This window comes from Pedobacter insulae (assembly GCF_900113525.1).
Classification (GTDB): Bacteria; Bacteroidota; Bacteroidia; order Sphingobacteriales; family Sphingobacteriaceae; genus Pedobacter; species Pedobacter insulae.
Window position 1 is genome coordinate 173015 of sequence record NZ_FOPP01000009.1, and the last position, 57671, is coordinate 230685.

The following is a 57671-nucleotide window of genomic DNA, read 5'->3' on the forward strand; positions in this document are numbered from 1 at the left end:
TATCGAATTCCCAAGCCAAATCTGCCAGCGATAAATCTATTTCCACCATAGCTGTCGCCAAGATAGATATTTGGTCTCCAATCAAACGATAAGGCAATTGGTGCCGACTTCACTTTAAGGTCTAAACCTGCAGTTGGAACAAGATAGAAGCTAGAACCGCCATCATACAAATCTACTGCCGGACCACCACCAATATACCATTTTAGGCCATCGGCTCCTTTAAATTCTGAGTGATGTTGGTACATACCTTGAATTCTGGTGAAATGGTTTCCAAATAAAACCTCTCCGTTAATGGCACCATTAGCATTAAAGAAATGCTTAATGTGTGGACCAACCAAAGTAGCTCCATCACCAAAATCAATAGCAAGTCCCAAGCCTGTTTTGTAATCTTGTGCTTTTGCACCAGTCATGTTCACGGTGAATAAAGCAACACCCGTAATAAAAGTAAAAATTAACTTTTTCATAATTGTTGTTTTTTGTTTATTAAAAATAACGACTCGAAATCATTCCCATAGGTTTTAAGTCGATCCTTTCAACATAACAACATTTGTGCCGTAGTGTTTGGTAAATGGAAAAATAATTGTAATTGGCTCTCATCGTATATTATAATTATTACTTGGTTAGCGCACTTTTGGAATTGTTCTGTAAAACTGGACAGCCTTTTCAACAAATTTTTGGCTTCTTGTTTCCCAAAATATTATTCATTAGATTTGAGAAACCACCGTTGTGAGCCATTAAGTATGAAAACTATTACCAGGGTATTCGATCTGTTAAGCTATAATTTGGAGAAATTTCCGAAAGAGGAATTTATAAGTGGTAAGATAAATGGTGTATGGAAAAAATACAGCACACAATCGTTTTGCGAGACGACCGATAATTTAAGTAAGGGCTTAACCACATTAGGGATTAAAAAAGAATCTCGCGTAGCAGTGATGGCGCCTAACAGGCCTGAATGGAATATTTGCGATTATGCAATTATGCAATTGGGCGCTTATCAAATTCCGCTTTATCCTACTTTGGCAGAACATGATGTTAAATTTATTATTGAAAATGCCGGGGTGAGTATGGTGTTTGTCAATGATGAAGTATTGTTTCAGAAACTTACGGCCGTCAATAAAACTCTTGCCAATCCGGTACTTATTTATACCCTTCAGCAGGTTGAGGGCGCAAAGCATTGGGAAGAACTAGTGGCCATTGGTAAAGAAACAACGGTAGATTTGGAAGCTTATCGAAAAGAAGTATCTGGCGATGATATCTTAACCCTGATTTATACTTCAGGTACCACCGGAACACCCAAAGGCGTAATGCTTACCCATAACAACCTGATCCAAAACTTCGAAAAATCATCCATTATCTTTCCAAAGGAAGTGAAAACCGCAGTTAGCTTTTTACCGCTCTCGCATATTTTTGAGCGGATGATTTCTTATCTGTATGCCTACTCGGGCGTTAGCGTTTATTATGCCGAAAGTATGGAAACCATTGTGGTAGACATCCAGGAAGTTAAGCCAAATGCATTTTCTACGGTACCACGTTTACTGGAAAAGGTATACGATAAGATCATGGAAAAAGGGAAAGATCTAAAGGGCATAAAAAGAGGGATTTTCTTTTGGTCGCTCGCCCTGGCCGAAAGGTATGATTTTGAACAAGGATGGTGGTATGGTTTTAAGCTTGAAATTGCGCGCAAATTGGTTTTCAAGAAATGGCAAGCGGCCTTAGGTGGCAATATTGTGGTATTAGCTTCGGGAGGAGCTGCTTTAAACCCTCGTTTAGCACGCATTTTTTGGGCGGCAGGGATGCCGGTTTTTGAAGGCTACGGACTTACTGAAACCTCGCCGGTGATAACAGTAAACCATTTTGGTGCCACTATGTTCGGTACCGTTGGTACGGCTATAGAAGGTGTAGAAATAAAAATTGCCGAAGATGGAGAGATCTTAACCCGTGGCCATCATATCATGAAAGGTTATTATTCACGGGAGGATTTAACGGCCGAATGTATCGACAAGGATGGATGGTTTCATACGGGCGATATAGGCGAAATTATAAATGGTAAATTCTTGAAAATTACCGATCGTAAAAAGGAGATTTTTAAAACAGCCGGTGGTAAATATATTGCCCCACAGATGTTGGAAAACCGGTATAAGGAATCGCCGTTAATTGAGCAAATTATGGTGCTGGGTGAAAACAAAAAATTCCCAGCGGCATTAATTGTACCTACTTTTGCTGCGTTAAAAACATGGTGCCAAAAAAAGGGGATACCCTACACTACCAACGAAGAAATGATTCACAATGAGCAGGTATTGGATAAGTATAACCGGGTAGTTGCTGCTTTAGGTCTCGAATTTGGTAAGTGGGAGCAGGTGAAACGTTTTGCTTTATTGGCCAAAGAGTTTAGCATTGATGGAGGGGAGTTAACCCCCAAACTGAGCTTAAAGCGAAAAATAATTTTAGAAAAGAATAACGACGTTATAGAAAAAATATATAAAGATGCAGAGAATTACAAAGGCTAATTTCAATGGATTAATTATAGCACTGTTAAGTGTTAGCCTATTATTGGGCTGCGTAGGCGGTCAGCTAGGTAGAAATAACAGTGGTCAGTATAAAAATGGAATGGTTGTTTCTGCAAGTGAAATAGCTTCACAGGTTGGGGTTGATATTTTGAAAAAAGGAGGAAATGCTGTCGACGCAGCAGTAGCCGTACAATTTGCTTTGGCGGTAGTTTATCCCAATGCGGGAAACTTGGGCGGGGGAGGCTTTATGGTTTACCGATCTGCAAAAGGCGAAACAAATACCTTAGATTTTAGAGAGAAAGCTGCGGGAGCCGCAAGTCGCGATATGTATTTAGACTCCGAAGGCAACCCGATTATTGATAAAAGCCTGTATGGACAACTTGCCGCCGGCGTTCCCGGATCTGTTGCGGGAATGGAAGAGGCGCATCAAAAATATGGCCGTTTAAAGTGGGAAGAGCTGGTTGCGCCGGCACGTGCTTTGGCAGCCAATGGATTTAAGATTACAGCTAGACAGGCGAGGGAACTGAATGGGATGAAGAGCAGGCTGACTAAATTAAATCCCCTGGGCACGGCCTTGTTAAAAGAAACGACTTGGGCCGAGGGCGATCTGTTGGTTCAAAAAGAACTGGCCTATACCTTAAAGCATATTGAAGAAGAAGGGAGAAATGGGTTTTACGAGGGTGCTGTAGCGGATTCGATTGTCGCCGAAATGAAACGCGGTAATGGTATCATTAGTAAACAAGATTTAAAAGATTATAAGGCAGTATGGCGTAAACCTGTTTTGGGAACTTATAGGGGTTACGACATCGTTACGATGCCCCCTTCATCAAGCGGTGGTATTGCCTTGGTACAATTACTTAAATCTGTAGAACCTTATCCACTGTCGAAGTGGGGGTTTAATACCGACTCAACCGTACAGGTAATCGTAGAAGCAGAGCGGAGGGTATATGCAGATCGGGCCACCCACCTGGGCGATCCAGACTTTTATCCGGTTCCGCAACAGCAGCTTATAGAAGATAACTATAACAAGGAACGTATGGCCAATTTTAATTGGGAAAAGGCAACAACCAGTGCCGCTATCAAGGCTGGAGATATTGCACCCATTGAGCATGAAGAAACAACCCATTTCTCTATAGTGGATCGGGACGGAAATGCGGTATCGATTACTACGACTTTGAACGGCTCATACGGAGCTGGCGTAGTTGTAAAAGGTGCGGGGTTTTTATTAAACAATGAGATGGACGATTTCTCGGTTAAACCAGGAGCACCAAATATGTATGGTCTGGTAGGCGGCGAAGCAAATGCAATTGCACCAAATAAAAGGATGTTAAGTTGCATGACCCCTACCATTATCGCTAAAGATGGAGAATTGTTCATGGTGGTGGGTACGCCCGGTGGATCAACGATCATTACTTCAGTTTTCCAAACCATAATCAATGTGATCGATTTTAACCAATCGATGCAAACTGCTGTCAATTCCAAGAAATTTCATCATCAATGGTTGCCAGATCAAATTGACATAGAGCCTAATGCATTAGACAGTCTGACAATAGAGAAATTAAAAGCCAAAGGTTATAAGATTGTACCTCGTGGTGCTATTGGAAGGGTTGATGCTATTCTTAAAACCAAATGGGGCTATTATCAAGGCGGTGCAGATCCAAGGGGTGATGATAAAGCAGTAGGCTGGTAAAAAATTAGCCTATGTTTTTTCATGCTTCTTAAAGTTGGGTTATTACCCATCAAAAGATTACCCCTCACATAGCCATAGCCTACCCATTTTGGTAATTTCTTTTAAATTTATTATTGTATTCCCATTAAGAAAATAATAGATGCCTTCGATCGAACCATCTTTTTGTGCAAAGGTAAATTGTAAGGTTATCTGATCTTTATTTGCACTCAGTTCTTTCGTGTGAGGTTCGAGTATATTACGAATGATTTCCTTCACTTTATTAGTGTCAACATGAATGTCTTTTCTGCTCATGGGCAATCCGTTGGGATCTTTTAGGTAAAAAAGAGGTTTGTTTTCAAATCGGCCAACAACCCTGACAGAAAAGGAAGTCTTTCCCAAATAAGTGTTTTTTTTCACTACAAATGTTTTACCATCATAGTTGTGCTTGCCCTCTTTTAAAGAATTTTGGGCAAAACAGCTGGAGCAAAGCGTAATTGCTAAAAGGGTATAGATTAGGGTTTTCATGGGCAGGTTCTATAGGTCTTCAAAAGAGTACGCTCACTATTCCGTATTCAATAAAATAGTAATCACTATACTCGTTTCCGGTAAAGTTCGCAGTAATTTGTTTCTTGATTTGCCTATCTATTTTTGCGATTTCTTTTAGATTGATCCGTGTATTTCCATTAAAAAAATAAAATATGTTCTCTATTGAACCATCTTCGGGATTAAACGTAAAATGCAAATCTATCCTTTCTTTGTTTACATTTAATTCTTTCTTGTTAGGCTCCAGTATATTATAAGTGATTTCCTTTACCTTGTTAATGTCAAAGTGTATATCTTTTTTTCTTATAGGCAGTGCGTTTGGCTTTTTGAGGGAGGGTTGCGGTTTGTTTTCAAATCGGCCAACAACCCTAACGGTAATAGAGGTTCTTTCCAAATAAGCGCTTTTTTCCACTATAAATGTTTTACCATCATATTTATATTGACCCTCCTTTAAAGGCTTTTGAGCCCAACAGCTCGAGCAAAGCGTAATTGCTAAAAGGAAATAAATTAGAGTTTTCATGGGCAGGTTCGGTTTTAGCAAAACATTTAACTTTTTAGTTAAAACTAACGCTTGTGTTAAATTAGCCTAGCGTACTATCATTAGAATTTGTCAGGATATTTTGCTCCCTGAGAGTTAATAAGCATCGGTGATAAGAATATCTGTTTTCTTTTTGGGATTTTAATTTTATTAGCGGTACTCGAAATCTCAATCCAGTTATTTAAAATTTCCTCTCCGTTTTTAAAATTGAGAAAGTAATTTTCTCCTCTGGAGACCATGACTAACAGCACCAAAACTTCATTCTTATGTCTAATGAAGTCGGTCTTATTCTTTTTTAGTTCTAGGCTTATTTTGGTGATATCCAAAAGACTGGTTAAATCTTTATTTTTTTCATTGGAGAAAATCACCGAGTCTATCATTCCTTTTTCATTTACCGACATGTTTATGGTAAAGAAAACAGCCTTCTCGTAGAAATCACCAGAATGGAAAAAACTGCTATTGACATTTATAGTCTTTACCAATGTTTTATACATGTTGCTATCTTGGGCCAAAGCGAAATTGGCAATGCCAGACAGCAGTATGAGGAGGAATAGGATTCTTATTTTATTCATGCTTCTTAAAGTTGAGTTATTACCCATCAAAAGATTACCCTCACATAGCCATAGTTAATAAAAAAATAATTATTGTGTTCTGTGCCTGTAAAAGTTGCTTTGACCTGCTTTTTAATTTGCCTATCCATTTTGGCAATTTCTTTTAAGCTGATCAGTGTGTTGCCATTAAGAGAATAAGATATGCTTTCGATTGAACCATCTTTTTGTACAAAGGTAAATTGTAAGGTTATCTGATCTTTATTTGCACTCAGTTCTTTCGTGTGAGGTTCGAGTATATTACGAATGATTTCCTTCACTTTATTAGTGTCAACATGAATGTCTTTTCTGCTCATGGGCAATCCGTTGGGATCTTTTAGGTAAAAAAGAGGTTTGTTTTCAAATCGGCCAACAACCCTGACAGAAATGGAAGTCTTTCCCAAATAAGAGTTCTTTGTAACTACAAATGTTTTACCATCATAGTTGTGCTTGCCATCTTTTAAAGAATTTTGGGCAAAACAGCTCGAGCAAAGCATAATTGTTAAAAGGGTATAGATTAGGGTTTTCATGGGCAGGTTCTGTTCTAAAAGAAAACATCAAAGCTCGGATAATGGATGTATTGATAGTCTAGATATTCAATACCCGTAAAAGTTGCCTTGATCGAACCTGCTTTAATCTTCTTATCAATAGAAGCAATTTCTTCTAGCGTGATGTTAGGCTGATTATGAAGGGAATACGAAGTCCTCTCTACTTTACCATCTCTTTTAAAGGTTAAACTTACACTTAGAAAGGCATTTCTCGCTTTGAAGCTTGCTTGTTTTTTGCTCAAGGTTTTCAGTACAATCTCTTTTACCAAAGTGGTATCAAAATGAATATCCCGTTTAACCGGAGGGGAAGCATACTTGTTTTGTGGTGGTGGATAATTTTTGTTTTCGAAATTTTCTCCAATCCCAACAAGGATACTTATTATAGTTTTCTCGCCAAAAGTATGCTTTTTCACTACAAATGTCTTTCCATCTAGCTCGTATCTGCCTACCTTTAAAGGCTTTTGAGTCCAACAGCTATAACTTAAGCTAATTAATAGGATATGAATTAGAGTTTTCATAGGCAGTTTCTATATGTCTTCAAAAGATTACCCTCACATAGCCATAGTTAATAAAAAAATAATTATTGTGTTCAGTGCCTGTAAAAGTTGCTTTGACCTGCTTTTTAATTTGCCTATCCATTTTGGCAATTTCTTTTAAATTTATTATTGTATTCCCATTAAGAAAATAATAGATGCTTTCGATTGAACCATCTTTTTGTGCAAACTTAAATTGTAAGGTTATCTGATCTTTATTTGCACTCAGTTCTTTCGTGTGAGGTTCGAGTATATTACGAATGATTTCCTTCACTTTATTAGTGTCAACATGAATGTCTTTTCTGCTCATGGGCAGTCCATTGGGATCCTTGAGATCGTGTTGTGGTTTGTTGTCAAATTGACCAGCAACCCTTACGGAAAAGGAAGTTTTCCCCATATAGGAGTTCTTTGTAACTGCAAATGTTTTACCATCATAGTTGTGTTTGCCATCTTTTAAAGAATTTTGGGCAAAACAGCTCGAGCAAAGCGTAATTGCTAAAAGTATATAGATTAGGGTTTTCATGGACAGGTTCTGTTTTAAAAGAAAACATCAAAACCATTATAATGTATGAATTGGTAATCTAAATATTCAATACCTGTAAAAGTTGCCTTGATCGCACCTGCTTTTAGCTTTTTATCAATGTCTGCAATTTCCTCTAGCGTCACATTGAAATCATTATACAGAGCATAGAAAGCATCTTCAAGCTTGCCATCCTTTTTGAAGGTTAAACTCAGACTGAGAAAGGCTTTTTTCTCCTTGAAGCGTGCTCTTTTTTTGCCCAGGGTTTTCAGTACGATCTCTTTTACTAATGCGGTGTCAAAATGAATGTCTCGTTTAACCGGAGGGGAAGCATACTTGTTTTTGGGGGGAGGATAGCTTTTATTTTGTGGTTCTACTTCAGTACCTACAAATATACTCAACCTAGTTCTCACTCCGTTATTGAACTTTTTCACTACAAATGTTTTACCATCTAGCTCGTATCTGCCTACCTTTAAAGGCTTTTGAGCCCAACAGCTATAACTTAAGCTAATTAATAGGATATAGATTAGGGTTTTCATGGGCAGGTTCTGTTAATGTGATTAAATAAATTGACTATTGCATAGGGTTGCATGTTTAGTGCTGTACTATGATAAGGGTTATTGGGTAAGGCGTTAAAAGCGGCTAAAAAGGAATTGTAGCTCGTCATAAAGTTATTGTACTCCGCTACCTCTGTAGGAGTACCTTCTGGTTTTAACTTAGGGTAAGTTGAATAATTATTGGTAACGGCTTTGACCCAATCCTCGTAAAGATCTTTTTGAGATGGCGTCCCGTTGGTAAAAGCAAGATAATTTCCATTGATCATATCATTCATCACCATCTGTTCAAATTCAGTGTTTACAAAACCAGCATTCGGCAATGTATTTGGCGGGGCATTTTCCGGTCTGCCATATTGTTCTATGCCCCCTGGATATACAGTCTGTTGAAAAGCATGGTAAAATTCGTGTTCCACTATATTCATTTGTGCAGCCGCAAGATCTGATCCAAAGTTAAATCCCTTTGTGAAGCCGTAACTCGCATTCCCGTCTTGAGCACTGATACAGAACTTAAAAGACCTATTCTCTGTTTTAAATTTTTCATAGATATATTTTGTGGCACAATTAAAAGTTTTTAAAGCAGTGACAGAAGTGTTGATTATTGCCTTTTGATCAGCGGTAAGGTTATCACAAAACTGTTTGATCAACGAGTCAAGTGTAACCTCTGGTTCCTCAACAACACACTCCCCCGTTTCGAACATGATGAGCCCAGGGCATCCCGGATCACTGCTGCCACCGTCTCCGCTTCCACCGCCGCTCGGTTCATTACAGCTTATAAGTATCGATTCCACATTATAGATTACAACGGGGTCACAGTAGGTTGGCGTAGTCGCTTCCTCTGAGGCATAATAGCAATCCTGATACCAGTCCCATGTTACGAGATAAATACAATCGGGTGGGTCTACGGGTAATACCATTACTTTACTGCCCGATGGTTTTGCTGATTGCGCAAGGTTGCTGATGCCCCTCTTAACATTATTTGCAAGATTGTATCTTTTAACAGCCTTTCCATTTTCAACGCGTATTGCAAAGAGCGCTTTGCCTTCCCAATCTTTATAATGTACATAACCAAAAAAATCCTTATCCATTTGATTAATCCTGTTATGGCTAATATTTCCCTTGTGCTTTTTCAGGTATGCCTCATCGGGTATATAGCTGATAATCCGCTGACCTATCTTTCCATTCTTATCTTTATAGATAATTAAACGGTCAAAACTGGCATCGATAACTTCTGGGTTGGCGACAGGCCTCTCGTCTGGATTTTTCGAAAGCGCCAGCGTAGGCGTAATCTTATGGGCATACCTAAGTGGAATTTCAGCAAAGGTATATTGAAAAGTAATTCCTTCAGAAGCTTTGGTCCATACGGGAGTTTTTTTGTTATTCTTAAGGTCGGTCGTAGTTAACGTGCCTTTACTGCCAGAGAGCTTGACCGAAAAACTGTTTTGCTGCTGCAAGTGTTGAGCGTAGTATTCCTTTGCCCATTGTAGCCCCTCAGGCTTACTGGGGTCGCTAAATATATCGCCGATCTGCTTTTTACAGGAATAAACCAGTAGGAGGCAGAGCATGCCAAAAAAGATAGTGGGAGAGGTGAATTTCTTCATAGTTAATCTAGGTTAACTAAATATATGATATATTTCTATAAATACAAAACCCCCTCGCCGTTACGACGAAGGGGTTTCTATGGGGTAAAGAATTACGAAGTTTAACTAGCACGTTGGCGAGTAACTTCGTAAGGCTTAGATTCCCAACAATAATCTTGCAGGATCTTCCAATAATTGTTTTACGCGTACTAGGAATCCTACAGATTCACGGCCATCTATAATACGGTGGTCATATGATAAAGCGATATACATCATCGGGCGGATCACTACTTCTTTATTTTCGGCAATAGGGCGCTCAATAATATTGTGCATTCCTAAAATGGCAGATTGAGGCGCATTGATAATCGGGGTCGACATCATCGATCCAAATACACCGCCATTGGTAATGGTAAAAGTACCTCCGGTCATTTCTTCAATCGTTAATTTACTATCTCTAGCTTTAGTTGCTAATTCGATTACCGTTTTCTCGATCTGAGCCAGGCTCATGCTGTCTGCATTTCTAATAATTGGAACTACCAATCCTTTAGGTGCCGAAACCGCAATAGAAACGTCAACAAAATCATTATAAACAATTTCTTCTCCGTCGATACGTGCATTTACAGCTGGAAAATCCTTTGCCGCTTCACACACCGCTTTGGTAAAGAAACTCATAAAACCTAAACCAACACCATGCTTCTCTTTAAATTGGTCTTTATATTTAGCTCTCAAATCCATGATAGGCTTCATGTTTACTTCATTGAAAGTAGTTAACATAGCCGTTTCATTTTTAACGGTTACCAAACGTTTAGCAACAGTTTTGCGCAATGGCGACATTTTTTCTCTGCGCTCATTTCTTGATCCAGCAACCGCAACAGGTGCAGCTGCTTTCGGAGCTCCAGGCTTCAGGCTTTCTGCTTTAGTAGCATCTTCTTTCGTAATTCTACCGTCTACGCCAGTGCCTTTAACAGAACCAGCATCAACACCTTTTTCTGCTAAAATTTTAGCTGCCGAAGGCGAAGGGGTTCCAGTAGCATAACTTTCGCCCGATTTTGCTGCAACAGGTGCACTTACCTTATCGGCAACGGGTGCTTCGGCTTTTGGAGCTTCTGCTTTCGGACTAGCCGCTGCTGCACCACCCTCTTCAATCGTGCAAACTAAAGCACCAATAGGCAAAGTATCACCTTCACTCGCTACGGTTTTTAAAGTTCCAGCTTTTTCTGCAGTAAGCTCAAAGGTTGCTTTATCAGACTCTAATTCTGCAATGATTTCGTCCATTTCAACAAAATCCCCATCGTTTTTAACCCAACGGGATAAAACTACCTCAGTAATCGACTCGCCAACAGGCGGAACTTTTATTTCTAAACTCATGATTCTAAATATATATTATTGACTAATCAATATTAACTAATTTCTTTGTTGCTTTTGCGACTACTTCTTTGATTTTTTCAGTAACTGGAATATCAAAAGCTGTCGCAACAATATAAGCTTGCTGGTTAGCATGCTGTTTTGCATAGCCCGTTGCCGTACTGCTGCTTTCTTTTCTGGAGATTACCTCCATTTGGCTGAACGATGTTTTTCTAAGTCGACGCAATAAATAAGGCCAAGCCCCCATGTTTTCAGGTTCTTCCTGAACCCAAACTGCGTCAATAGCGTTTTTATAGCGCTTATAAACAGCTTCCATTTGCGCAACAGGTGTTGGATACAATTGCTCAACGCGCACCAAAGCAACGTCTCCCTTATCATTGGCTTTTTGAGTTTCCAATAAATCATAATAAATCTTTCCACTACAGAAAACCACACGTTTTACATTTGCTGGTTTTACAGTCGCATCATCAATCACCTCCTTAAACTTGCCATCTGTAAAATCGGCTAAAGGACTTACACATAAAGGATGACGCAGTAAGCTTTTGGGGCTAAACACCACCAATGGTTTACGGAAATCGCGTTTAAACTGACGACGCAGTGCATGGAAGAAGTTTGCAGGCGTAGTGCAATTGGTAATCTGCATATTGTAATCTGCACAAAGTTCCATAAAACGCTCTATCCGTGCAGATGAATGCTCCGGGCCTTGTCCTTCGTAACCATGAGGCAACAGGAGTACTAAACCATTTTCTCGCTGCCACTTCGTTTCGGCACTTGCTAAGTATTGATCTACCACAATTTGAGCGCCATTAAAGAAATCTCCAAATTGCGCTTCCCATATGGTTAATGCATTCGGATTTGCCATGGCATAGCCATATTCGAAACCTAAAACACCGTATTCAGATAAATGCGAGTTATAAATGTCAAACTGCGCCTGCTGATCAGAAATATTAGCAAGTGGTGTGTATTCCTCTTCCGAATCCTCTAAGGTTAATACCGCATGACGATGAGAGAAGGTTCCTCTTTTTACATCCTGCCCGCTTAAACGAACCCGTTTGCCCTCGGCCAATAAAGTGCCATAGGCTAGCTGCTCGGCCATAGCCCAATCAAATATATGGGTAGTGGTTGCCATTTTATTGCGCTCATCAAACAGTTTTTGGATCTTCTTAAAGAAGGTTTTATCTTTTGGTAGGGTAGAAATTCGCTTAGCAATCTCCAATAAGGTTGTCTTCTTAACGGATGTATCTGGAGATACATCGAAATCTTTCGCAGTTGCCAACCTCATATCAGCCCAGGCACCACCAAATTTTACGTCGCTGTAAGTAGAGGTTAATTCCTTTGCTTCATTTAAGCGGTCTTGTAAAAGCCCCTTAAACTGCTTTTCCATTTCTTTGGCTAGCCCTGCCTCTAACTCACCGGTTTTAGTGAGTTTCTCGATATAAATATCGCGTGGATTAGCGTGCTTTTCTATCGCTTTGTATAACAATGGCTGCGTGAATTTAGGTTCATCGGCCTCGTTATGGCCAAACCTACGGTAACACAAAATGTCGATAAATACATCATTTCTGTATTTCTGACGATATTCCATCGCTAAATTGATTGCATATACTAAAGCTTCTACATCATCTCCATTCACGTGGAAAACAGGTGATAAGGTTACTTTAGCAATATCTGTACAGTAAGTACTAGAACGGGCGTCTTTATAATTGGTGGTAAAACCAATTTGGTTATTAATAACCAGGTGAATAGTTCCCCCTGTTTTATAACCTTCCAAACTTGCCATTTGGATTACTTCATATACAATACCCTGGCCAGCTACCGAAGCATCACCGTGGATTAAAATCGGAGCCAAACGGCTATTATCGCCACCGTATTTGAAATCGATTTTTGAGCGGGACATACCTTCAACTACTCCATTTACTGTTTCCAGATGCGATGGATTAGGACATAAACTTAAATGCACACTTCTCCCGGCATTCGTAGTTACATCTGTTGAGTAGCCCAAGTGATATTTAACATCACCGCCAAAAGGAGAATCGGCGCTGTAACCTTTCCCTTCAAATTCGGCAAAAATATCCTTATAGGTTTTTTGCATAATGTTGGCCAGTACGTTTAAACGACCTCTGTGTGCCATTCCAATCACGAACTCTTCGATGCCAAGTTCTGCACCTTTTTCAATTACCGAATCTAAAGCTGGAATTACCGCCTCAGCACCTTCTAATGAAAAACGTTTTTGACCAAGAAATTTAGTGCCTAAGAAATTTTCGAAACTAACAGCTTCATTTAATTTACTTAGGATTCTTTTTTTCTCGTCGATTGATAACTGCGGCGTGTTACGCTCCGTCTCCATTTTGGTTTCGAGCCAATTTAAGATTTCGGGAGTACGCACATATTTATACTCTACCCCGATTGTACCGCAGTAGGTTTGTTCTAAGAAAGCAATGATATCCGACAATTTTGCAGGTCCAATACCTAGTGCAACACTGGAATTAAATACAACCTGTAAATCGGTTTGGGCCAGGCCAAAATTTTCAATTGCCAAGGTTGGCAAATGCTTGCGTCTTTCTCTAACTGGGTTTGTTTTGGTAAAGAGGTGACCTCTTTGGCGGTATCCATTAATTAAACTAAGGACATTAATTTCTTTTAAAAAGTGCTCTGGGGCTTCATTTGTTGCATTTCCTGCGCCCGAGCCTCTTCCAAAATCAAAGCCTTCAAAAAATTTCTGCCAACCAAATTCAACCGAATTAGGGTCTTCTTTGTAGCTTTGGTATAATGATTCTATATATTCGGCATTGGCGCCGTTGAGATAAGATAAGTTATCCATTTGTGTTTTTTTACGATAAGTATTGCAAAATTAGGATTTTACCCTTAAAAAAGACAATAAACTTTGCATTAAATTGGTTAATTGTTACGATTGGCTAATTATTGACCAATATGCTGGTAAACCCCTTTTGGGTCGATCGCTTTAAGTTGTTTTTCGAAACTAAAGCTGCTGCTCAATCGTTGGTCGTTGCCAACCCCGGCCACATTGGCCCAGTTGCCCCAATTGCTTGCCGGACAATAATCTATCAGCTTTTCCTCAAAATACGCTGCGCCCATTATCCAATTTACTTTGAGCTCGTTCACTAAGTAAGTTGCCGCCAATTGCCTCGAACCATTGTTAATATAGCCTGTAGTATTTAGCTCGTTCATAATCGAATCGATTAAAACATGACCGGTACTTGCCGTTTGCCACAGTTTTAGGGAGGCAGATGCTACTAATGGTATTGTTTCAGCATGGGCCTTAAAGCCCTCCTGCTTAAAAAAGGTGTTTCCATATTTCTTAAACATAAAACGGAAATAATCCCGCCATAATATGCCCAAAATAATAGGGCCGAAATAGGGCTTTAAGCCATAATTTGTCTCAGCTTCTCTCAATTTCCAATATACTTCGCGTGGAGATAGACTGCCAACGGCCAACCATGCAGAAAGCCTGCTCGCCACCTCGTTCTTTTTAACCGTTGCATTGGCATTCGCCATCCCTTCGCCTGTATGTAAAAAGCTGTGAAGAAGTTTAAATGCTTCCGTTTCGCCCCCTTTATAAAAAGAATCCTGCTCCAACGGATCGTTATGTTCCCCTGGTAAAAGTGCGTCAATTGTAGGTAATGTTCCCCAATCTTCTACTTCAACGAAGCTGATAGAAGTTGGCGTTAAAAAACATGGTTTCACAATGGCATCACGTTCTGTTTTCTTTTTAAACTGCGTAAACACATCCGGAATGTCCTTGATAGGGAAAGGGAGATCTTCCTTGTTATAGAGTGTATGCCCAATGAAATGTTTAAGGTTTACTTTTAATTTCCATAACAAATCTTCAACTGCAGTAGAGATGGCAGTTTCTTCACTGGCCACTTCGCGATGATGATATACTTCGGAAATTTCATGTTTACTAACCAGTTGTGGAAGTAAATCTTCGGGCTTACCTGTGGAAATTAATATGTTGCCGCCTAGGTTTTTAAACGACTGACGTAGGGCTTCCACATTTTCTAAAAGAAACTTTGTTCTGTTGAGGCCTGTTTTTAGGGTTGCATAGGGCGTAGGCTCAAACTGCCGGGGGTCAAAGAAATAAACGGGTAAAATGCTGTCAGATTTGGCAATAGCTTCAACCAGCATTTCATTGTCGTGCAGGCGAAGATCATTCCTAAACCAAACCAGTATTTTTTTGCCCATATCCGTAGCCATTCTTATTGGCCTGCAATTTGCACAAATTCTAGGAATTATACGTTTAAACATTCTATTTTTTACAATGGGGCAACACAAGGCAAGAAGAGTTCGGTCTAATTATTGTAGTCTTTCAGCGTCTTATTAAAGATTGATAAACCATGCGAAAAAAAATCTTAATTACCGGTGCAACGGGTTTAGTGGGTAAGCAACTTGTGACTTTTCTGCAAATGCGCGGACATGAAGTAAGTATTTTATCTACACGGCAAATTACTATACCTGGAGTTAAAGTTTTTACATGGGATGTTGAAAAGCAAACAATAGCCGCAGGAGCCTTAAATGGCATAGATACGATTATTCATTTGGCAGGGGAGGGTATTGCAGGCAAAAAGTGGACAGCTGAACGTAAACGGCAAATTATTGACAGCAGGGTTAATTCGGCCAAGCTTTTATATGACACGATTAAAGCAACCGATGCCCAAGTTAAAACTTTTGTATCAGCATCTGCAGTAGGTTATTATGGCGATAGAGGTGAGGAGATTCTGGCAGAGGACAGTGAACCTGGCAAAGGTTTTTTGGCAGATTGTTGTGTGCAATGGGAGGGCGCTGCAGATGAAGGGTTAGCCTTAGGTATTAGGGTTGTTAAAATTAGAATTGGATTAATATTGAGCAAGGACGGTGGGGCATTGGCCGCTATGGCAAAGCCGATTAAATGGTTTGTAGGCGCGCCTTTAGGAAGCGGGAAACAATGGATGCCCTGGATCCACTTGGATGATATTGTTAGGTTGTTTACCAAAGCCGTTGAGAGTAAAGCGATGGTTGGCGCCTATAATGCTGCGGCGCCGTTTCCGGTAACCAATAAACTATTAACAAAAAGGATTGCTTGGCATTTAAATAGACCCGTTTGGCCGGTTCATGTACCAAAAGCGGCATTAAAGTTAATGCTGGGCGAAATGAGTATTTTGCCTTTAATGAGCTCAAATACGGTTGTGCAAAAAGTTTTAGATACGGGGTATTTGTTTAAGTATGTGGATTTGGATGAGGCTTTGAAGGATGCTTTGGAGGTGGGAGGGTGAGGGCTTATTTCTTAAAATTGGACTTATAATATTAAATCATCCAAAGGGGTTCATTTTCCCAACTTACTTTCATGCCCATTGCATTGGGGTCTACATTTGGATATTTCTGAAAGAGCGCGATGAGTTGAGGTTTTAGGTTATTTTGTGGCTGAATGCTATTGAGTAAATATTTAATGCAGCATAAATGGATATAAATCAACGGAAACTCATGTTCTTTAGGGACATTTATAATCCAGGGTAAAGGAGGGGATGATAATAGTTTTGGTCTTCCAGGAAGATTTTTATTCCATAAGCGGCTATGGTGAGCGCAATAATTTCTAATTTGGGCAATGGATTGTAACCAGCTGGGCAGAAACGTGTGATTAACCACGCCAAGTTCTTTGGCAATGGTATCTTTAGATTGGACAGTATTCTTGAGGTTTCCGTATATTTTAGATAGTGCTCCTAGACTCGTCATCTCTAAGCTTTTCCAAGAGGGAGGGAATCGTTGGTCATCTGCATGCTTTTTTTTATGCTCTTTAATGAAGGCATCTTTAGACCGATCAATTTCTGCTTCCAAAGTTGCCAATGTTTTTACAGCTTCTGGTACATTTTGATAGATGTTTAATTGTTGGAACCACCAAGGGTCAAATTCATGTGATAGATGGTAAATGAGCTTAGTTCTTAAACTGATTTCAATCTTTTCGATGGCATCGAATATGATAACACGTAGTTCACGATCAAAATTATATAGGGCAATAACGTCGGTAAACTTGCTGTTGGTCTTAAAAAGATGCTTGTCTTTCGGTTCTTGTTGCATTGGCCACCAATAGCCTGCTAAGCGGTAGTAGCTAATGTGTGAAAGGAAATGTTCTGCATTATCGCTTTTTAATATTAATAACCCTCTGTTCTTTAATTGAACAATTTGTTCATCAATTGTAAAAGCGGTTTTATTATACATCGATAGTCTGAGCGCTAAGAAACGAAATGCTATTAAAGCAAAAGACACGCCCTGGGACGCTGTTCTTATGGGTAGCGTGGCGTGTACTGTTAATACAAATATCGGAAATTAATTGATTAAATGATAAAAATATTTACAAAATATTTCCTGTATTTCAGGGAAATACATTTTTATAATGAGATTAAATAACAAAACTTAGGACGATGCTTTAGCCGAAAATAATGTCCTTATATGAAAACAAAATGGCTTTATAGCTAATACATTCCTTCTCTAAATACTAATATCTCTTTTCAGTTAATTATTATGTATTTAATAAGGTTACAACTATATCCAATCGCATATAATTTAATTAAATTCTTAATTTTTATATCCGAAAGGATATAATATATGGATACATTACGCTCTTTTGTAAAGCAGAAACGAAAAGAACTTAAGTTAACGCAGATAGAGTTAGCTCTAAATGCAGGCGTAGGCTTAAACTTTATACGCGATTTTGAGCAAGGTAAAAAAACACTCCGCTTAGATAAAGTTAATGATGTGCTATCCTTATTCGGGAAAGAAGTTGGGGTAATTGATAAAAATCGAGAATAATCAGGAATCTGAATCTCTCTAAAGAAATTTCATTGATTGCCTCTTAAAAATATTGCTTAATATTGGTAATTATGTATAATTTACCACAGCATAATTTACTTCAAATTAACTTATTGGCAGGAAGCTTTAACAGTACTTCCACAACCTATAAGTTCTACTGGTTTATCGCGATACTTGATGAGTTAGAGCATGGGAATGTTAAGATAAATAAGCAGCATCTTTTTGCTCGAATGATTGCCAATGCCTGGTATACCATTAATTATTTTCACATCAGTTTTGGTGTACAAGATCGGTTAGAGCGAGCTATCTGTGTATTTCAGTAAAAGTATCCACCCCGTTTCGTTCCAAGCTGTCCAGCCCGATCAGGGCTTTTTCTTTTTAGTACCTTTCCATTTGCAAGAACATCAAGCCGCCTGACCACTGATCCGGCAGGTTCCCTGAAAACGCTTTTGCTCCGCAAAAGCCCGGAATCCGCATCAAAAGCAATCTCAGAACATAGTAATAGATATAGGTAAGCTTACAGCAGAAAAGACCTGCCGTTTTTAGGCCACAGATAAGCCAGGATTTATTTTCAGTATGAGCGGTGAACGATGAGTCCAGAAGGGATCATCAGAGTCTTAAAACGCCTTAAAATCAGCCGACTGCACACTTTTAAGCGAAACGGAGTGTACACTTTGGAGCGAAAGATGTGGCCACTTTGCAAAAAAAGATGCGGCCACTTTTGGAATAACCCCCACATATTCTACTATATCGTCAAACAAAAAGAGTAATTTGATTTTTACTGGTCATTATTAGTTAAAATTTATGGGTTATAGATCATTTTACTTTTATATCAATTGTTAAGGTAAATATTCTATAATCAAATATTCAGATTTAATGTATATTAAATTATTTTAAATGTCTGATAATCAATATAGTTGTCTTTGTGATTAAAAGATAAAAGTTGCAATAATTCTATCAAGAACGTGTTTTTTAGGCTAAATTAGACATTTATTTCTAGAAATTTTGCCTCAAAATTGGTATTTTATTCATCCATTTCTCAAGCTCATCTCTTTTAAAATATAGTCTACTACCATTTTATAGGCAGGTGTTTATCTTGGGCAGACTTTTGAGATAATCTCAATTATAAAAAGATTCGCTGAATGAAATTTGGTCAAAAAACATGCAAAATATTAGTTTAATTGTTATCTTTGTTTTGAAAGGAAAAATATGTCGAAATTAGATGATTTAAAGAGCCACTTACGAAAAGGCAATATCTACAAACGAGAGGAGCTGCAAAAGTGGTCCAGCTCTATTGATAGGCACCTTTCTGAGCTTATCAACGAGGGCATCCTTAAAAAAGTTGGCCCAGGGCTTTACCATTTTCCAAAAAAGAATGCTTTTGGCTTTGAACCGCCTGCCGACCAGTTACTGATTAAAAAATTTTTGGACAACGATAATTTTCTGATTACTTCCTTCAATTCCTTTAATGCATTGGGGTTGGGGACTACACAACTATATAATAAGCAGATTGTTTATAATCATCTCCGTAGCGGAGATATCAAACTTGGCAATAAACTGTTCAGTTTTAGAAAAAAATCTGCCTTTCCACAGAAGCCTACAAAGGAATTTCTGGTAGTTGACCTTATCAATAATTTGGAGGCCCTAGCAGAAGACCAGCCAAAAATATTGGAGAAGACATTAAAAAAAGCGACGGCCTTAGATCAAAGTTCCCTAGAGTATGCCATTGAGAAATATGCAACACCAAAGACAAGGAAACTATTGGCTGCGGTTTAGTGAGCTGTCCCGGTAAATATATGAGTACTACATTTCTACATCAACGAAAAGACTTTAGGAGTCTAATCAGTACATTAGCTACCGAGAAAGGTATAATTGGAGCCTTGATCGAAAAGGATTACTGGATTATGCATGCACTCTATGGGATGAAAAATCTAGGTCTGGATTTTGAGCTGAAAGGTGGAACTTCACTTTCAAAGGGTTTTAATATTATTGACCGTTTTTCTGAGGACATTGATCTGCATATTACTCCCCCGAAGGCATTTGTTGGACAGACCGGAATTACGGTAAACGAAAATCCCAAGTCCAGCAGCAAAAACATCGTTGCCAATAGGATGCAGTTCTTTGATTGGCTGGCGGATAATATTCACATAGATGGCATTGAGGCAAAACGCGATACTGAATTTGATGATAAAGATGGGAGGAACGGCGGAATCAGGCTTACATATACTGGTTTCTTTGGATCCGTCCCAGGAATCAAGGATGGTATATTGCTTGAAGTAGGCTTTGCCAAGGTTACTCCTAATATGAAGGTTGATATTAGTTCATGGATGTATAACAAATCAATAGAAGCTGGGCTAAATATTTCGGATAACCGAGCATCGCGTATTGCCTGTTACCACCCAGGTTATACCCTTGTGGAGAAACTCCAAACAATTGCCACCAAGTTCCGAGTAGAACAGGGTACCGGCGATGGCGTTCCAAAGGTCAACTTTATGAGGCAATATTATGATGTTTACAGGCTCTTACAAAAAGATGATATCCAGCAGTTCATCACCACGCAAGAATACCAGACACATAAGCTTGATTGGTTTCCGGATGCTGACCTCGATGTACCATTGGCAAAGAAAGAGGCATTCTTACTAACAAATGAAAAGACTAAAGCTGAATTTAGGAACCGCTACGAAAGAACCTCAAGCCTTTATTATCTTGGGCAACCAGATTTTGATGAAATATTAGAATTTATCCAAGCAAACCTAGAAAAACTAGGATAGTCCTATGTTTTGAAAGGACTTTCATTTCATAAATACTATCGCTATTCAATTCTGGTAAAAGCTGTGCTTCTTTGAAGGGATTTAAATTCACTTAACAAGGTTTAATAGAAATTGCACAGAAAGAAACATCACCTTGGAAAGAAAAAGCCATCTTTTTTTATGCATTTAAATTGCAAATCATTATAATTGAATAAGCGATTAAAGATTTTGAAAGGACATTAATTCCTTCAAAATTCTCATTATCAGTTCTTTAACATTATAAAATATTTAGTCGGAGAATTAAGTGAAAATATCTGATTATTAGTGTTTTAATATGTTTGGTTTTGTCCTTAGATTGGACGGTTATTTTTTTGTCTGATTGTAAGTGAGTTAACTCCAATTAATGTATCGGAAAGTGAGTGCACAAACACTATTAAATGTAAATGAAACTCTTTCTTCTAAGAATTAAGCGATTGTATCAACTAAATCACCTCCTCGGGAAAAAACTCCTTCATCGAGCATCCCAAAATCTCTGCAATCTTGTTTAAGTGATTGAGATTATATTTCGTAGTCCTCTTACTACTCTCTACATTCCCCACAAATTTCGAACTGAGCTCCATTTTTATCGATAGCATTTCCTGACTAATCCCTGCTTTAATACGCAGTTCCCTTACCTTATCAATCACATATTGTTCGATCTTTGATATTTCACTCATACGTGGCTAAGTAAGAAATAAATATAAAATAAATCACCCTATTATAGTAGGGTTTGTGGTTTGTTTTGTTATCTTTGATTATAACAAAAAAGAACAATTAAGAGTCTTGCGGTTACTGAATCTGAAGCCGTCAACGCAAGACAGCAGGCAATACCGTATCTATGGTTAGATGTGCTATATTTGCACACCTACATAGATGTGGGCTCTGCTGTAAATCCATGTTGACGTAAGGCTTCAGAAACTTTTCATGTAACCATGGTTGGCAGATCCCACATTTATAATTTCTGCTATTGCGAGACTCATTTACCCTGTCACCTAAATGAGAAACATATGCAAACCTTAACCACTCACACCACTCAATTCAACACATTCATCACCAAACTCGCTACCAAATTCCAACCCTTACAAATCTTCAGCTTTTCGAAGAACAGTTTAATTACAACCAACCAAGGATGTTTCACTAAACAACCAAGTGAGATTCATTGCAATTACTGCCTTTTACTAGTTACAGAAAGTGCCACGCGCATCGATTACGAAGTGCAAGACCTTGCCAACCTGCATTATCAGCAAGGTACCATTACCGTAATTTGCCACAGTAAACATTGTATTGAAAAAGCGATAGCAGCAAACAGTTCTTTTTTCATTAGACTATATGCTGAAGCAGAACTTATCTATAACCACAATGGAATGTTCTCAATTGAAAGTATTCCAGCTTACATAGCTACGGATGCCGCTGAAAAGGCACAGAAACATTACGGGCATCGCTTCTCTGTAGCTGAAGGATTTTATCTTGGTGCGAGCGAATGTTTGCAGAATTGGAAACAGCATGCTGTTTGTGTTTTTATGTTGCACCAAGCGGTAGAGCAGCTTTGCATTGGATTAATTAGCGTTCATTTAGCTTATCGCGCGGAGTTTCATAACCTAAATCGCCTACTCCATTTGTGTGCTTGTTTTTCGCAAGCACCTTTACAATTATTTACCGCAACTGCCGAAGATAGGAGGCTGTTTACTATCCTTACCAAAAGCTATTCGGATGCACGATATCGGGCAAGTTTTACGGTTTCGCAAAAAGATGCTATTGCTTTATGCGATAAGGTGTCGGATTTTACCGCTTTGGCTACAAGTTTATGTGATGAGAAGATTGCCGAGTTGGAAGGAGTGAAGGAGATTGAGGTGTTGGTTTAATAATTTAGCAAAAATACCACCAGCCTATGTACCGTTCATCAAAATTTCTCAGTCAAGCAAAATAATAGCCCCATTGCCTCCAATCGCCATGTTTTTCCCTTTCAGTTAGAAATTGACTGAAAAATATTTCGTGGTGCCGAATTTAGACACGTCTTTTGCCGAATTTAGACATCGTTTGACTAGATTAGTCACACCTTCCATTGCACATTTGTTGTGTTATGGAAACTACCCGCCTTATATTGATCATCGAGCAGATGGAAAAACTCTCCCAGGAGTTTTTTTTCCTGTTGAAGATTCTAGTAGCCGGTACACACCCAACCCCATCCCAAACGCTTGCAGAAGACAATGAAGAGATGACACGACTCCAAGTGATCAAATACCTGGGCATCTGTGAGCGGACCTATATCCGCAGGGTAAAGGACGGTACCTTGAAGCCAAGGAAATTGCCCGGTGGCGACCGCTTTTACAAGCGCGATCTGGACGGGGCCTACAAAGAAAGTATCAGAAGAGGTAGGGTATAGGACAGTGTCGGACTCTCTTCGTAATTACCTCGCTATTTCTATACCCACTCCTTACCTATCCTATAGCTTTTTTATACATCCGCCATACATTTTCCATACCCAGGGGTATAGAAAATGTATGGCGGATGTATGAATGGACTAAAGCAGCCTTAGCGCAATTATAAGACAATCCAGAACATAGGGTACACACGGTGTCACTTTTGAGCTAAAACCAAGTGACATTTAATGACATTAAGTGACAATGCGTGACATTTGATGCCAAAAGTTGAGCAGCAGGGCCAATTGCCATAGGTTTGCCTACATAATCACCTACCGGTAGCAGACGATTATGAACGAACAGATTTATTCACAATTTAAATTTTAAAATTATGGCAAAATATTCAAGAGCCACCTTTGGCAGCATATCGGGAACAGTAAACAACGCTGTTGGAACCAGCTGGCGCGGCGTAGACTACCTGCGCAACGTGGCAAAAAAAAGTAGCAAAGGGCCGTCTGTAGGGCAGCTCACCGTACAGGCCAAACTGATACTGGCAGCCAACATGCTGGCACGCATCAAGAACGTACTTAACCTGGGCTTTAGCGATAAAAAGCTGAACAAGTTATCGGGCTATAATGCAGCCGTTAGGCAGTTTATCCTTAACGCGGTAACAGGGGAACATCCCGACTTCTCTGTCGATTATGCAAAGGTACAGCTGAGCAGGGGATCCCTGAACCAATTAAAGGGCGTCACCTTTGCCCAATCGGAAGGCGTACTTACGCTGAGCTGGTCATCAAGGGAAGACGCGATACTTGGAAATGCGGACGACGAGATATTGGTATTGCTGTACAACAGCACCGACGACGAGTTTATGACCAACATGAGTGGAAAGCGCGCAGATGGCGAACTGATCGTAGAGCTGACCGAAAGCGCCGATAGCAACATCGAGTTTTGGCTGTTCTGCGTTAGCAAGGACAGGAAATCAGTTTCTACCAGCCAGTACATCGGCAACTTTACCATGCCGCCGCTAGTATCCATTTGATAATTAAACCCAGATCTGCTGCACCGCTTTTACTGGTGCAGCGGATTTTTAAAAACTTAAAGAAATGAGAACATTTAAACATGGAATATTAGGTAAATGCTCCGGTAAGATCGGCAACCTAATAGCATATAATTACAGAGGTACGCAAGTTTTTAGGTCAGTTGCGAAGAAGAGTACAAAACCCGTAACAACCGCACAACAAGAACAGCGGATGCGCTTTGGCTTAATAGCGCATTTCCTTGCTCCCTTAAAAAGTATTGTAAACAAGGGATATGGCAATAGCAAGGCAACTAAATCGCAATTGGGGCAATGCATTGCCTACCATACCAAGCATGCCGTAAAAGGAATATTTCCAGACCTTGAAATAGACTATGGTAAGGTAGTGCTTACCACCGGAAGGCTCTTGGGGGTAAGCTACGCCGAGGTGTTTAGCGACAATGCGGGATGCCTAAATTTTAGCTGGATCGATCATCGGGCTGAAACGGATGGCGGAACGGACAATGTTATACTAATGGTATACAGCCCGGCTAGGGACAGGCACGAGTTTTTAAGAACGTCTTACAACCGTACCACCGGATTTGCAATGCTGCATGTGCCATTGGGGTTCTCGGGCGACAAGGTGCACTGCTGGATGGCTTTTATCTCTGAGAACGGGAAGGAGTTTTCTGCCAGCAGCTACTTGGGGGCTGTTGCTATCGCTTAATTAATCAAATCATAAACCCTTAATCAAAAAACATCATGACAACAATTAGCTTAAAAAAATACACTAGGCCAATGCCCATACCAGCTCTGGCAGGTTTACTGGCCGCCTTTTTACTATGGCTGTTCATCGCACATTTACAAAATGGAAATGCTGCTATTGGAACCATAGACCCTAGTATCTTACAGGTAATTATGCTCGGCATGGGTGCTTGGCTGGTGATCTTGGCCATTGCATTGTCCATTATCGGCTGGCTACTCTCGAAGGTTATCTCGCAACTAGAAGATTTATTTGAACCACTTAAAAAACTTACATCATGGCAACAGCACCTATTATATTTGGTATTATTTGCAGTATTGGTATTATCGGGCACGGGCTGCCTGATCGCAATCTGTTAGAAACCCCGACCCAAAAAAGGATATTGGACATTGCCCGTTCACAGCTCTGCGTAAGGGAAACAGGTAGGAACAATTTCGGCAAAGAGATCAAAGCATACCTAGCCTACACCCGACTTCCGGAAGGAAATCCTTACTGTGCGGCTTTTGTAAGCTGGTGCTATTTTAAAGCAGGATATAAACAGCCAAGAACCGCGTGGTCTCCTGCTTTGTTCCCGGTAGCTAGAAGGACTTTGATTCCCAAGCCTGCCGATGTACTGGGCATCTATTCGCAAAAGCTAAAACGAATTGCCCATGCAGGTTTGGTAGAGCGTAAACAGCATGACTGGGTTATCTCGATAGAAGGAAACACCAATGCAGATGGAAGCAGGGAAGGAGATGGGGTGTACCGCAAGTGGCGACATGTTAGGACGATTGCAAGGTTTGGCAAGTGGGTTGATTAGGTGTTCGGTTGATTAGGTGTTCGGTTGGTTAGTTGTTTGGGCTGGGTGGCACGTTAGGGCGGAGATTGCTTTGCTTCATACTTCGCAACTCCTCGCAATGACGCCAAGGTTAAAACACCATGCTACCAATCTGAGGGGTATGCGCCCTGCTTGCTGGCCTCGAATCTTAAGGAAGAGAGGAGCTAATTGTGATACCAATAATTTGTATTTAACCAAAATTAAACAAGATGGGCAAGTGGAGCCCTTCAGCGAAACGACTTCATCTTGTGGCTAAAAAACAATTGGCGAACTATCTGAACTTAAGATTCGCAGCCTTGATTTTTGGCTACCTTTTTATCAAGAAAAAGGTAGGAGCCACTCTGCGGCGATGAGCCGAAACCAATTCGTGTTAACGAATAAGAACTGCTATATAGATTCCATTTAACAATTAACCTAAAAAAGAAACTATGAAAACATCATACCTCAACATAACCTTCGCACTAGCGACCTTAACCTCTTGCCACATCTTACAAAAAGACAAGCTGACACTCAAAAACCTAGCGCAAAAAGAGCAGCTTCAACTTATTGAACAACGTAATACGCTAAGCGAACAAAGCCACCTTGTTCTCATTGACAGCAGCCATAACGATTTTAAAATGACGCTTTGGCCAAAAGGCAAATTTACATACAGCCTGGCAAAAGGTTTTGAAGGCGAAGCAGAAAAGATAATGATAACAGGTGTACAGGCCCGCCAAAAGGTATTAAAGCTTAAACAAGAAACAAAACACGATAGCACTAAAGTGACACTACATTATCAAAATGAAGCAAAAACTAAAACCATTTCTCAGAAGAATAAATTTAACGTTGGTTACAGTTGGGGATGGGTGATAGTTTTGGTCATAATCTTGGTAGCGATTTGGGTATATCGAAAACTGAAATGGTAAGTTTTTATGAGCAATCCTTCAACCCCCAAATTTCGTAAGTTTGCCATATGAAGCAAGAAAATGAGATAAGCATCTGCTGGTTACGCCGAGATCTTCGATTAAACGATAACGCTGCCTTATACCATGCGCTCAAAAGCAATTACCCAATATTGGTGCTATTCATTTTTGATGAAAATATTCTAAGCAAACTCACCAATAAAGCCGATGCGAGGGTAACATTTATCCATCAAGCTTTAACTAAAATACAAGATGAGCTTGCTGAAAAAGGATCTTCCTTATTGGTAAAACATGGTAAGCCCGAAGAAATATGGCAAACAATCTTAAAAGAATACCATGTAAAAGCCGTGTATGCTAACCACGATTATGAACCTTATGCGCGAGAACGAGACATGGTGATAGGTGAGACACTAAAAAGCCATTCTATCAATTTTTATACCTTTAAAGATCAGGTAGTTTTTGAAAAAGACGAAGTTGTTAAAACAGATGGCAAGCCCTATACCGTATTTACCCCATATTACCGAGTTTGGCTTAAAAAATTAAATGATTTCTATCTCAAATCTTATCATGCAACACCGTATTTTAAGAATTTACTAAGCATTAAAAGCTTGCCTTTTCCATCTTTAAAAGAAATAGGCTTTGAAAAATCTACTCGGCATTTTCCAAGCTCAAATTTCGAAGTAAAGCTGAACAAGTACGATCAAGAAAGAGATTACCCTGCAGCAGATGCCACAACCCGTCTCGGTATTCATTTACGGTTTGGAACGGTGAGTATAAGAGCGGTAGTAAAGGAAGCGCTAAAACAAGGTGCAGATAAATGGCTTTCTGAATTGGCATGGAGAGAATTTTACATGATGATTTTATGGCATTTTCCCTACAGTGCAACACATTCATTTAAACCGGCATACGACAATATAATATGGCGGAACAATGAAAGTGAATTTGTTGCCTGGTGCAAAGGGGAGACAGGTTATCCGTTAGTAGATGCGGGAATGCGACAATTGAATGCAACAGGTTTTATGCACAATAGGGTGAGAATGGTTGTGGCCAGTTTTTTATGCAAGCATCTGCTCATAGATTGGCGCTGGGGCGAAGCTTATTTTGCCAAAAAGCTATTGGATTACGACCAGGCGAGCAACATTGGCGGCTGGCAATGGGCTTGCGGCTCGGGAAATGATGCCGCACCTTATTTTAGGGTTTTTAATCCCGCCTTGCAGCTAAAAAAATTCGACCCTAAAATGGAATACGTGTATCAATGGGCACCAGCCTATAAACTCGCATTAGCCCCCGTGCCAATTGTTAACCACGAGTTTGCAAGAGATAGGGCGCTCAACGCTTACAAGAAGGCGCTCAATTAATTTACAACATCAAGAATCTCGATGTCGAAATCTAACACTGCACTCACAGGAATTTCAGCACTAGGCGGATTTAAACCATAAGATAGATCTGAAGGAATAAGAAGTCTTACTTTGCTCCCCTTAGTTACTCCAATTAATGCTTTTTGCCAACCTTTAATAAGGTTATTAAGTGGCGTTTCCATCTCATCTGATTGATCGAATACCGTTCCATTTAACAACCTGCCTGTATACTTAACTTTAATGGTGGAGGCGGGTAAAACAAAGTCGCCACTGCCTGCAACACTCGTATTTATATATACTCTAGAAGGATGCTTTGTAAAACCTGTCAACCCTTTTTCAGTCATGAAGTTGTTGATTTTGGTATCGTCTAGCTCCCATTGGGTGGTCTCGTTAAAAACTGTGATTTCAGAAATAATAACTTCATTAGGTGGAATATTGCCTTCTCCATTTTTGCCAAATGCTAAATATGAAGGAATAATGATCCGTACTTTGCCCCCTCTATTGATATTAAGCAGGGCTATTCTATAAGCTTCAGGATTTACATAACCCAAATAGGTTCCATCATTAGCATAAGCTTTAGGCGCATAATAGCTGGTTCCATTTAACGAGGTTACGGTATAGTTATAAAAAACAGAATCCTTATTTAACAAAGGGCCACCAGTACCTTGTTCTAATATCTGATAATAAAAGCCATTAGGATCCTTAACTGCAGTAATATTATTCTTTTGTATATAGGCCTGGATTTTTGCGTCATCAATACTTTGAATGCTTTCATATTCTTTTTTACAAGAACTAAAAAGCACGATCATGCCTAATAATGCAAGGGTATATTTGGTGATGGTTGTGCTAATTTGCATGTTATTGTACGTTTGTTAAGTCAACTGTAAAGTCTAAAACCGCATTTTTAGGGATGCCTGAGCCCTGAGGGGGATTAATGGAATACGCAAAAACAGATGGAACGATTAGTCTGATTTTACCGCCTTTTTTAATCAGAGGAATACCAATTTGCCAGCCTACTATCACTCTACTTAATGGGAAGTCGGCCGAGCCGCCATCAAATATTGACCCATTCAGTAACCTGCCCTCATAGGTGGTAGAAACTGAATTTGCGACGGTAACCTGCGATCCGCTACCAGGATTAAGTATCTGATAGTAGATGCCAGATTCATGTTTAATGGCAGGAATACTATTTTTTGTTATAAATTCTTGAATTATTGCGTCGTCTATCTTTAACTGTTTCTCCGGATCGTACTCTTCTTTTTTACATGATGAGAAGGCCCCAACAGTTAACAAAATTATTAAAATAAGCTTCTTTTTTAACATAATTGCACAAAAATAAGCTTTTAATGTGGACGGCACAATATTTAACCAATTTTAACAATTTTTCTGCTAGAAACAATACTTGTTGGCAGCGATAAGCTGTTGTGCTACCTGCTGGCGAGCCTGCTTCACATTAAAGGGTTCCATTTTGGTAAAGCGGCGTAGGCCCACCAGCATCATGCGTTGTTCATCGCCTTCGGCAAATGCCCATAGCGCTTCTTTCCCAGCTTTTTGTATGCCATCTACTGCCTCCACAAAATAAATTCGCATCATCGCTAACTGACCTTCACAAGCAGTTTCGCCGCGTAAGCTTACTAGTTTTTCTGTTCTTAACATGGCAGATTCGGCTATGTAAACATAACTGGCCATATCGGCAATATTCATTAAAATCTCTTGCTCTTTGGAAAGGCTCATCATGAGTTTCTGCACAGCAGCACCCGCCACCATTAAGGTAGCTTTTTTCAAATTAGCAATGATTTTCTTCTCCGCAGCAAATAGGGTACTGTCTTCCTCAGCAAAGTCGGGGATCGACATTAACTCTGCCGCCACTGCCGTTGCAGGTGTCATGAGATCTAACTCACCTTTCATAGCCCGCTTCAACATCATGTCTACTGTTAGCAGCCTGTTAATTTCGTTGGTGCCTTCAAAAATTCGGTTAATACGGGCATCACGATACGACCTATCCATCGGGGCATCGGCGCTAAAGCCCATTCCGCCATAAATCTGAACTCCTTCATCTGTTACATAATCCAGTACCTCTGAGCCCCATACCTTTAATATCGCACATTCTACAGCAAATTGCTCGGTCGATTTTAATTTGGCTTTGCCTGCATCCATGCCCTCTTTAACCAAGGCATCATAAGCATCATCAATATTTTGGCCTGCTCTGTAATTTGCTGATTCTACTGCATATATCTTCGCGGCCATTTCTGCGATCTTAAAACGAATGGCTCCATATTTCGAAATTTGCCTATCGAATTGAATACGCTCATTAGCATATTTTATAGCGTGATTTAGTACCTCCTTACTTCCGCCAATGGCAGCAGCAGATAATTTAATTCTACCAATATTTAAAATGTTTACAGCAATCTTAAATCCGTTTTCTCTCTCAGAAAGCATGTTCTCTACAGGTACATGGCAATCGTTAAAAAATACCTGACGTGTTGAAGAGCCTTTAATACCCATTTTATGTTCTTCGGGATTCATGGTAATGCCACCAAAGTCTTTCTCAATAATAAAGGCCGTTAAGTTCTTATCGTCATCAATCTTCGCAAAAACGATAAAAATATCTGCAAAACCGCCATTGGTGATCCACATTTTTTGGCCGTTAATAACATAATGTTTACCATCGGCGCTTAATTTGGCTTTCGTTTTGCCAGAGTTGGCATCCGAACCGGCATTTGGCTCTGTTAGGCAATAAGAAGCTTTCCATTCTCCAGTACCTAACTTAGGAATATATTTGGCTTTCTGTGTTTCGTTACCATAATATAAAATTGGTAAAGTTCCAATTCCCGTATGCGCCGAAAGGGCAACTGCAAATGAATGACCTGCGCCACATACATCGGCCACTAACATGGAAGTGTTGAAATTTTTACCAAAGCCGCCAAATTCTTCCGGGATTGAAACACCTAAAATGCCCAACTCTCCAGCCTTGTCCATTAAGGCAGGCATTAAACCTTCTTCCTGACTATCTATTCGATCTAGGATAGGGTTTATTTCGGCAGCTAAAAAATCGCGACAAGTTTGTGCAATCATTTGCTGTTCCTCATCAAATTCTTCCGGGATAAATACATCCTGATAATTAGTTTCTGTGATGAGGAATTCTCCTCCTTTGATTGTTTGTTTCATGTTACTAGTATCAATTAGCGAGTGTTAAGTATCAAGACATGATGCTTAGCGAGTCGCTTTATGTTTAATTTTTTTATTAATTTTTCTTTCCGTCATTGCGAGGAGTTGCGAAGCCCCGTCATTGCGAGGTACGAAGCAATCTATTCGTAGCATCTTTCTTTAAGATTGCTTCGTGCCTCGCAATGACGGGAACCCTCGCAATGACGGGTAACCTCGCAATGACGGGAACCCTCGCAATGACGGGGTCTTCGTGTCTAAGTAGGTTCTTAAAGCATTTCAAATATTCCTGCGGCTCCTTGTCCGGTTCCTACGCACATGGTTACCATACCGTATTTTTTATTTTGTCTTTTTAGTTCGTTAAGTATTTGCACAGAAAGCTTTGCCCCGGTGCATCCCAGCGGGTGGCCTAAAGCAATAGCACCTCCATTTACATTAACTTTGCGCTGATCCAGTCCGAGGGTTCTTATGATAGCCAGTGATTGGGAAGCGAAAGCCTCATTTAATTCTATTAAATCGATATCATCTTGTTTTAAGCCCGCTTGTTTTAGGGCTTTTGGAATGGCCTCTATCGGACCAATCCCCATAATGCGTGGAGGTACTCCCGCAATGCCATAACTTACTAGGCGGGCAATCGGTTCAACACCCAATTCTTTCATCTTCTTTTCGGAAACTACCAATACAAAGGCCGCTCCATCTGATGTTTGAGAAGAATTACCCGCTGTAACAACACCATCTGCAGCAAATACAGGCTTCAACTTTGCCAGCTTTTCGAGCGTAGTGTCTGCTCTCGGACCTTCATCGGTATCAACTACAAATGAACGAACCTGCTTCTTCATATTGCCATCTAAATAGGTCTCATTTACCGTTACAGGTAGCACTCCCGCCTTTAAATGTCCGTTTTTAATCGCTTCAACGGCTTTTAGATGCGAATGGTAGGAAAATTCATCCTGGTCTTCTCTACTTACCCCATATTCTTTTGCGACAGCTTCGGCAGTTAAGCCCATGCCCCAATACCAGTCGGGATTAGCTTTAGCTACTTCGGGATTTGGGACCAGCTTCCATCCGCCAAATGGCATACCCGACATAATTTCTACTCCTCCCGCAACAATACAATCGGCCATACCAGCTTTTATTTTAGCAACTGCAGTAGCAATAGTTTCTAAACCCGACGCACAATATCTGTTCACAGTTACGCCTGGAACTTTGTCGGTATCCAGTCCCATTAAGCTTATCATACGGGCAATGTTTAAGCCCTGTTCGGCTTCTGGTGTAGCATTTCCTACAATTACATCATCTATCTGATCTTTGTCCAAATTAGGTACAGAGGCCACCAATTCTCTAATTACGCCAGCGGCCAATTCATCGGCACGGGTGAAACGAAAAACTCCCCGGGGTGCTTTTCCAACTGCTGTTCTTAAACCGGCTATTATGTATGCTTCCATTTTTTAATATCAAGTAGTGAGTATCAAGTATCAGGGCGTGATGCCGAGACCACTCGCTTTATATTTAATTTTTGTTCAATTTTCTTTCTTTGCCTGGTAACCTTCGTTGTAAGGAAAATCGTCATTGCGAGGTCTTCCCGTCATTGCGAGGTCTTCCTGTCATTGCGAGACCTTCCCGTCATTGCGAGGCACGAAGCAATCTATTCGTTAGATTGCTTCGTACCTCGCAATGACGATTAATTTCTCAACGGTTTTCCCTTCGTTACAATACTCTGGATCCGTTCCAAAGTCTTTCTTTCTCCGCATAGCGACAAAAATGCCTCTCTTTCTAAATCCAATAGATATTGTTCCGTAACTTCTGTAGGCGATGACAGATCGCCTCCGCACATTACCCAGCCTAATTTCTCGGATATTTTCTTATCGTGTTCTGAGATAAATTTACCGGCATACATCGAATTTGCACCGGCATAAACAATTCCTAAACCCTGCTTGCCCAATACCTTAATATCTTTTCTTTGGATAGGCTTGGTGTAGCCTGCATCGGCAAGCTCGATGGCTTTTGCTTTTGCATCTGCTATCAGTCGACTTCTATTCATTGAAATCGCATATTTGTCTTTTTGCAAATAACCCAATTCAAATGCTTCAACAGCTGATGTAGATACCTTCGCCATGCCAATGGTTAAAAAGCGATCTTTCATCGTGTTCTGCACAATCTGATCGGCTTTGTATTCATCCGAAGCCCTTAGGGCAAATTCTTTGGAACCGCCCCCTCCTGGTATAAGACCCACACCAAATTCAACCAAGCCCATATAGGTTTCGGCATTGAGTTGCACAAAATCGGCATGTAAACTAAATTCACATCCACCACCTAAGGTTAAATTATGGGGAGCTACCACAACCGGAATGGAAGAATATCTTATCCGCATGGACGTATTTTGAAATAAGCGAACGGCCATATTCAATTCCTCCCATTCCTGCTCAACGGCCATCATAAAGATCATTCCAACGTTGGCCCCGGCCGAGAAATTTGCTCCATCGTTCCCAATTACCACCCCCCGGTAATCTTTTTCGGCCATATCTATGGCTTTGTTAATGGCAGCAAGCGTATCGCCACCAATGGTGTTCATTTTAGAATGAAACTCTACATTGATAATGCCATCGCCAAGGTCGATGATTGACGCACCTGCATTTTTCCAGAGTACTTTATTAGCTCTGATATTGTCGAGCACAATAAAGTTATCAGTGCCAGGAATAACCTGATAGCTTTTAGATGGAATGTCATAATACTTTTTAATGCCGTCTTCTACTTTGTAAAAACTTGTATTACCAGCGGCTAACATCTCATTTACCCATGGGGCAGGGGTATGCCCATATTTTTTCATGCCCTCAATGGCTTCAGGAATACCTACCGCATCCCACACTTCAAACGGGCCTAGATCCCAGCCAAAGCCAGCACGCATGGCATCGTCAATACGATACAATTCATCGGCTATCTCCGGAATTCGATCAGATACGTATTCAAATAAACCAAAGAAAGATGCTCTGAAAAGTTCGCCAGCTTTGTCTTTTCCAGTAGCGAAAACTTTCATTCTATCTTTTACATTTTCGATGGTTTTGGTAATCTCCAAGGTAGCCGATTTTACTTTTTCCTGCGGCCTATATTCGAGAGTCTTTAAATCAAGCGCTAAAATTTCCGTTTTGCCATCAGCAGATTTGGTCTTTTTATAAAAACCTTGTTTAGTTTTATCGCCCAGCCAATTATTAGCCTCCATTTTTTCTACATAAGCTGGAAGCTTGAATAACTCATGCGCCTTATCATTCGGGCAATTATCATAAAGCCCCTTTGATACCTTGATCATTGTATCTAAACCTACCACATCAGTAGTACGGAAAGTAGCCGATTTTGGTCTGCCCAGCGCAGGTCCCGTGAACTTATCTACCTCCTCAACCGTTAACTCCATTTTTTCGACCAAATGAAGTAATGACATGATGGAGTAAACACCCACGCGATTAGCAATAAATGCGGGGGTATCTTTACACAATACTGTAGTTTTGCCTAAGAACTTATCGCCATAATGCATCAAAAAATCAACCAGTTCTGGTTTAGTATGCGGAGTAGGGATAATTTCTAATAGGCGTAAATAACGGGGTGGATTAAAAAAGTGCGTTCCGCAAAAGTGGGCTTTAAAATCATCACTTCTCCCTTCGGCCATCATGTGGATGGGAATACCCGAAGTATTAGAGGTAACTAAAGTACCTGGTTTACGAAATTGTTCAACTTGCTCAAAAACCTTTTGCTTAATGGTTAGGTTTTCTACTACTACCTCCATTATCCAATCGTAATTGGCAATTTTAGCCATATCATCTTCAAAGTTGCCTGTGGTAATTCGATTTAAGTAGGCTTTACTATAAATAGGAGAAGGATTGGTTTTTAAAGTCGTTTGCAATGCGGTATTAACGAGTCTATTCTTTACTGCGGGATGGGTTAATGCCAAGCCCTTCGCCTGCTCTTCTGCATTGAGTTCTTTTGGAGCAATATCTAAGAGCAAAACCTCAACGCCAATGTTTGCGAAATGACAGGCAATGCGAGAACCCATAATCCCCGACCCTAATATGGCTACTTTATTTACTTTTTTCATCTTGATCTTTTTGAGCATAAGCCAAGGTTAATTGGTTTACTTTGTTTAAGGAATCAATCAATTGTGCTTTTTCTTTAGCATTGAGGTGTATGTTCAGATATTCATTAAATGATACCACTACATTTCTGGCGAGTTTCCTTTTTTCAATGCCAAAAGGAGTTAAAAAAACTTTTACGGATCTTTTGTCGCCGCTCGATGTTTCGCGGTAAATAAGGCCAAGTTCTTCCATATTGCTTAACATCCGCGATAAACTCGTAGCTTTAACACCCAATAGACCAGCTAGCGCAGAAACGGCAGTGCCCTCTGCCTCTATGTTTATTAAAACATAACCTATGGCTTGGGTAATGCCAAAGCCTGAAGCAATTTGGTTATAGGTATTGGAGACATTTTGCCAAACCACCTTTAAAAAATAATCTACTGTATCTTGTTGTTTCATTAAATACTATGCTTGCATAGCAAATTTAATGAATTAATATGATAATGCAAATAGAATTTAAAAATAAATTAACTTATTTTATTTCTCCTACAAACTTCCATTTAGTACTGAAGTTTTCAGGAAGCAGCTGATTAGTTAAAATCGCTCGTACCATTTCTACAGGCATATTATTTTCTTTTAAAATACGGTCATGAAATTGCAGATTGCTCATTTTGCCACTGGTAACCAATTCTTTATGTAGGGCTCTAAACTCTAAGCCGCCCAGCATATAACCAATTTGATAAAGGGGGCCATAACCTCCGGTAAACGAACGGCGTACTTCAGCTTCGGCATTGGCACGTTCAAAACCAACGCGGTCTACCAAAAAGTCAATACACTGCTTTGGTGTCCATTTATTTAAATGATAGTTCATAGAAAAAATGATCCTTGCACAACGGTGCATTCTCCAGAAAAGCATGCCGATTTTGTCTTCGGGAGTTTTAGGGAAATTCTTATCCCAAAGCAGCATTTCCCAATAGAGCGACCATCCTTCTGTCCAAAAAGGCGTACCAAAGCCTCTTCTATAGGGTTTATACCTGCTCTGCATAAAATATTGTAGGTTATGGCCTGGAATGAGTTCGTGGTGTACAACTGCACGTGAAAAATGTCGGTTGTTCCCTCTCAAGGTCATCATTTTAGCCTCTTCACTCATGTCTTCGGTTGGATAGGCAATCAAGACCGATTCGCCACCCAGAAAGAAGGGCGCAAATAATTGTTCCTGTGGAGTAAGCATGCGCATTCGCCAGCCTTCTTTTGCCATTTCCGGAACATCAAGCAACTTGTTTTGTTCAACAAAGTTGATGGCTTCATTGGCCAATTCATAAACCAGTTCTGGTTGTTTACCTAAAGCAGGATAGGCGTTTTTAACCTTTTCCAAAGCTTTTTTCCAATCGCTTCCAAAGCCCATTGCCTTGCTCGCTTTTAACATTTCGGCATCGCACCAGGCAAACTCTCTCAGGGCAATGGCTTCAATTTGTTCTGGGGTATAGGCAATCATTTCATCTTTTAAGAGATTCATGAAAGCAGCTCTGCCGATTGGATTGCCTAAAATGCCACTACCATCATCTTTTGCAATGGAAAGCTTAGCCATTTTACCGAGTTCTGCAGCATAATCTTTTAAGGCTTTCACAGCTTCTGGATAACTATTTTTAGTGGCCTTGGTAAACTGCGGGTCATACCCATCATAAAATTTATAGGATTCATTAAATACAGTAAGGTATTGATTGACAGTTTGCTCTGCCCAATTAGCCTGGATTGGATTAATTGCTAACTGTTTACTATTAACAGATTTGCTAAGGGCATTGATATCGCTTTTTAATTTCTCAAAGGCGGTGTTAACTGCTTGCCCATCTTGTTGCGTACCTATTCTTCTTTTTTGCTCAAAATCTATAATGGTCTTTGCAAAGGGAATCGTGAAATTGGTGCTTTTAAATTCATTATAGCCTTCTTGCAGGTTTTTCGTATCTACATTGATATCGCGTTTAAGCAAAATATAGTCTACGCGCTCATTTACGTTCAGTTTTTCAAAAGGCATGGCTTTTAACTTAATTAGCCAATCACTATAAAAACGCTGCATGCGTTGGAAATATTCTTCAGAACGCTTTAAAGTGTATTTTCTATTCAGCATGTTCTCATCAGCCTGGTATTGGTTAATGAACGGGCTGATAGCACTTGCCTCGGTAGGTGGAAGATTTGGCTTTTTGTTTTGGGCGATTGCTATTTGATAAATAGTGGTAAGCAGTAGGAATGCAAATATAGGCTTGCGCATAGTCGTGAAAAAATTAAAAAGTTAAGATACAAATTATCCCTTAACAACCTAAGCTAGGGGCGTTACTTCACTGAAACGTTACGCTTTATTATTAATTTTATTTCTAAGTTTAGGGTTTCAAAATAAACAAGATGAAACGAATATTATTATTAGCAGTTACCTTTTTATTTGCAACTTATCAATTATCGGCACAAACAAAGCATGAAAATGCCGGTTGGTTATTTTTATTGAACAGCACTAAATTTAATGAAAAATGGGGAATGCACCTGGATGTGCAGGTGCGCTCTAACGACAACTGGGCAGGTACCAAGAATATATTGTTCAGGCCAGGCGTTACCTATTTTATTGATGGCAAGCAAAATGTAACAGCTGGATATTTAATGGCTACTACCGATCTTGGTTCAAATACTTTGGTTGAACATCGTGTTTGGGAACAATATATTTACAGCCATAAGATCGGCAGTATTTTTACGGCTCATCGGGTACGATTGGAACAACGGTTTTTAGATCAGCCAAATGAGAACTTTACCCAGCGTTTGCGCTATTTTATCAGATTGGTTAAACCCTTAAAGGAAACGCCAGATGGTTTTACAAAAGGGGCATTTTTAGCGCTCCAAAACGAAGTGTTTTTGAATATTCAAAATAAAGCTCTTGTTAATAACAGCCTTTTTGATCAGAATAGGTTATATCTGGCTGCGGGTTATCGCTTTTCTAAAAAGATAGATCTGGAAGCTGGCTATCTTAACCAAGCTATTCATGGAAGAAACAATAACACTGTCAATAATGTAGTTCAACTAGCACTTTATACCAGGTTTTAATTAATCCGGTATAAAGTGCCAGCTGAGCATTTGTGTGTGAAGAATGGTTTATATTTTTCTTACAGAGCCAGATCCGTTTACTCTTTTTTCTACTTGGGCATTGCCACTGTAATAAACAGAGCCAGATCCGCTAATCACCGCTTCTATTTTATGGCTTGCATTTACATTTACCGAACCGGAGCCACTAATTACGGCTGATAGGTTTCCAACAGAAAATCCTTTTTTAGTGAAAGAACCGGAGCCGCTGATTACAATGCTTGCAGCATCGGCACCGCCAGTAAAATTAAGATTTCCAGAGCCACTAATTACGCCATTAAAATTTTCGATATCCGCAGTTGCAGAGATACTGCCAGAACCACTCAAAGTAGCGGTTAAAGCCTCTTCCTTAATCTTCCCGTTTACCGTCATGCTACCATTGCCACTCATTGTTAAACTTCTAATGGTTTTTGCAGAAACGTAAGCTGTTATTTTTTTGTTCGCATATTTTCTTGCCCAGCTTGTCCAGCTATTTTGCGGTCTGATGATCAAAACATTGCCTTTAACTTCGGTAACTAAAGTGGCTATGGCATCAGCATCGCCCTCAAATCGTAAACCTTCGGTATTTCCTAAGGTAACGATCACGTGAATGGGGCCGCCAGCAGCAATACCATTAAAGTTTTTTACTGCTCGCTCATCTTCTTTTATTTTATAGAGACCCGGTGCCTTAGGATTCGAAGCTGAAGCAGGAATGAAATTGACACTAAATATCGCAAGAATCAGACTTAATGATAGGAATTTTGTTTTCATAGTGTTTGTAATTTTGGGGTTTTATAATAAGACGATGGTTGCCGGACAAAAGTTGCATCGACTTGAAAAAAATTATCAACTGATATAATTAGCTCTCTTTCTGAATCTTTATGTAGAAGTTTGGATCAACCTTAAATAATTCACTGGAAACTGCAGGGTCAATTTTGCTGCTTTTCCAGTCGTTTGTTGGATGAATTAACGTGTAGCTATCTGGTTTTAAGGATACCTTTACAGGCATGTCAAAGCCTTTCACATCGGTAAGCCAGCGGTATTGCAAGATGCCATTTTCAATTTTATAGGCTAATACCGGAATTTTAGCATGGCGTAAATACTGATCAAAAACCTTGTCAAGTTTTAGTCCGCTCTGTTTGGCAATATACTTTTCGACCTCTGCAGAAGTAGTAGTGGTATGATAAAAAGTTTTGTTTATCCCTCTTAAAATCTGCCTAAATTTCTCATCGTCATTCACAAGTTGACGAATGGTATGGATCAAACTTGCGCCTTTGGGATAAATGTCCGGACTTCCTTCTTTATTTACATGATATGGGCCTATCATCGGACTACGGTTGCCAATTCCTCGTCTTAAGCCGATTAAATATTCTTCGCCGGCTTTTTTGCCTTGAGTATATTCTGTAAATAAGGCTTCCGAGTAGGTGGTAAACCCTTCGTGAACCCACATGTCGGCAATGTCTTTGGTGGTTACATTATTGGCAAACCACTCGTGCCCACTTTCGTGAACGGTGATGTAATCCCATTTTAAACCATGGCCGGTGCCCGACATATCGCTTCCCAAATATCCTTTTTTAAATTGGTTGCCATAAGCCACGGCACTTTGATGTTCCATGCCTAAATGCGGTGCCTGCACTAATTTGAAGCCATCTTTATACCAAGGATAGGGGCCAAACCAGTGTTCAAATGCCGCCAGCATTGGTTTCACATCTGCATCCCAATGTGGGCGTGCCACTGCGCTATCTTCCTTTAGCGACCAATAATCAATTGTAAGTGGCCCATTTTCCCCGTTGTAACTATCTGTCCAATGCGCATATTTGCCGATGTAAAATGAAACAGTATAATTATTAATTGGGTTGCTAACAAACCAGTTATGCTCACGGTAACCATCTGGTTTATCTACAATACTGCGTAAACGACCGTTAGAAACTTCGTCTAAATCCTTCGGTGCCGAAATGCTTATCAACATGCTATCAACTTCATCGCTTTGGTGGTCTTTGGTTGGCCACCATACACTTGCACCTAAACCCTGACAGGCTACAGAAACGAACGGATTGCCAGCTTTGTCCTTTCTAAAAATGAAGCCACCATCCCAAGGCGGATTGCGGGCCACGCGAGGCGAACCTCCATAAAATACCGTGAAGCGGTCTTTTGCCCCTTTTTTAATGGTTTTAGGGAACGTTACAAATACAGCACCAAATTCGCGGGTAAAGGGAACTTCAGCCCCCTGATAAACCACCTTCTCAATTTTTAAATTTTCGAATAGGTCAAACTGGAGCTTCGTAAAATCTTGTGTTGCGGTAAAAGCAAATTCATTGCTTCCACTTAACGTTTTTTTATCGATATCGATTTTTACCGCCAGGTGGTAATAATTAATATCGTAGCAAGTGCGCAATGGAGTGAGCATCCCCCGTAAGGTGTCGGCCCTGGTATAGTTTTGCTTGCCGTTTAAAAGCTGTGCTTGTGTGCTGTGGTTGAAAAGAACCAGTGCAAAGAGCGATAATATTATTTGTTTCATCTTTTGTTGAGTTTGCCTTTAATTGTCTATCATCCCGTCATTTCGAGGTAACCCCAGTCATTGCGAGGTAACTCCCCGTCATTGCGAGGTACGAAGCAATCTGATGGTGAGATTGCTTCGCTGCGCTCGCAATGACGACTATTAACGTGTTAAAACTTTTACGGTTATGAAAGAACTATTATGCGTGTCATGATAAATTCTATGGGTGGCTTTCTGAAAGTCTTTTGGCTCTGCCTCATAAATATTCATGAATTTTTGAGGATTTCTATCCGCTAATGGGAACCAGGAATTTTGGATCTGGATCATGATGCGGTGTCCTTTTTTAAAGGTATGCGCTACATCAGGAAGCGGATAGCTAACCTTGGTAATGGCTTTTGGAACAAATGGTTCAGGTTTTTCAAAGCTATTGCGGTATTTTCCACGTAAGATTTCTCCACGAACCAGCATTTCATAACCGCCCATTATTACACCAGTAGGGTTGGGCGAGGGATTTTCTGCGTCTTCCGGGTACACATCGATCAATTTCACCACATAATCTGCATCAGTGCCCGTTGTTGAAACCACTAAATTTGCCAAAACAGGTCCGGTTAGGGTAATATCCTCTGTTAAAACATCAGTTTGATAGGTTTTTACATCTGGTCGGCGAGCGGCAAAACGCTGATCATCGATCATGTATTCTCGTGTTCTCCTATCCTGCACACCATTTTGGTAGGGAACTGGATTGGCAGGGTCACTTACGTATTCGTCCCAGCTATCAGTTCGCCCTACTTTATCGAAGGCTAATTTCCCATTGGGATGAAGGTATAGATTTTTGTTTTCCGTGTCGGCAGGTGGCCAAGCATCGAATTTTTTCCATTGGTTGCTTCCTGTGACAAATATATTAGCCTCGGCAGGTTTAAAATCACCCTCACCTTTTAAATGGTATTTAAAGAAAGGAAGTTCTAAATTTTCCTGGTAATAGGTGCTCGTTGGTTGCCCAAACTGGATATCGCCAAAGCTACTTCCTGTACCGCGCACCCAACCTCCGTGAAACCATGGTCCGGCAACCAAAATATTGTTTGCTCCAGGATTTTGCTTTTCAATAGCTTTATAGGTAGCAAAAGTTCCGTACGCATCTTCAGCGTCGAAAAAACCACCTACCACCATTACGGCAGGCTTTATATTGGTTAAGTGTGGTGTAATTGTTCTGGCTTTCCAGAAAGTGTCGAGGTTGGGATGCTTAAACAAGTTATTCCAGAACTTAATGCTATCGCCAAAATATTTGTCTTTTAAATTTTTAACAGAACCTGCTTCCAAATAAAAACGGTAATTATCTTGAATAGGGAATTTAAAAGGTTTAGGGCCTTTATCTGGCGTAATGGGTTTTGGCCGCGGTACGCCGAAACTACTCATAAAACGAAAGGCATCATTCAAAAATAATGCGCCACCATGGTGAAAGTCGTCTCCAATAAACCAGTCCGTTACCGGTGCTTGAGGCGAAACGGCTTTTAATGCCGGATGTGCATTGGGTAGGGAGGTGGTAGAATAAAATCCGGGATAGGAAATGCCCGAGATGCCCACTTTGCCATTGTTGTTTTGAATGTTCTTAATCAACCAATCAATCGTGTCATAGGTGTCGGTACTTTCATCAATGTCTTTCGGCCCTTTTTTTAAAGTTTGAGGTCTGATGTCTTCAAAATTTCCTTCACTCATCCAGCGTCCGCGAACGTCTTGATAAACAAAAATAAACCCTTCTTTCATTAGTGCAGGAAAAGTGCCTAAGCTTAATTTATATTTGTCTTCGCCATATGGCGCAACGGTATAGGGTGTACGAGACATTAAAAAGGGATATTTTTTGCCCTGATCTTTCGGGATATAAATTGAGGTAAACAGCTTAATCCCGTCGCGCATTGGAATTAGTCTTTCTATTTTGGTGTAATGACTGCGAACATAAGCTGAGTCTGTTTCTTGCGCCATTGTGCCAGTGGCAAATAAAAAGGTAAATAGGATAGATAGGCTTAAATTCTTCATATGAATGAGGTTGAATTAAAGCTTAAATATAGAAATTACTAGATTAATTTTGGTAAGACGATAAATAAGTTACAGACCGTCAACCTTTCGACCTTCCAACAATTTGATTATCTTTGCCCTATAAAATTCTTGAAAAATATGCAATACGATGTCGTTGTTATAGGCTCGGGTCCGGGCGGTTATGTTGGTGCCATTCGCTGTGCACAGTTAGGTTTAAAAACAGCAGTTATAGAAAAGTATAAAACCTATGGAGGAACCTGCTTAAATGTAGGCTGTATCCCTTCAAAAGCGCTGTTAGATTCGTCTGAACATTTTCATAACGCAGCACACAGTTTTACAACCCATGGTATTAACCTTAAAGATTTGAAGGTTGATATGAAGCAAATGATTGCTCGCAAGGATGATGTGGTTTCTCAAAACACAGCAGGTATTACTTATTTGTTTAAGAAAAATAAAATTGATGCCTTTGAAGGTGTGGGTTCATTTGTAGATAAAAACACCATTCTGGTGACGAAAGCTGATGGGACTACAGAAACTTTAAGGGCTAAAAATGTAATTATTGCTACAGGTTCGAAACCTACCGCTTTGCCATTTTTACCAATCGATAAAAAAAGGATCATTACCTCTACCGAGGCTTTGAATATTAAGGAAGTGCCAAAAACCATGGTGGTAATTGGCGGTGGTGTAATTGGTTTGGAGTTGGGTTCTGTTTATGCACGGTTAGGTACTAAAGTTTCGGTAATCGAATTTATGCCGTCTATTATCGGAACAATGGATGCCGGTTTAGGTAAAGAATTGCAACGGGTTTTAAAGAAATCATTAGGCATGGAATTCTTTATGGGCCATAAAGTTACTGGCGCTACAACTAAAGGCAAGACGGTTACCGTTACAGCAGATAATGCGAAAGGAGAACCAGTTAAATTTGAGGCAGATTATTGTATTGTTGCCGTTGGTAGAACGGCTTATAGTGAAGGACTGGGGCTTGATAAAATTGGGATCACTGTAGAAGAAAGAGGAAAGAAAATTCCTGTAAACGAGCATTTAGAAACATCAGTTAAAGGAGTTTATGCCATTGGTGATGTAATTACCGGTGCCATGTTAGCGCATAAGGCGGAAGATGAAGGAATTTATGTTGCAGAAACGATAGCGGGACAAAAGCCACATATTAATTATAACTTAATTCCAGGGGTAGTTTATACTTGGCCAGAGGTAGCTTCGGTTGGGCAAACTGAAGAGCAACTGAAAGCAGCTGGCGTAAAATATAAAGCAGGTTCATTTCCTTTTAAAGCAAGCGGAAGAGCTAAAGCAAGCATGGATACCGATGGCTTTGTAAAAGTTTTAGCTGATGAAGCAACGGATGAAGTATTAGGGGTGCATATGATCGGGCCTCGTGCAGCAGATATGATCGCAGAAGCGGTGGTTGCCATGGAATTCCGTGCTTCGGCAGAAGACATTGCGAGAATATGCCATGCTCACCCAACTTATACTGAAGCGCTTAAAGAAGCTGCTATGGCAGCAACTGAAAACAGAGCAATACATATTTAAGTAAAATCGACTTCGTAAGTCGGCAGTTTTAAGCCGACTTACGAAGTCGGTTAACTTGATTTTTTGGCCGATGAGAAAACTTTTTATCATGCTAGTTTTATCGCTTGTTTTTTCGGCTTGCGTTCCTCTTACTGCAACGCGATACCTAATGCCCGATTCGAAAGATAGCGCCCGATTTAACAATGTAACGATTGAAAAATCAATTACCCCATTTCACTTTGGCACTAATTACCCCAATCAGCAGTTTGCCGCCTTAAAACAACGTCTTGATACGGCACTCCGAGCGACAAAAACGAATGTATTTTTGATCATCAAAAATGACAGCATCATTTATCAACACCTATCCGAAGGAACAGATTTGGCAGATAAGCAACCTAGTTTCTCTATGGTTAAGTCTTTTGTTGGGACGCTGGTAGGTATTGCGGTAGACCGTGACCAAATTGCCTCCACCAACGACTTGGTGATTAAGTATCTTCCCGACTTGGCAAAAAACGACGAGCGTTTTAAACGGTTAACCATCCAACACGTGTTGGATATGAAGAGTGGTTTCGATATCAATGAGCGGGCATTCAATCCTTTTTCGAGAATTGTGCGCATGTATTATGGCGCTGATTTAAAAAGGATGGTGCGTAACCTGAAAATGAAACACGAACCCAATACTGTTTTCGAATATCAAAGTATTAACACGCAAGTGCTAGCCATGATATTGGAAAAAGCTACAGGGAAAAAATTGCAGGTTTTGTTACAGGAAGATCTTTGGAAGCCTCTGGGAACGGAGAGTGAAGCTTTATGGAGTTTAGATAACGAAAATAACGTGAAGGCATTTTGCTGTATGTATGCCACTGCGCTTGATTTCGCGAAATTTGGGAGACTTTACCTCAATGGAGGTAATTGGCAGGGTAAGCAGATAATTTCCAAAAAGTGGATTGATTTGACAACACATCCCGATACATTAACAAAAAATCGATATAAGAACCAGATGTGGTCTGGCCGTAATTATCGCTACGTCGAAAATCCAACTGATAAGCAATTAGTTTATGATTACAAAGCTCAGGGAATGTTCAACCAATCGATCTATGTAAATCCGCAAAACAAAGTGATCATTGTTCGGTTAGGTGGGCGACAAAAACAGGTAAACTTTCATAGCTTTGTAAGGGAAATTGGTCGGTCGATTAAACCTTAAAAGCATGAATACTTCAAATACTTTTTCAGCTTCTCCGTACAGTAAAAAGCGGGTAAGGTTTGCTATATCGCTGTTTTATTTTGGTCAGGGCGTAGTTTTTGCTACCTGGGCCAGTCGCATACCCGATTTAAAATCAGCCTTGCAACTTTCTGATGCAGCTTTAGGGAGTGTTTTATTAGCCTTGCCGGTGGGACAGCTGCTTACCATGCCTATTTCGGGAAAGTTAACTACAAGTTTTGGCAGCAGAAGGATGCTCGCTTTCGCAACACCATTGTATGCATTGGCGTTAACCGTTTTGGCCTTGGCAACAACCGGCTGGCAGCTCGCACTATTTCTTTTCTTATTTGGCGTGTCTGGCAATCTTTGTAACATAGCCTTAAATACACAAGGGGTTGGGGGAGAAAAATATTACGGGAAACCTATCATGACTTCATTTCATGGGGCATGGAGCATTGGCGGTTTTTCGGGAGCGCTGATTGGCCTGTTAATGGTAAATCTGGATCTCGTGCCCTTAATCCACTTTTGGATAATTGCGGGCCTGGCATGGTTGCACATTTTTATTAACTACAGATTTTTGATCGTCAAACAGGGTTCGCAACAACAGGAAAAAACAAAGCTGTTTACCAAACCACAAGGAGTGCTAATTCAGTTAGGGATCATTGGTTTTTGTAGCATGGCTACCGAAGGGGCGATGTTTGATTGGAGCGGAGTTTATTTTAAAGATATTGTAAAAGCACCAAATTCGCTTATCATACTAGGTTATGCATCGTTTATGGTTATGATGGCTTGCGGAAGATTTTTAGGCGATAAAGTTATTGCGCACTACGGCAGAAAACGCTCCCTGCAAGTAAGCGGGATAATCATGTCGGCCGGAATGTTTATTGCTGTTATATTTCCTTACCTTATACCGGCAACGATTGGGTTTATGTTAGTGGGTATAGGCGTTTCGGGCATTGTACCGATGGTTTATAGCGTGGCTGGAACGAATTCAAAAGTTGCTCCCGGCATTGCACTGGCCATGGTTTCGGGAGTAAGTTATTTTGGTTTCTTAATGGGCCCGCCGTTGATAGGCTATATTTCTGCCCTTTCTAGTTTGCAATATTCTTATGCAATTATTGCTTGTTTTGGCTTGGTAATTACGTTGATTGTTGCAAAGATTAGTGCGATAAAGTAAAAAAATGGTCGCCAGTTTCTTGGCGACCATTTGACTTAGTCTTTCTTTTTAAACCATCCTTTTACTCTCTTCGAGCCTTTGTCCATGGCAATATACATACAAGGAACCAGGATCAAAGTAAGGAATGTTGCGAAACTTAAACCAAAGATCATCGTCCATGATAACGGGCCCCAGAAAGCTACGTTATCACCACCAAAATACAAGTGGGGTTTAAATTCCGAGAACAAGGTTACGAAGTCGATATTCAATCCTACAGCTAATGGAATTAATCCCAGCATCGTAGCAGTTGCGGTTAATAGAACCGGTGTCATACGCGTACGGCCTGCTTCAATAACTGCTTCTTTAACAGATACACCCTGTGAAACAAGCAGGTCTGTAAATTCTACTAAGAGGATACCATTTCTCACCACAATACCTATTAGTGCTACAATACCCAACATTGACATCATTACCGAGAACGGCATGTTAAATAACATACATCCTCCCAACACCCCAATTAAACTGAACAATACCTCTACTAAAATGATGATCGGTTTACTGATAGAGTTAAATTGAGTTACCAAAATTATCAGGATAACGCCAATGGCGGTTAAAAATGCACCTCCCAAAAAGCCCATCGTTTCTGCTTGTTCTTCCTGATCACCGGCCATTTTAATTTCCACTCCAGCAGGCGCTTTAAACTGTGCAACTTCGGCAGTAACATTGGCCACAACTTGGTTAGGGTTAAAGTCGCCCAACACGTTCGATGAAAGAATGATAATTCTTTTTTGTTGCTTGCGTTTAATACCACCGTAGGTATTTACATATTCTATATCAGCGAATGAAGAAATAGGTACCTGTCTGATCTGCCCACCCATAGCCATATCGCGATAGGTTATCTTCATATTCCTTAAGGCCTCAAGGTTGTTTTTTTGATCGTCCTGTGCACGAACATTGATTTCGTAATCTTCGTTATCATCTCTAAATTTTGAAAGCTCACGACCATATAAAGCAGCACGAAGATCCTGCGCAATCTGACCTGAAGAAATGCCTTCACGGTTTGCTCTTTCTCTATCGATGTTGAAGATTACTTCGGGCTTGTTGTTTTGGAAATCCGATTTCAATTCTTCTACACCTTCGATTTGCTTGCTGATTAAATGTTTCTTCAATCTTTCAGAAGTGTTTACAATCGAATCCAAGTTGTCGCCAGTAATCTCAATACTAATTGGTTTTGCTGTTGGCGGACCGCCCTGTTCCTGGGCGACTGAAATTTCGGCACCAGGAATATTTTGAACAGCTTTTCTGATTTTATCTAAATATTCGGAAGTATTAACCCCATTCCTTTTTCCAAACTCAATGAACGAAACGGTTACTTTACCTTTATTAGGATATTCGCCCTGATCTTCATCCTGTGGATCAGTTACGCCTTTGGTTACGTTAGCAATAATGGAGGTAACAACTGGATCTATTTTGCCATTGCTCGACAATACCTTCGTTACTCTTTCTTCCACCTTTTTAACCACTTCATTGGTATAAGCCTGATCTGTACCGACAGGTAAGCCCACATATACATAGACAAAGTTTGGATCGGCTGAAGGGAAGAAGATCACTTTTTGTCTTCCACTCATCACTAAAGCAAAAAATAAGATAAATGTTGCAACGAATAAACCAAGGGTTCCCCAAATTAACTTTAGCGGATGCTCAACTGCCCAGTGTAATACTTTTACATATTTGTTCTGGAAAGACGGCCATAATTTTTGTTGGAATTTCTTTACGGCATTCGTTAACACAAAGTGGTTTAACAAGTACAATAATGCTAGAAATACCACGAAATTTCCGATACCCATATTGATCAGATAGCCTAAAAGGGCAACTCCACCCATAATGAGTAAATTCTTTCTTATTTTTTTATCGAAAGTTGGCTTCTTAGCTGCTTCATGATCGTCATGTGCCATAAAATCAACCGCGAATACCGGATTGATAATATAGGCAACGATTAAGGAGGCCAGCAAGGTAACAATTAAAGTTACGGGTAAGAAGAACATAAATTCGCCAATAATACCCGGCCAAAATAATAGTGGCGCAAAAGGAGCAAGCGTTGTTAAAGTTCCGGAAAATACCGGCATGAACACTTCTCCAGCCGCCATTTTAGCCGCTTTAACAATAGGTACTTTTCCATTGTCGAATATCCTGTGCGTGTTTTCAATTACCACAATCGCATCATCCACTACAATTCCCAGTCCCAATAGGAACGAGAAAAGTACAATCATGTTCATCGAGAAGTTAAAGCCAAACATGCCTCCTAAAATAGGCATGGCCAAGAAGGCGATAAACATGGACAGGGGTACGGATGAGGCTACAAATATCGCATTGGTTACTCCCATAAAGAACATGAGAATAATAGTTACCAATACAAAGCCAATAATAATGGTATTAATCAAATCGTGTAAAGTAACACGAGTTTGGTCTGATTGGTCGCCGGTAACCTTAATTTCTAGGCCTTTAGGTAAAACGGTCGACTTCATATCTTTCAAAATCGCATTGATTTTGTCGGAAGCTTCGATCAGGTTTTGTCCAGAACGTTTTTTAACGTTTAGGGTAATTACGTTTTTGCCATACAAACGCGAATAACTCGTTTGTTCTTTGAACGAATCTTTTACTTCGGCAATATCACGTAGATATACGGACGCGCCAACCGGCGTTTTAATGACAAGGTTTGCAATTTCTTCTGCACTCTTGAATTCTTTTTTTACGTTTAATGTACGACGTAAGCCATCCATTTTAACCGTACCACCAGATGCAGTTAAATTTTCATAACCTACCGCGTTTTGTATATCGTTAAAGGAAATTTGGGCGGCAGACATTTTATTCATGTCTACGTTAATCTGAATTTCCGGATCTAGTGCGCCTACAATATCAACACCCGAAATTTCTGGTAGTGCCTCTACTTTATCCTGAATGTCATCAGCATATTGCTTCAATTTCTTTAAATCGAAGTCGCCAGAAATATTCAGATACATGATCGGCATGTCGGATAAGTTAATATCCATCACCACCGGATCATCAGGTAAATCGTTTGGTAAATCCGTTTTCGCTTTATCTACAGCGTCTTTAATACGCTGTTTTGCATCTTTAATATCCACATTAGTACCAAATTCTGCCGTAATGATCGAGAAATCCTGGTAAGAATTGGAGGTAATCTTCTTTAATCCTTGGGTAGATTTAATCTGTTTCTCTAATTGTTTGGTTACCAAATTCTCCATATTCTCGGGAGAAGTACCAGGATATACAGTTTGAACAAATATTTTGGGGATAATTACCTCTGGGAAATTTTCTTTTGGAGTAGCATTATAGGCGAAAATTCCGGCAATAGTAATCATGATTGTCAGCACATAAATGGCTGTCTTGTTATCTATCGCCCAGCTTGAGGGTTTAAATTCTTTGTTGACGTCTTTCATTGTTGTTGCGTTTTGCGTTTAAAACTTAACTGGATCACCTTCATTCAGGTTCTCTGCACCGGTAACGATTAATTTATCACCCACCTTTAAACCAGATAAAATCTCGCTTTTCCCATCAATTGTTCTGCCTATGGTAACTTCAGCACGTTTTGCTTTGCCGTTTTCAGAGATGAATACATAAGAGCCGTTCTCTGATTTTTGGATCACATTTACTGGAATTACAAGGGCTTTGCTATTGGCATAATCAACCACTTTTAAAATGGCAATCATGTTTGCACGATATTTTTTGTTTGAAGGCAATTTTACCTCTACGCTAAAACTACGCGAAGCCGGGTCGATTACTCTTGAGGCGAAAGAAACTTTAGTGGTTAAACTATCCTTCAAGTCTGGGAATATAACCCTAACATCATCTCCCTGTCCAATTTTGCCTAAATATGATTCTGCAACCAAAGCTTTTGCTTTTAAGTTATTTGCATTTACCACTCTAATGGCACTCATGCCCGGCATTGCAGTCTGCCCAACTTTAAGATCCATTTGCTCAATCGTACCCGAAATAGGTGATTTAATCTTATACATAGATTGTTGTGAACGTAAAACTCCCATTTGACGTTCTAGTCCTTCTTTTTGGGTTTTAGCATTTAAGAATTGCACTTCGGTACCGATCTTTTGATCCCATAGATTTTTTTGGCGATTGTATAAGTTGGTGGCCAAATCAATTTGGGTTTGCAGCTGAGCGATACTTTGACGCAATACATTATCGTCTATTTGGGCAAGCACCTGACCTGCACTAACCGATTGACCAATATTTGCATATACTGCTTTAACAATACCTTGTGTTTCTGGATTAACGGATACATTTTGTTCAGCATCAACTCGTCCTTGTATTTCTACATAGTTTCTAAATGTAGAAGTTTCAAGCGTTAAAACACTTACTTCTTTTGTTTCAACAGAATCTTTGGTGCCAACTTCAGTTTCAAGCGCAGCAATTTTGCTGTCTAGTTCAGTGCGTTGTTTCTTTAGGTCTGCCAATTCTGTTTTTTTATCTTTAGGCTGTGAACAAGCAGCTAAAAATGCGATGGTCGATATTAGTAATATTCGTCTCATTGTATAATAATTTGTAAGGTTTAATAGTTAATGTTTCCCAGTGCTTTATCAAGATTTACTTTATTAATAAGCATATCGTATAATGCGCTGATATAGTTGTTTTGAGCTTCTTTTAGCGAAGTTTCGGCAGTCGTAACTTCTAAACTCGAGCCTACGCCTTGCTCGTATTTTATTTTGGTAACCCGCAACACTTCTTTAGCCAAATCCATGTTTCTTTGCTGGTTTTCCAACGATTTTTGACCATTTAAATAGGTGGTTTGGGCTTGCGAAACTTCAAGATCAATTGAATTTTGGAGATTGATTAAGTTATTTTGGGTTTTCAAGGCTTCCAACTTAGCATTTCGCAATTGATACGTTTTTTGTCCGCCAGCATAAATTGGAAGAGAAAGTTTGAGCCCGATCACTGTACTTGGAAAACTTTTATCGTACAGGTTAGAGAACTTATTATCCTGGAAATTAGCTGAGGTATTCCCAAATGCCGCTAATGTTGGTAAAAATAAGCTCTTGTAGCGTTTAACATCTAACTCGTTTAATTTTTGCTGTGTTTGTAATAAAGAATATTCAATCCTTCTATTGTATGCTTGGCCATCGTTTAGAATAGGAGTACTGTCTACATTGATGGTTGTAATTTGATCGGTTAAGGAAAGTGTACTTCCAATTGTCATGCCCATTTGAAACTTTAACAGATTTACATTTAAGGCCAATAATCTAATAACATTTTCACGTTCTGTAACTAAATTATTGTTTAAAACTGTCAAACGGTCTACATCAATTTTTTCAGCAAAACCATTCTTGAATAATTGTTCCGTATCATTTAATGTTTTTTTGAGGCGATCGATGTTAGCATCAATCAAGGCTAGTTGTTCTTTGCTTACCAAAACAGAATAATAGGCTTTAGTAACGGCAACGGTTGTCTCGATTTTTGTTCTTTTTGTATTTTTTACAGACAGCTCCTTATAGGTTTTTGATGCTTGAAGGCCTACTAGGTAACTTCCATCAAACAAAAGTTGGGTTAACTGTAAGCTGGCGGATGATGTAAACTTTGTGCCAAATTGGACTGGTGTTGACCCCCCAAGACCAGGTGGCATGGTAATTGGGTTTCCGTTCCCGTCTTTTACATTGTTATCAGTAAAAGCTTTGTAAACCAATGGTGAAATAAAATCAGGGAAGATTGAAGTTGGCATTTTTAGAAAGTCATTAAAATCGGCATTTGCACTTAACTGTGGCAAGCCAATACCGATAGTTTGTTTTACCGTATTTTTGGCAATTTGCTCGTCAATTTCGGCATTCAAAATGCTGGTTTGGTGCTTTTGCGCATAGCTGATTGCTTGATTTAAGGTAAAAGTGGCAACGGTATCTTTTTGTTGTGCTTTGGTGGGAATGGCCCAGCTTAAGCAAAAAAGGAAGATGTAAAGTTGATGTTTCATAAAATTATGATTGGGTAGCTTGGTTTTTGTAATAATTAATTTTTTCTAATCCTTTGGCGTTGCAGATTCCGTAAAGAAAATGCTCGGTTATTTCTAGCATTACCTGCGTGATGCTGTATTTGTTAGCGGTATAATTGTTGGGTTGACTAAAAAGCAAATCAACTTGCTCTAAGCGCATTTGACCTAAAATGTCTGTTTTGATTTCGCTGCGATAAAGACCTTCTTTAATGCCTCGTTCCAAATTTGCTTGGATGCACTTACCCAGGTTTTCTTCTTTAAAGCCCTTGAAAGCTAACCATGCCTTTGGATGATATTTTTGTAGATCGTAAAAAAGCTTTGGGTTCATGTTGGATAATAATTCATGGATGTTTGTTATAGCAAAAAATAATTCCTCAACTGCATCTTTGGCTTTGGCAGCACAAGCATCCATCACGAACTTTTGCGCCCCTAATTTATCCTTTATTAAAATATTGACTAACTCATCTTTATCGCTAAAATGCTGATAAATAGTTTTCTTAGACATTCCCAAATGTTTTGCAATGTCATCCATGGTCACACTCTTAAAACCAAACTGGCAAAAAAGCTTATCCGATTCTTCAACTATGTATTCTTTTACTTCCAATTTTACATCCTCTTTTCTAAGCTCATACTAAATTCGGACGCAAAACTATGGAAACTTTTTTCAATTCCAAAGTTTCCTGATTAATATTTTTATCTCCTCCACCAAAGTAGGCTTCTCTGCAGTTAAACTAAGTTCTCCGTGACTAAAATTGGCTTGGTCTTGTATAGATATTTTGACCACGGATTGTTTCTCTCTCGATTGCGATGTTGATTGTTGACTTTCCATGATACAAAAAAATAAAAATTGAGCTTCTTAATATAGGCTTTGTCGGTGAAGTACGGATTTTGTTAGGTGAATGGAGATTAGAGAAAACTTCGTAAGTTTAGGGTCATGAAAAAAGGAAGAATCGAAGCATTTAGCGACGGAGTTATTGCGATTATCATTACCATTATGGTATTGGAGCTTAAAGTGCCCCATGCTGCAGAATTTAAAAATTTATTGGCACTATGGCCAGTTTTTTTAAGCTACATACTTAGTTTTATTTATGTGGGAATTTATTGGAATAACCATCATCATCTATTTGTTGTGGTAGATAGAATTAATGGAAGAGTACTTTGGGCGAATATGCATTTGCTATTTTGGCTTTCGATGGTGCCATTTGCGACTGCCTGGATGGGCGAAAATCACTTTGCACCTGCGCCGGTTGCGCTATATGGTTTTGTTTTGCTGATGAATGGGATTGCCTATAGCATTTTAACGCGCTCGTTGATTAAGCATCATGGCAATGATTCTGTTTTGGCAAAGGCTGTGGGAAGCGGATTTAAGGGCACCCTATCTGTTGCTTCTTATGCGCTGGCAATTGGATGTTCATTTTTTTCGGTATGGATATCCGGAGCCTTCTATGTATTTGTAGCGCTGATGTGGTTAATCCCTGATAAAAGAATTGAAAAGACTTTGGAATAAGCTCATGTCTTACTAATTAGTATCTTTGATCCAATTAAGAATATTTACATGTCTGCTTTACAACAACACATTTCTTTAAAGCCCTATAACACGTTCGGTATTCAGGCTCATGCCGAGTCATTTGTCGATATCCAACAAGAGTCTGATTTAAAGGAACTGTTAACCCATCTAGATCAAGAAGCCCAGGAAATTTTAGTGCTCGGAGGTGGGAGCAATATGCTTTTTACCAAAGATTTTAAGGGGCTTGTAATTAAAGTCAGTATCCCTGGAATTAGTTGTGTAGAAAATGGTGATGAAGTGATGGTTACCGCAGGGGCGGGGGTAGTTTGGAATGATCTTGTTAATTTTTGTGTAGCGAGAGGTTTTGCCGGATTAGAAAACTTAACTTTAATTCCCGGCACGGTTGGCGCATCCCCTATCCAAAATATTGGTGCGTATGGTGTGGAGTTGAAGGATGTTTTTAACAGCTGCAGGGCTTTTGAGCTAGCAACTGGGAAAATAGTAACTTTTAATCATGCCGACTGTAAGTTCGGATACAGAGAAAGTATATTTAAAAACGAGCTTAAAGGCAAGTACATTATTACCTCAGTAACCTTTAAGTTAAATAAACAGGCCGATGTTAATATTCAATATGGTGCAATTAAAAATGAACTATTTGAAAGAAATATAAAACAACCCACCATTGCAGATGTTTCAAAGGTGGTAGCTGCTATTCGGGTAAGTAAGCTCCCAGACCCGAGTACTATTGGTAATGCCGGAAGCTTTTTTAAAAATCCTGTTATTGAAGGAAAGCAATTTGATGAACTCATTGCTAAATTCCCAGAAGTTGTTCATTATCCGGCACCTGCCGGGAAAATTAAAGTTGCGGCGGGATGGCTCATAGAGCAATGTGGTTTCAAGGGAAAAATTGTTGGCGAAACCGGAACCTGGAAGAATCAGGCATTGGTATTAGTGAACCACGGCAAGGCAAGTGGACAAGAAGTGTATAATTTTTCAGAACAAATCATTGATTCGGTGCGTGCCAAGTTTGGTGTCCTATTAAGTAGAGAAGTAAACATTTTTTAGGAAAATGCGTAATGGTGCCCTTAGGCTATCTTTTCCGTGTCGAATATAAGTTTTTGAATTTTTGGTATTAAAGTTGTATAGGTTTCAGTATACAACGAACAGTTTGCAGAACCACCTAAGGCGGCTGTTTCTTTTTTAAAAATTAAAATTAAAACTATGACACAGCTTCAATTTAACCACCAATTGCATGATTATTCTAGTTCTTTACAGTCATTCGCTTTAAATTTTACGAAAGATATTGAAGATGCCAACGACTTGGTTCAAGATACGATGTTAAAAGCAGTTACTTATTATAGCAAGTTTAAAGAAGGTACGAATCTTAAGGGATGGTTGTTTACCATTATGAGAAATACGTTTATCAATAATTATAGACGCATGGTGAAAACAAATAGCTTAATTACGCAGACGGATGATATTTCTTCAGCAAACTTACACTATAGTGCAAGTAGAAATGCCGTAGAAAGTAAATTCGTGATGGGCGATATTCACAAAGCACTTGCTACTTTACAGCCAGAATATTATGTCCCGTTTATTAAATATTTTGAAGGATACAAATACCACGAGATTGCTGATGAATTAGCGATCCCAATTGGGACTGTAAAAACTCGCATTCACGTAGCTAGGGGGATTTTGAAAAAATATCTAAGAACCTACGCTAAAGATATGGTTGATACTAACAACTAGAAATTACTTTTAGTTTAAAAATGCTCCTTGATGTAAAAATTAAGGAGCATTTTTTGTTTGAAAGTTATTGTCAATTCCGTCATTGCGAGGAGCTGCGAGCACGAAGCAAAGCAATCTCGATCAAAATCATTACTTTTGGAATTGCATTTAATAACCACTAATGACGCATATTTTTCTTTACCTCAATTTATTTCTCTTCCTCATTCCATTTGCTCTCATAATTGATAAAAGGAATTTCACTTTAGCGGATGTCTGGTCGCTTTTTATCCCTTCCTTAGTTGTTACCGTTATTTTCTCTGAAACTGGGGTGTTTCTTGCTGGATTAAAAGTTTGGAGCTTTAATCCTGAATATTTAATAGATATTACCTACAGAAACATTCCCTTAGAGATGTATTTGTTTTATTTTACTTCTAGTTTTGCCTCCTTGGCGGTTTATTGTTATTTAAATGCCAGGTTTCCAAAAAATGATTTACAGAAATATAGCTTGTCGCTTAGTAATTTATTGTTGGGTTTAATGATTGCATTTTTGTTTTTCGCCTATACAAAGTGGTACACTGTTATTACATTTGCCATTTTATTTTTGCTGATGTTGTTTGTCGAATATAAAAATCAACTCAGATTTATGTACCGGTTTTACAGGGCCTTTGCCGTTTGTCTAATCCCCTTTTATATCAGTTTCGGAATACTTTGTAACATGCCAATAATAAATTATAAGGCTTCAGAAACACTTGGTGTAAATTTGTTCAATATACCAGTCGAAAATCATTTCTACATGATGGGCATGCTGTTGCTTGGGGTGTATGTATTGGAAGTTTTGAAAAGTAGACGGGTTAAATAATGGAGTTGCCCAGCTATACCAAACAACAACTTGCTTTGCGTAACGGACAAGATAAACCACAAATTTGGATTGCCTATAAAGGCTTGATATATGACGTTGGTAGTAGCCGGCTATGGAAAAATGGAAAACATTACGAGCATTGGGCAGGACAGGATTTAACTGACGAACTGCCCGATGCACCGCATACTGAAACGGTATTTGAAAAATTCGAAGTTATAGGGAGGTTGATGACTGTTTAATTAAGTTATATGAGAAACCCTTGTCATTCTCGCCCAAAACGGACACAAATAGAGTGCTATCATTTTTTTTGACGTATTGAATTTTCTTCGGGAAATCATGCGCTAAGTTCTCAAAGGAAAGTTTGTCTTTAACAGCTCTGTTAAGCACAAATTCAATTGTTTGTCCATTATTTTGATTCAATACTTTGGCAGCATAACTAATCTTATCACCATTTATTTTGATCGATAAGAGCTCTCCAACTACTTTAATGCCATTTTTTACTTTATAAGAACTTCCTTCAAGGGCGTTATCGTTTTTAATGGTCCAGGTTTCATAACTTTCTTTATTTTCTATTTTCCAGGTGCCAGCTAAAAAACGGAGGTCTTTAACCTGCATGGTTGAAATGGTTTGGAAAGATACCAAGCATACAATGAGTGACGAGAATAGTTTCATTTGAATAAATTTAAGGTTTATATAGCAAAGATCTCCTCAAACGCAATAACAAAATTGTAAAAATGCGACATTAGAACCGACTTCGTAAGTCGGCGTTTTTTTGCCGACTTACGAAGTCGGTTTTGAGAATAAGCTAGACATTTTTAAATTATCTGAATAGAATTTTTTAGGGTTAACTCCGGTAAATTCTTTAAAATCTTTAATAAAATGTGCTTGGTCAAAGTAATCATTTTTATAAGCTAGGCTTGTTAAACTTTCAAAATCTCTATTGAGCATTGTATTTAAAGTTACTTGTATTCTAATAATCTTGGCCAACTGTTTAGGACTTAAGCCTATTGTATCGGCAAATCGACGTTCTAACTGTCGGCGATTAATATTTGCCTTCTCTGATAATTCTGAGACTGAAAGTTGT

Annotated in this window: 55 protein-coding genes (2 of these 55 running past the window's edge); 24 read left to right on the plus strand and 31 right to left on the minus strand. The window is 39.5% G+C overall.

Annotated elements, in window-relative coordinates; all coding sequences use genetic code 11:
* Nucleotides 1-464, minus strand: partial view of a hypothetical protein gene (locus BM207_RS15095; protein ID WP_090996105.1) — the 5' portion only. The gene continues 10 nt to the left of window position 1, outside the view; 464 of the gene's 474 nt are visible here — the first part of the coding sequence; the start codon lies at nt 462-464; its stop codon lies beyond the left edge, outside the window.
* A gap of 276 nt (nt 465-740) precedes the next feature.
* Between BM207_RS15095 and BM207_RS15100 the strand changes: the two genes are divergently transcribed.
* Both BM207_RS15100 and ggt read left to right on the plus strand, forming a co-directional pair.
* Nucleotides 741-2507: an AMP-dependent synthetase/ligase gene (locus BM207_RS15100; protein WP_090996108.1), complete on the plus strand. Its 1767-nt coding sequence runs from the start codon at nt 741-743 to the stop codon at nt 2505-2507.
* Nucleotides 2485-4197 carry a gamma-glutamyltransferase gene (ggt, locus tag BM207_RS15105; protein WP_090996111.1) on the plus strand — a complete coding sequence of 571 codons (1713 nt, stop codon included), beginning with the start codon at nt 2485-2487 and terminating at the stop codon, nt 4195-4197. The genes BM207_RS15100 and ggt overlap by 23 nt, the downstream gene beginning before the upstream one ends.
* Before the next feature lie 57 nt (nt 4198-4254).
* On the opposite strand, the gene BM207_RS15110 is transcribed toward ggt, so the two are convergent.
* From BM207_RS15110 to BM207_RS15160, 11 genes are all read right to left on the minus strand, one after another.
* On the minus strand, nt 4255-4701 hold the full coding sequence (locus tag BM207_RS15110; protein WP_090996114.1) for a hypothetical protein: 447 nt from the start codon (nt 4699-4701) through the stop codon (nt 4255-4257).
* A gap of 19 nt (nt 4702-4720) precedes the next feature.
* The gene (locus tag BM207_RS15115) at nt 4721-5239 is read right to left on the minus strand and encodes a hypothetical protein (RefSeq protein WP_090996118.1); all 519 of its coding nucleotides are present in this window, start codon (nt 5237-5239) and stop codon (nt 4721-4723) included.
* Nucleotides 5240-5319: 80 nt separating this feature from the next.
* Nucleotides 5320-5829, minus strand: coding sequence for a hypothetical protein (locus BM207_RS15120; RefSeq protein WP_143095970.1), 510 nt, complete (start codon nt 5827-5829; stop codon nt 5320-5322).
* Between the two features lie 26 nt (nt 5830-5855).
* Complete coding sequence (locus BM207_RS15125) at nt 5856-6374, minus strand: hypothetical protein (RefSeq protein ID WP_090996124.1); 519 nt, start codon at nt 6372-6374, stop codon at nt 5856-5858.
* Nucleotides 6375-6388: 14 nt separating this feature from the next.
* Nucleotides 6389-6910 carry a hypothetical protein gene (locus BM207_RS15130; protein WP_090996127.1) on the minus strand — a complete coding sequence of 174 codons (522 nt, stop codon included), beginning with the start codon at nt 6908-6910 and terminating at the stop codon, nt 6389-6391.
* A 19-nt stretch (nt 6911-6929) separates the two neighbouring features.
* Nucleotides 6930-7448 carry a hypothetical protein gene (locus BM207_RS15135; RefSeq protein ID WP_090996130.1) on the minus strand — a complete coding sequence of 173 codons (519 nt, stop codon included), beginning with the start codon at nt 7446-7448 and terminating at the stop codon, nt 6930-6932.
* 14 nt (nt 7449-7462) lie between these two features.
* Nucleotides 7463-7984 carry a hypothetical protein gene (locus BM207_RS15140; RefSeq protein WP_090996133.1) on the minus strand — a complete coding sequence of 174 codons (522 nt, stop codon included), beginning with the start codon at nt 7982-7984 and terminating at the stop codon, nt 7463-7465.
* Nucleotides 7981-9600, minus strand: coding sequence for a hypothetical protein (locus BM207_RS15145; protein ID WP_090996136.1), 1620 nt, complete (start codon nt 9598-9600; stop codon nt 7981-7983). The genes BM207_RS15140 and BM207_RS15145 overlap by 4 nt, the downstream gene beginning before the upstream one ends.
* 135 nt (nt 9601-9735) lie before the next feature.
* Nucleotides 9736-10947: a 2-oxoglutarate dehydrogenase complex dihydrolipoyllysine-residue succinyltransferase gene (odhB, locus tag BM207_RS15150; protein ID WP_090996139.1), complete on the minus strand. Its 1212-nt coding sequence runs from the start codon at nt 10945-10947 to the stop codon at nt 9736-9738.
* 22 nt (nt 10948-10969) lie between these two features.
* On the minus strand, nt 10970-13765 hold the full coding sequence (locus BM207_RS15155) for a 2-oxoglutarate dehydrogenase E1 component (RefSeq protein WP_090996143.1): 2796 nt from the start codon (nt 13763-13765) through the stop codon (nt 10970-10972).
* A 98-nt stretch (nt 13766-13863) separates the two neighbouring features.
* Nucleotides 13864-15210, minus strand: a complete 1347-nt coding sequence (locus BM207_RS15160) for a DASH family cryptochrome (protein WP_245768132.1) — start codon at nt 15208-15210, stop codon at nt 13864-13866.
* Between the two features lie 89 nt (nt 15211-15299).
* Between BM207_RS15160 and BM207_RS15165 the strand changes: the two genes are divergently transcribed.
* Nucleotides 15300-16214, plus strand: a complete 915-nt coding sequence (locus BM207_RS15165) for a TIGR01777 family oxidoreductase (RefSeq protein ID WP_090996146.1) — start codon at nt 15300-15302, stop codon at nt 16212-16214.
* A 31-nt stretch (nt 16215-16245) separates the two neighbouring features.
* On the opposite strand, the gene BM207_RS15170 is transcribed toward BM207_RS15165, so the two are convergent.
* Nucleotides 16246-17154, minus strand: coding sequence for an Abi family protein (locus BM207_RS15170; protein WP_090996149.1), 909 nt, complete (start codon nt 17152-17154; stop codon nt 16246-16248).
* A gap of 387 nt (nt 17155-17541) precedes the next feature.
* Between BM207_RS15170 and BM207_RS15175 the strand changes: the two genes are divergently transcribed.
* The 4 genes from BM207_RS15175 to BM207_RS15190 all read left to right on the plus strand — a co-directional run bounded on the left by BM207_RS15175 (nt 17542) and on the right by BM207_RS15190 (nt 20516).
* Complete coding sequence (locus BM207_RS15175; protein WP_090996152.1) at nt 17542-17745, plus strand: type II toxin-antitoxin system Y4mF family antitoxin; 204 nt, start codon at nt 17542-17544, stop codon at nt 17743-17745.
* 71 nt (nt 17746-17816) lie between these two features.
* Nucleotides 17817-18068, plus strand: coding sequence for a hypothetical protein (locus tag BM207_RS15180; RefSeq protein WP_090996156.1), 252 nt, complete (start codon nt 17817-17819; stop codon nt 18066-18068).
* Between the two features lie 886 nt (nt 18069-18954).
* Nucleotides 18955-19521, plus strand: coding sequence for a hypothetical protein (locus BM207_RS15185; RefSeq protein WP_090996159.1), 567 nt, complete (start codon nt 18955-18957; stop codon nt 19519-19521).
* Between the two features lie 20 nt (nt 19522-19541).
* The gene (locus BM207_RS15190; RefSeq protein ID WP_090996162.1) at nt 19542-20516 is read left to right on the plus strand and encodes a nucleotidyl transferase AbiEii/AbiGii toxin family protein; all 975 of its coding nucleotides are present in this window, start codon (nt 19542-19544) and stop codon (nt 20514-20516) included.
* Between the two features lie 461 nt (nt 20517-20977).
* Here BM207_RS15190 and BM207_RS15195 read toward each other — a convergent pair whose 3' ends face one another.
* Nucleotides 20978-21211, minus strand: coding sequence for a helix-turn-helix domain-containing protein (locus BM207_RS15195; protein ID WP_090996164.1), 234 nt, complete (start codon nt 21209-21211; stop codon nt 20978-20980).
* Between the two features lie 330 nt (nt 21212-21541).
* Between BM207_RS15195 and BM207_RS15200 the strand changes: the two genes are divergently transcribed.
* The 8 genes from BM207_RS15200 to BM207_RS15235 all read left to right on the plus strand — a co-directional run bounded on the left by BM207_RS15200 (nt 21542) and on the right by BM207_RS15235 (nt 27752).
* Nucleotides 21542-22396: a HEPN domain-containing protein gene (locus BM207_RS15200; RefSeq protein ID WP_177217138.1), complete on the plus strand. Its 855-nt coding sequence runs from the start codon at nt 21542-21544 to the stop codon at nt 22394-22396.
* Between the two features lie 287 nt (nt 22397-22683).
* The gene (locus BM207_RS15205) at nt 22684-22917 is read left to right on the plus strand and encodes a MerR family transcriptional regulator (protein ID WP_143095971.1); all 234 of its coding nucleotides are present in this window, start codon (nt 22684-22686) and stop codon (nt 22915-22917) included.
* A 368-nt stretch (nt 22918-23285) separates the two neighbouring features.
* Nucleotides 23286-23936 carry a DUF6266 family protein gene (locus BM207_RS15210; protein WP_090996171.1) on the plus strand — a complete coding sequence of 217 codons (651 nt, stop codon included), beginning with the start codon at nt 23286-23288 and terminating at the stop codon, nt 23934-23936.
* A gap of 64 nt (nt 23937-24000) precedes the next feature.
* Entirely contained in the window at nt 24001-24639 is a 639-nt protein-coding gene (locus BM207_RS15215) for a DUF6266 family protein (protein ID WP_090996174.1), read from the plus strand.
* 35 nt (nt 24640-24674) lie between these two features.
* Nucleotides 24675-25034, plus strand: coding sequence for a hypothetical protein (locus BM207_RS19030; RefSeq protein ID WP_143095972.1), 360 nt, complete (start codon nt 24675-24677; stop codon nt 25032-25034).
* Nucleotides 24953-25474 (plus strand): C40 family peptidase, encoded by a 522-nt coding sequence (locus tag BM207_RS15225; protein ID WP_245768133.1) that lies wholly within the window; start codon nt 24953-24955, stop codon nt 25472-25474. The genes BM207_RS19030 and BM207_RS15225 overlap by 82 nt, the downstream gene beginning before the upstream one ends.
* Before the next feature lie 446 nt (nt 25475-25920).
* Nucleotides 25921-26397, plus strand: a complete 477-nt coding sequence (locus BM207_RS15230; protein WP_090996180.1) for a hypothetical protein — start codon at nt 25921-25923, stop codon at nt 26395-26397.
* A gap of 47 nt (nt 26398-26444) precedes the next feature.
* On the plus strand, nt 26445-27752 hold the full coding sequence (locus BM207_RS15235) for a cryptochrome/photolyase family protein (protein ID WP_090996183.1): 1308 nt from the start codon (nt 26445-26447) through the stop codon (nt 27750-27752).
* Here the strand turns inward: BM207_RS15235 and BM207_RS15240 are convergent.
* From BM207_RS15240 to BM207_RS15270, 7 genes are all read right to left on the minus strand, one after another.
* Nucleotides 27749-28609, minus strand: coding sequence for an FKBP-type peptidyl-prolyl cis-trans isomerase (locus BM207_RS15240; RefSeq protein ID WP_090996186.1), 861 nt, complete (start codon nt 28607-28609; stop codon nt 27749-27751). The genes BM207_RS15235 and BM207_RS15240 overlap by 4 nt on opposite strands.
* 1 nt (nt 28610) lies before the next feature.
* On the minus strand, nt 28611-29075 hold the full coding sequence (locus BM207_RS15245; protein ID WP_090996190.1) for an FKBP-type peptidyl-prolyl cis-trans isomerase: 465 nt from the start codon (nt 29073-29075) through the stop codon (nt 28611-28613).
* A 66-nt stretch (nt 29076-29141) separates the two neighbouring features.
* The gene (locus tag BM207_RS15250) at nt 29142-30920 is read right to left on the minus strand and encodes an acyl-CoA dehydrogenase family protein (protein WP_177217139.1); all 1779 of its coding nucleotides are present in this window, start codon (nt 30918-30920) and stop codon (nt 29142-29144) included.
* 266 nt (nt 30921-31186) lie between these two features.
* Nucleotides 31187-32362, minus strand: a complete 1176-nt coding sequence (locus tag BM207_RS15255; protein ID WP_090996196.1) for an acetyl-CoA C-acyltransferase — start codon at nt 32360-32362, stop codon at nt 31187-31189.
* A gap of 236 nt (nt 32363-32598) precedes the next feature.
* Nucleotides 32599-35001: a 3-hydroxyacyl-CoA dehydrogenase/enoyl-CoA hydratase family protein gene (locus BM207_RS15260; protein ID WP_177217140.1), complete on the minus strand. Its 2403-nt coding sequence runs from the start codon at nt 34999-35001 to the stop codon at nt 32599-32601.
* On the minus strand, nt 34985-35437 hold the full coding sequence (locus tag BM207_RS15265; protein WP_090996200.1) for a MarR family winged helix-turn-helix transcriptional regulator: 453 nt from the start codon (nt 35435-35437) through the stop codon (nt 34985-34987). Before BM207_RS15265 ends, BM207_RS15260 begins: the two co-directional genes overlap by 17 nt.
* Before the next feature lie 73 nt (nt 35438-35510).
* A complete protein-coding gene (locus tag BM207_RS15270) occupies nt 35511-37244 on the minus strand; it encodes a DUF885 family protein (RefSeq protein ID WP_218155063.1) in 1734 nt (577 codons plus the stop codon).
* Nucleotides 37245-37375: 131 nt separating this feature from the next.
* Here BM207_RS15270 and BM207_RS15275 point away from each other — a divergent pair, with 131 nt between their 5' ends.
* Nucleotides 37376-38062 carry a DUF2490 domain-containing protein gene (locus BM207_RS15275; protein WP_090996203.1) on the plus strand — a complete coding sequence of 229 codons (687 nt, stop codon included), beginning with the start codon at nt 37376-37378 and terminating at the stop codon, nt 38060-38062.
* Between the two features lie 48 nt (nt 38063-38110).
* On the opposite strand, the gene BM207_RS15280 is transcribed toward BM207_RS15275, so the two are convergent.
* The 3 genes from BM207_RS15280 to BM207_RS15290 form a co-directional block, all read right to left on the minus strand.
* A complete protein-coding gene (locus BM207_RS15280) occupies nt 38111-38848 on the minus strand; it encodes a head GIN domain-containing protein (protein WP_090996207.1) in 738 nt (245 codons plus the stop codon).
* 88 nt (nt 38849-38936) lie between these two features.
* Complete coding sequence (locus BM207_RS15285) at nt 38937-40595, minus strand: M1 family metallopeptidase (protein WP_090996211.1); 1659 nt, start codon at nt 40593-40595, stop codon at nt 38937-38939.
* A gap of 141 nt (nt 40596-40736) precedes the next feature.
* Complete coding sequence (locus tag BM207_RS15290) at nt 40737-42605, minus strand: CocE/NonD family hydrolase (RefSeq protein ID WP_090996214.1); 1869 nt, start codon at nt 42603-42605, stop codon at nt 40737-40739.
* Between the two features lie 138 nt (nt 42606-42743).
* Here BM207_RS15290 and lpdA point away from each other — a divergent pair, with 138 nt between their 5' ends.
* The 3 genes from lpdA (at nt 42744) to BM207_RS15305 (ending at nt 46507) form a co-directional block, all read left to right on the plus strand.
* Complete coding sequence (gene lpdA, locus BM207_RS15295) at nt 42744-44150, plus strand: dihydrolipoyl dehydrogenase (RefSeq protein WP_090996217.1); 1407 nt, start codon at nt 42744-42746, stop codon at nt 44148-44150.
* 70 nt (nt 44151-44220) lie between these two features.
* Nucleotides 44221-45333, plus strand: coding sequence for a serine hydrolase domain-containing protein (locus BM207_RS15300; protein ID WP_090996220.1), 1113 nt, complete (start codon nt 44221-44223; stop codon nt 45331-45333).
* A 4-nt stretch (nt 45334-45337) separates the two neighbouring features.
* The gene (locus BM207_RS15305; RefSeq protein ID WP_090996222.1) at nt 45338-46507 is read left to right on the plus strand and encodes an MFS transporter; all 1170 of its coding nucleotides are present in this window, start codon (nt 45338-45340) and stop codon (nt 46505-46507) included.
* Between the two features lie 35 nt (nt 46508-46542).
* On the opposite strand, the gene BM207_RS15310 is transcribed toward BM207_RS15305, so the two are convergent.
* The 5 genes from BM207_RS15310 to BM207_RS19145 are packed head-to-tail and all read right to left on the minus strand — an operon-like array spanning nt 46543 to nt 53322.
* Nucleotides 46543-49944: an efflux RND transporter permease subunit gene (locus tag BM207_RS15310; RefSeq protein ID WP_090996224.1), complete on the minus strand. Its 3402-nt coding sequence runs from the start codon at nt 49942-49944 to the stop codon at nt 46543-46545.
* An 18-nt stretch (nt 49945-49962) separates the two neighbouring features.
* On the minus strand, nt 49963-51048 hold the full coding sequence (locus BM207_RS15315) for an efflux RND transporter periplasmic adaptor subunit (protein ID WP_090996227.1): 1086 nt from the start codon (nt 51046-51048) through the stop codon (nt 49963-49965).
* Between the two features lie 20 nt (nt 51049-51068).
* Nucleotides 51069-52475: a TolC family protein gene (locus tag BM207_RS15320; RefSeq protein WP_090996229.1), complete on the minus strand. Its 1407-nt coding sequence runs from the start codon at nt 52473-52475 to the stop codon at nt 51069-51071.
* A gap of 4 nt (nt 52476-52479) precedes the next feature.
* Nucleotides 52480-53097, minus strand: a complete 618-nt coding sequence (locus BM207_RS15325) for a TetR/AcrR family transcriptional regulator (protein WP_090996232.1) — start codon at nt 53095-53097, stop codon at nt 52480-52482.
* A 60-nt stretch (nt 53098-53157) separates the two neighbouring features.
* Nucleotides 53158-53322, minus strand: coding sequence for a hypothetical protein (locus BM207_RS19145; RefSeq protein ID WP_177217141.1), 165 nt, complete (start codon nt 53320-53322; stop codon nt 53158-53160).
* Between the two features lie 105 nt (nt 53323-53427).
* Between BM207_RS19145 and BM207_RS15330 the strand changes: the two genes are divergently transcribed.
* The 5 genes from BM207_RS15330 (at nt 53428) to BM207_RS15350 (ending at nt 56826) form a co-directional block, all read left to right on the plus strand.
* Entirely contained in the window at nt 53428-54000 is a 573-nt protein-coding gene (locus BM207_RS15330; protein ID WP_090996235.1) for a TMEM175 family protein, read from the plus strand.
* Nucleotides 54001-54048: 48 nt separating this feature from the next.
* Entirely contained in the window at nt 54049-55065 is a 1017-nt protein-coding gene (gene murB / locus BM207_RS15335; protein ID WP_090996238.1) for a UDP-N-acetylmuramate dehydrogenase, read from the plus strand.
* Between the two features lie 156 nt (nt 55066-55221).
* The gene (locus BM207_RS15340) at nt 55222-55749 is read left to right on the plus strand and encodes an RNA polymerase sigma factor (RefSeq protein ID WP_090996241.1); all 528 of its coding nucleotides are present in this window, start codon (nt 55222-55224) and stop codon (nt 55747-55749) included.
* A 160-nt stretch (nt 55750-55909) separates the two neighbouring features.
* Entirely contained in the window at nt 55910-56587 is a 678-nt protein-coding gene (locus BM207_RS15345; protein WP_090996244.1) for a lycopene cyclase domain-containing protein, read from the plus strand.
* A complete protein-coding gene (locus BM207_RS15350) occupies nt 56587-56826 on the plus strand; it encodes a cytochrome b5 domain-containing protein (RefSeq protein ID WP_090996247.1) in 240 nt (79 codons plus the stop codon). The genes BM207_RS15345 and BM207_RS15350 overlap by 1 nt, the downstream gene beginning before the upstream one ends.
* Here the strand turns inward: BM207_RS15350 and BM207_RS15355 are convergent.
* Both BM207_RS15355 and BM207_RS15360 read right to left on the minus strand, forming a co-directional pair.
* Nucleotides 56801-57259, minus strand: coding sequence for a DUF6265 family protein (locus BM207_RS15355; RefSeq protein WP_090996250.1), 459 nt, complete (start codon nt 57257-57259; stop codon nt 56801-56803). The two genes, BM207_RS15350 and BM207_RS15355, sit on opposite strands and share 26 nt — an antisense overlap.
* Nucleotides 57260-57367: 108 nt before the next feature.
* On the minus strand, nt 57368-57671 hold the end of the coding sequence (locus BM207_RS15360) for a helix-turn-helix domain-containing protein (protein ID WP_090996253.1). 515 nt of this gene lie beyond the right edge of the window; 304 of the gene's 819 nt are visible here — the last part of the coding sequence; the start codon falls outside the window, past its right edge — the gene reads right to left on this strand; the stop codon is at nt 57368-57370.

Excerpts from the sequence above, each read along its gene's own strand:
- BM207_RS15165 (WP_090996146.1), top strand. The coding sequence starts at position 15,300 with ATGCGAAAAAAAATCTTAATTACCGGTGCAACGGGTTTAGTGGGTAAG.
- ggt (WP_090996111.1), top strand. The coding sequence starts at position 2,485 with ATGCAGAGAATTACAAAGGCTAATTTCAATGGATTAATTATAGCACTG.
- BM207_RS15110 (WP_090996114.1), bottom strand. The coding sequence starts at position 4,701 with ATGAAAACCCTAATCTATACCCTTTTAGCAATTACGCTTTGCTCCAGC.
- BM207_RS15185 (WP_090996159.1), top strand. The coding sequence starts at position 18,955 with ATGTCGAAATTAGATGATTTAAAGAGCCACTTACGAAAAGGCAATATC.
- BM207_RS15315 (WP_090996227.1), bottom strand. The coding sequence starts at position 51,048 with ATGAGACGAATATTACTAATATCGACCATCGCATTTTTAGCTGCTTGT.
- BM207_RS15290 (WP_090996214.1), bottom strand. The coding sequence starts at position 42,605 with ATGAAGAATTTAAGCCTATCTATCCTATTTACCTTTTTATTTGCCACT.
- BM207_RS15275 (WP_090996203.1), top strand. The coding sequence starts at position 37,376 with ATGAAACGAATATTATTATTAGCAGTTACCTTTTTATTTGCAACTTAT.
- BM207_RS15310 (WP_090996224.1), bottom strand. The coding sequence starts at position 49,944 with ATGAAAGACGTCAACAAAGAATTTAAACCCTCAAGCTGGGCGATAGAT.
- BM207_RS15160 (WP_245768132.1), bottom strand. The coding sequence starts at position 15,210 with ATGTTTAAACGTATAATTCCTAGAATTTGTGCAAATTGCAGGCCAATA.
- BM207_RS15120 (WP_143095970.1), bottom strand. The coding sequence starts at position 5,829 with ATGAATAAAATAAGAATCCTATTCCTCCTCATACTGCTGTCTGGCATT.
- BM207_RS15230 (WP_090996180.1), top strand. The coding sequence starts at position 25,921 with ATGAAAACATCATACCTCAACATAACCTTCGCACTAGCGACCTTAACC.
- BM207_RS15320 (WP_090996229.1), bottom strand. The coding sequence starts at position 52,475 with ATGAAACATCAACTTTACATCTTCCTTTTTTGCTTAAGCTGGGCCATT.
- BM207_RS15135 (WP_090996130.1), bottom strand. The coding sequence starts at position 7,448 with ATGAAAACCCTAATCTATATACTTTTAGCAATTACGCTTTGCTCGAGC.
- BM207_RS15330 (WP_090996235.1), top strand. The coding sequence starts at position 53,428 with ATGAAAAAAGGAAGAATCGAAGCATTTAGCGACGGAGTTATTGCGATT.
- BM207_RS15285 (WP_090996211.1), bottom strand. The coding sequence starts at position 40,595 with ATGAAACAAATAATATTATCGCTCTTTGCACTGGTTCTTTTCAACCAC.
- BM207_RS15265 (WP_090996200.1), bottom strand. The coding sequence starts at position 35,437 with ATGAAACAACAAGATACAGTAGATTATTTTTTAAAGGTGGTTTGGCAA.
- BM207_RS15155 (WP_090996143.1), bottom strand. The coding sequence starts at position 13,765 with ATGGATAACTTATCTTATCTCAACGGCGCCAATGCCGAATATATAGAA.
- BM207_RS15225 (WP_245768133.1), top strand. The coding sequence starts at position 24,953 with ATGGCAACAGCACCTATTATATTTGGTATTATTTGCAGTATTGGTATT.
- BM207_RS15190 (WP_090996162.1), top strand. The coding sequence starts at position 19,542 with ATGAGTACTACATTTCTACATCAACGAAAAGACTTTAGGAGTCTAATC.
- odhB (WP_090996139.1), bottom strand. The coding sequence starts at position 10,947 with ATGAGTTTAGAAATAAAAGTTCCGCCTGTTGGCGAGTCGATTACTGAG.
- BM207_RS15340 (WP_090996241.1), top strand. The coding sequence starts at position 55,222 with ATGACACAGCTTCAATTTAACCACCAATTGCATGATTATTCTAGTTCT.
- BM207_RS15345 (WP_090996244.1), top strand. The coding sequence starts at position 55,910 with ATGACGCATATTTTTCTTTACCTCAATTTATTTCTCTTCCTCATTCCA.
- BM207_RS15260 (WP_177217140.1), bottom strand. The coding sequence starts at position 35,001 with ATGAAAAAAGTAAATAAAGTAGCCATATTAGGGTCGGGGATTATGGGT.
- BM207_RS15235 (WP_090996183.1), top strand. The coding sequence starts at position 26,445 with ATGAAGCAAGAAAATGAGATAAGCATCTGCTGGTTACGCCGAGATCTT.
- BM207_RS15180 (WP_090996156.1), top strand. The coding sequence starts at position 17,817 with ATGTATAATTTACCACAGCATAATTTACTTCAAATTAACTTATTGGCA.
- BM207_RS15170 (WP_090996149.1), bottom strand. The coding sequence starts at position 17,154 with ATGTATAATAAAACCGCTTTTACAATTGATGAACAAATTGTTCAATTA.
- lpdA (WP_090996217.1), top strand. The coding sequence starts at position 42,744 with ATGCAATACGATGTCGTTGTTATAGGCTCGGGTCCGGGCGGTTATGTT.
- BM207_RS15140 (WP_090996133.1), bottom strand. The coding sequence starts at position 7,984 with ATGAAAACCCTAATCTATATCCTATTAATTAGCTTAAGTTATAGCTGT.
- BM207_RS15210 (WP_090996171.1), top strand. The coding sequence starts at position 23,286 with ATGGCAAAATATTCAAGAGCCACCTTTGGCAGCATATCGGGAACAGTA.
- BM207_RS15270 (WP_218155063.1), bottom strand. The coding sequence starts at position 37,244 with ATGCGCAAGCCTATATTTGCATTCCTACTGCTTACCACTATTTATCAA.
- BM207_RS15350 (WP_090996247.1), top strand. The coding sequence starts at position 56,587 with ATGGAGTTGCCCAGCTATACCAAACAACAACTTGCTTTGCGTAACGGA.
- BM207_RS15200 (WP_177217138.1), top strand. The coding sequence starts at position 21,542 with ATGCAAACCTTAACCACTCACACCACTCAATTCAACACATTCATCACC.
- BM207_RS19030 (WP_143095972.1), top strand. The coding sequence starts at position 24,675 with ATGACAACAATTAGCTTAAAAAAATACACTAGGCCAATGCCCATACCA.
- BM207_RS15215 (WP_090996174.1), top strand. The coding sequence starts at position 24,001 with ATGAGAACATTTAAACATGGAATATTAGGTAAATGCTCCGGTAAGATC.
- BM207_RS19145 (WP_177217141.1), bottom strand. The coding sequence starts at position 53,322 with ATGGAAAGTCAACAATCAACATCGCAATCGAGAGAGAAACAATCCGTG.
- BM207_RS15125 (WP_090996124.1), bottom strand. The coding sequence starts at position 6,374 with ATGAAAACCCTAATCTATACCCTTTTAACAATTATGCTTTGCTCGAGC.
- BM207_RS15255 (WP_090996196.1), bottom strand. The coding sequence starts at position 32,362 with ATGGAAGCATACATAATAGCCGGTTTAAGAACAGCAGTTGGAAAAGCA.
- BM207_RS15245 (WP_090996190.1), bottom strand. The coding sequence starts at position 29,075 with ATGTTAAAAAAGAAGCTTATTTTAATAATTTTGTTAACTGTTGGGGCC.
- BM207_RS15145 (WP_090996136.1), bottom strand. The coding sequence starts at position 9,600 with ATGAAGAAATTCACCTCTCCCACTATCTTTTTTGGCATGCTCTGCCTC.
- BM207_RS15195 (WP_090996164.1), bottom strand. The coding sequence starts at position 21,211 with ATGAGTGAAATATCAAAGATCGAACAATATGTGATTGATAAGGTAAGG.
- BM207_RS15115 (WP_090996118.1), bottom strand. The coding sequence starts at position 5,239 with ATGAAAACTCTAATTTATTTCCTTTTAGCAATTACGCTTTGCTCGAGC.
- BM207_RS15305 (WP_090996222.1), top strand. The coding sequence starts at position 45,338 with ATGAATACTTCAAATACTTTTTCAGCTTCTCCGTACAGTAAAAAGCGG.
- BM207_RS15250 (WP_177217139.1), bottom strand. The coding sequence starts at position 30,920 with ATGAAACAAACAATCAAAGGAGGAGAATTCCTCATCACAGAAACTAAT.
- BM207_RS15100 (WP_090996108.1), top strand. The coding sequence starts at position 741 with ATGAAAACTATTACCAGGGTATTCGATCTGTTAAGCTATAATTTGGAG.
- BM207_RS15240 (WP_090996186.1), bottom strand. The coding sequence starts at position 28,609 with ATGCAAATTAGCACAACCATCACCAAATATACCCTTGCATTATTAGGC.
- BM207_RS15280 (WP_090996207.1), bottom strand. The coding sequence starts at position 38,848 with ATGAAAACAAAATTCCTATCATTAAGTCTGATTCTTGCGATATTTAGT.
- BM207_RS15300 (WP_090996220.1), top strand. The coding sequence starts at position 44,221 with ATGAGAAAACTTTTTATCATGCTAGTTTTATCGCTTGTTTTTTCGGCT.
- BM207_RS15355 (WP_090996250.1), bottom strand. The coding sequence starts at position 57,259 with ATGAAACTATTCTCGTCACTCATTGTATGCTTGGTATCTTTCCAAACC.
- murB (WP_090996238.1), top strand. The coding sequence starts at position 54,049 with ATGTCTGCTTTACAACAACACATTTCTTTAAAGCCCTATAACACGTTC.
- BM207_RS15130 (WP_090996127.1), bottom strand. The coding sequence starts at position 6,910 with ATGAAAACTCTAATTCATATCCTATTAATTAGCTTAAGTTATAGCTGT.
- BM207_RS15175 (WP_090996152.1), top strand. The coding sequence starts at position 17,542 with ATGGATACATTACGCTCTTTTGTAAAGCAGAAACGAAAAGAACTTAAG.